This is a genomic window from Bacillus sp. 05T22 (assembly GCF_056396765.1).
The window spans coordinates 57,672-114,682 of record NZ_JBFTMC010000001.1 but is presented as its reverse complement, the minus strand read 5'-3'; the positions used below and the strand labels follow the sequence as shown (position 1 = coordinate 114,682).

At 35.7% G+C, this 57,011-nt stretch carries 68 protein-coding genes (2 of these 68 cut by a window edge); 50 read left to right on the top strand and 18 right to left on the bottom strand.

Features of this window, described 5'->3' with window-relative positions; genetic code table 11:
* Both AC1DIT_RS00610 and AC1DIT_RS00605 read left to right on the top strand, forming a co-directional pair.
* On the top strand, positions 1–720 hold the 3' portion of the coding sequence (locus AC1DIT_RS00610) for an EAL domain-containing protein (protein ID WP_016116091.1). 498 nt of this gene lie to the left of the window's left edge; 720 of the gene's 1,218 nt are visible here — the last part of the coding sequence; its start codon lies beyond the left edge, outside the window; the stop codon is at positions 718–720.
* A gap of 182 nt (positions 721–902) precedes the next feature.
* Positions 903–1,403, top strand: coding sequence for a DUF3993 domain-containing protein (locus AC1DIT_RS00605; protein WP_016116090.1), 501 nt, complete (start codon positions 903–905; stop codon positions 1,401–1,403).
* Positions 1,404–1,415: 12 nt separating this feature from the next.
* Here AC1DIT_RS00605 and AC1DIT_RS00600 read toward each other — a convergent pair whose 3' ends face one another.
* On the bottom strand, positions 1,416–1,658 hold the full coding sequence (locus AC1DIT_RS00600) for a glutaredoxin family protein (RefSeq protein WP_016116089.1): 243 nt from the start codon (positions 1,656–1,658) through the stop codon (positions 1,416–1,418).
* Between the two features lie 234 nt (positions 1,659–1,892).
* Here AC1DIT_RS00600 and AC1DIT_RS00595 point away from each other — a divergent pair, with 234 nt between their 5' ends.
* The 12 genes from AC1DIT_RS00595 to AC1DIT_RS00540 all read left to right on the top strand — a co-directional run bounded on the left by AC1DIT_RS00595 (position 1,893) and on the right by AC1DIT_RS00540 (position 10,474).
* On the top strand, positions 1,893–2,129 hold the full coding sequence (locus AC1DIT_RS00595) for a YkuJ family protein (RefSeq protein ID WP_000055151.1): 237 nt from the start codon (positions 1,893–1,895) through the stop codon (positions 2,127–2,129).
* A 214-nt stretch (positions 2,130–2,343) separates the two neighbouring features.
* Positions 2,344–2,493: a hypothetical protein gene (locus AC1DIT_RS00590; protein WP_077293847.1), complete on the top strand. Its 150-nt coding sequence runs from the start codon at positions 2,344–2,346 to the stop codon at positions 2,491–2,493.
* Positions 2,494–2,568: 75 nt separating this feature from the next.
* A complete protein-coding gene (locus tag AC1DIT_RS00585) occupies positions 2,569–3,087 on the top strand; it encodes a ribonuclease H-like YkuK family protein (protein WP_476997999.1) in 519 nt (172 codons plus the stop codon).
* An 80-nt stretch (positions 3,088–3,167) separates the two neighbouring features.
* Positions 3,168–3,359: an antirepressor AbbA gene (abbA, locus tag AC1DIT_RS00580; protein ID WP_016116087.1), complete on the top strand. Its 192-nt coding sequence runs from the start codon at positions 3,168–3,170 to the stop codon at positions 3,357–3,359.
* A gap of 249 nt (positions 3,360–3,608) precedes the next feature.
* Positions 3,609–4,052, top strand: coding sequence for a cyclic-di-AMP-binding protein CbpB (gene cbpB, locus AC1DIT_RS00575; RefSeq protein ID WP_003199926.1), 444 nt, complete (start codon positions 3,609–3,611; stop codon positions 4,050–4,052).
* Between the two features lie 244 nt (positions 4,053–4,296).
* Entirely contained in the window at positions 4,297–5,133 is an 837-nt protein-coding gene (locus tag AC1DIT_RS00570; RefSeq protein WP_229161854.1) for a LysR family transcriptional regulator, read from the top strand.
* A 71-nt stretch (positions 5,134–5,204) separates the two neighbouring features.
* On the top strand, positions 5,205–5,927 hold the full coding sequence (gene dapD / locus AC1DIT_RS00565; protein WP_016131899.1) for a 2,3,4,5-tetrahydropyridine-2,6-dicarboxylate N-acetyltransferase: 723 nt from the start codon (positions 5,205–5,207) through the stop codon (positions 5,925–5,927).
* A 154-nt stretch (positions 5,928–6,081) separates the two neighbouring features.
* On the top strand, positions 6,082–7,212 hold the full coding sequence (locus AC1DIT_RS00560; RefSeq protein WP_016116084.1) for an N-acetyldiaminopimelate deacetylase: 1,131 nt from the start codon (positions 6,082–6,084) through the stop codon (positions 7,210–7,212).
* A 208-nt stretch (positions 7,213–7,420) separates the two neighbouring features.
* Entirely contained in the window at positions 7,421–7,969 is a 549-nt protein-coding gene (locus AC1DIT_RS00555) for a peroxiredoxin (RefSeq protein ID WP_003199933.1), read from the top strand.
* Positions 7,970–8,043: 74 nt separating this feature from the next.
* A complete protein-coding gene (locus AC1DIT_RS00550) occupies positions 8,044–8,502 on the top strand; it encodes a TlpA disulfide reductase family protein (RefSeq protein WP_016116083.1) in 459 nt (152 codons plus the stop codon).
* Between the two features lie 352 nt (positions 8,503–8,854).
* Positions 8,855–9,721 carry a cytochrome d ubiquinol oxidase subunit II gene (locus tag AC1DIT_RS00545; RefSeq protein ID WP_016116081.1) on the top strand — a complete coding sequence of 289 codons (867 nt, stop codon included), beginning with the start codon at positions 8,855–8,857 and terminating at the stop codon, positions 9,719–9,721.
* Between the two features lie 87 nt (positions 9,722–9,808).
* A complete protein-coding gene (locus tag AC1DIT_RS00540; protein ID WP_003199938.1) occupies positions 9,809–10,474 on the top strand; it encodes a potassium channel family protein in 666 nt (221 codons plus the stop codon).
* A gap of 50 nt (positions 10,475–10,524) precedes the next feature.
* On the opposite strand, the gene rnjA is transcribed toward AC1DIT_RS00540, so the two are convergent.
* Positions 10,525–12,192 (bottom strand): ribonuclease J1, encoded by a 1,668-nt coding sequence (gene rnjA, locus AC1DIT_RS00535; protein WP_016133228.1) that lies wholly within the window; start codon positions 12,190–12,192, stop codon positions 10,525–10,527.
* Between the two features lie 3 nt (positions 12,193–12,195).
* Positions 12,196–12,408: a DNA-dependent RNA polymerase subunit epsilon gene (locus AC1DIT_RS00530; RefSeq protein ID WP_016116080.1), complete on the bottom strand. Its 213-nt coding sequence runs from the start codon at positions 12,406–12,408 to the stop codon at positions 12,196–12,198.
* A gap of 594 nt (positions 12,409–13,002) precedes the next feature.
* On the opposite strand from AC1DIT_RS00530, the gene AC1DIT_RS00525 reads away from it, so the two are divergent.
* The gene (locus AC1DIT_RS00525; protein ID WP_016116079.1) at positions 13,003–13,776 is read left to right on the top strand and encodes a Cof-type HAD-IIB family hydrolase; all 774 of its coding nucleotides are present in this window, start codon (positions 13,003–13,005) and stop codon (positions 13,774–13,776) included.
* A gap of 67 nt (positions 13,777–13,843) precedes the next feature.
* Here the strand turns inward: AC1DIT_RS00525 and def are convergent, their stop codons facing one another.
* Together def and AC1DIT_RS00515 are read right to left on the bottom strand one after the other, a co-directional pair.
* Entirely contained in the window at positions 13,844–14,398 is a 555-nt protein-coding gene (gene def / locus AC1DIT_RS00520; protein ID WP_003199945.1) for a peptide deformylase, read from the bottom strand.
* Positions 14,399–14,590: 192 nt separating this feature from the next.
* A complete protein-coding gene (locus tag AC1DIT_RS00515) occupies positions 14,591–14,740 on the bottom strand; it encodes a YjcZ family sporulation protein (RefSeq protein WP_018764787.1) in 150 nt (49 codons plus the stop codon).
* Between the two features lie 512 nt (positions 14,741–15,252).
* Between AC1DIT_RS00515 and pdhA the strand changes: the two genes are divergently transcribed.
* The 4 genes from pdhA to lpdA all read left to right on the top strand — a co-directional run bounded on the left by pdhA (position 15,253) and on the right by lpdA (position 20,146).
* Entirely contained in the window at positions 15,253–16,368 is a 1,116-nt protein-coding gene (gene pdhA, locus AC1DIT_RS00510; protein WP_000536894.1) for a pyruvate dehydrogenase E1 component subunit alpha, read from the top strand.
* Positions 16,369–16,371: 3 nt separating this feature from the next.
* Positions 16,372–17,349 carry a pyruvate dehydrogenase complex E1 component subunit beta gene (pdhB, locus tag AC1DIT_RS00505; protein WP_000068166.1) on the top strand — a complete coding sequence of 326 codons (978 nt, stop codon included), beginning with the start codon at positions 16,372–16,374 and terminating at the stop codon, positions 17,347–17,349.
* Positions 17,350–17,441: 92 nt separating this feature from the next.
* Positions 17,442–18,728: a dihydrolipoamide acetyltransferase family protein gene (locus AC1DIT_RS00500; protein WP_016131898.1), complete on the top strand. Its 1,287-nt coding sequence runs from the start codon at positions 17,442–17,444 to the stop codon at positions 18,726–18,728.
* A gap of 5 nt (positions 18,729–18,733) precedes the next feature.
* Positions 18,734–20,146, top strand: coding sequence for a dihydrolipoyl dehydrogenase (gene lpdA / locus AC1DIT_RS00495; RefSeq protein ID WP_016116077.1), 1,413 nt, complete (start codon positions 18,734–18,736; stop codon positions 20,144–20,146).
* A 340-nt stretch (positions 20,147–20,486) separates the two neighbouring features.
* Here lpdA and AC1DIT_RS00490 read toward each other — a convergent pair whose 3' ends face one another.
* Positions 20,487–21,704: an alginate O-acetyltransferase AlgX-related protein gene (locus AC1DIT_RS00490; protein ID WP_016116076.1), complete on the bottom strand. Its 1,218-nt coding sequence runs from the start codon at positions 21,702–21,704 to the stop codon at positions 20,487–20,489.
* 13 nt (positions 21,705–21,717) lie between these two features.
* Positions 21,718–23,112 (bottom strand): MBOAT family O-acyltransferase, encoded by a 1,395-nt coding sequence (locus AC1DIT_RS00485; protein WP_016116075.1) that lies wholly within the window; start codon positions 23,110–23,112, stop codon positions 21,718–21,720.
* A gap of 269 nt (positions 23,113–23,381) precedes the next feature.
* Between AC1DIT_RS00485 and AC1DIT_RS00480 the strand changes: the two genes are divergently transcribed.
* Complete coding sequence (locus AC1DIT_RS00480; protein WP_476997998.1) at positions 23,382–23,618, top strand: hypothetical protein; 237 nt, start codon at positions 23,382–23,384, stop codon at positions 23,616–23,618.
* Here the strand turns inward: AC1DIT_RS00480 and AC1DIT_RS00475 are convergent.
* Positions 23,615–24,007 carry a DUF1885 family protein gene (locus AC1DIT_RS00475; RefSeq protein ID WP_016116074.1) on the bottom strand — a complete coding sequence of 131 codons (393 nt, stop codon included), beginning with the start codon at positions 24,005–24,007 and terminating at the stop codon, positions 23,615–23,617. The genes AC1DIT_RS00480 and AC1DIT_RS00475 overlap by 4 nt on opposite strands.
* Before the next feature lie 135 nt (positions 24,008–24,142).
* Between AC1DIT_RS00475 and AC1DIT_RS00470 the strand changes: the two genes are divergently transcribed.
* The 4 genes from AC1DIT_RS00470 (at position 24,143) to AC1DIT_RS00455 (ending at position 25,147) form a co-directional block, all read left to right on the top strand.
* Entirely contained in the window at positions 24,143–24,439 is a 297-nt protein-coding gene (locus tag AC1DIT_RS00470) for a DUF3055 domain-containing protein (RefSeq protein WP_003199960.1), read from the top strand.
* Positions 24,440–24,632: 193 nt separating this feature from the next.
* A complete protein-coding gene (locus tag AC1DIT_RS00465; RefSeq protein ID WP_003199961.1) occupies positions 24,633–24,761 on the top strand; it encodes a GapA-binding peptide SR1P in 129 nt (42 codons plus the stop codon).
* A gap of 61 nt (positions 24,762–24,822) precedes the next feature.
* Complete coding sequence (locus tag AC1DIT_RS00460) at positions 24,823–24,954, top strand: GapA-binding peptide SR1P (protein WP_016116073.1); 132 nt, start codon at positions 24,823–24,825, stop codon at positions 24,952–24,954.
* Positions 24,955–25,018: 64 nt separating this feature from the next.
* The gene (locus AC1DIT_RS00455) at positions 25,019–25,147 is read left to right on the top strand and encodes a GapA-binding peptide SR1P (protein WP_006095810.1); all 129 of its coding nucleotides are present in this window, start codon (positions 25,019–25,021) and stop codon (positions 25,145–25,147) included.
* A 34-nt stretch (positions 25,148–25,181) separates the two neighbouring features.
* On the opposite strand, the gene AC1DIT_RS00450 is transcribed toward AC1DIT_RS00455, so the two are convergent.
* Positions 25,182–26,012, bottom strand: a complete 831-nt coding sequence (locus AC1DIT_RS00450) for a protein-glutamine gamma-glutamyltransferase (RefSeq protein WP_016116072.1) — start codon at positions 26,010–26,012, stop codon at positions 25,182–25,184.
* A 75-nt stretch (positions 26,013–26,087) separates the two neighbouring features.
* Complete coding sequence (locus AC1DIT_RS00445) at positions 26,088–27,560, bottom strand: aminotransferase class I/II-fold pyridoxal phosphate-dependent enzyme (RefSeq protein ID WP_476997997.1); 1,473 nt, start codon at positions 27,558–27,560, stop codon at positions 26,088–26,090.
* 610 nt (positions 27,561–28,170) lie between these two features.
* On the opposite strand from AC1DIT_RS00445, the gene AC1DIT_RS00440 reads away from it, so the two are divergent.
* Entirely contained in the window at positions 28,171–28,440 is a 270-nt protein-coding gene (locus tag AC1DIT_RS00440) for a UPF0223 family protein (protein ID WP_016116070.1), read from the top strand.
* Positions 28,441–28,520: 80 nt separating this feature from the next.
* Here the strand turns inward: AC1DIT_RS00440 and AC1DIT_RS00435 are convergent, their stop codons facing one another.
* Positions 28,521–29,147 (bottom strand): YktB family protein, encoded by a 627-nt coding sequence (locus tag AC1DIT_RS00435; protein ID WP_476997996.1) that lies wholly within the window; start codon positions 29,145–29,147, stop codon positions 28,521–28,523.
* Positions 29,148–29,354: 207 nt separating this feature from the next.
* Between AC1DIT_RS00435 and AC1DIT_RS00430 the strand changes: the two genes are divergently transcribed.
* Positions 29,355–29,543, top strand: coding sequence for a hypothetical protein (locus AC1DIT_RS00430; protein ID WP_001250169.1), 189 nt, complete (start codon positions 29,355–29,357; stop codon positions 29,541–29,543).
* A gap of 88 nt (positions 29,544–29,631) precedes the next feature.
* Positions 29,632–30,423 (top strand): inositol monophosphatase family protein, encoded by a 792-nt coding sequence (locus AC1DIT_RS00425; RefSeq protein WP_016116068.1) that lies wholly within the window; start codon positions 29,632–29,634, stop codon positions 30,421–30,423.
* A 44-nt stretch (positions 30,424–30,467) separates the two neighbouring features.
* On the opposite strand, the gene AC1DIT_RS00420 is transcribed toward AC1DIT_RS00425, so the two are convergent.
* Positions 30,468–30,647, bottom strand: coding sequence for a DUF5325 family protein (locus tag AC1DIT_RS00420; protein ID WP_000400124.1), 180 nt, complete (start codon positions 30,645–30,647; stop codon positions 30,468–30,470).
* A 140-nt stretch (positions 30,648–30,787) separates the two neighbouring features.
* Between AC1DIT_RS00420 and typA the strand changes: the two genes are divergently transcribed.
* The 3 genes from typA (at position 30,788) to AC1DIT_RS00405 (ending at position 33,475) form a co-directional block, all read left to right on the top strand.
* The gene (gene typA, locus AC1DIT_RS00415) at positions 30,788–32,632 is read left to right on the top strand and encodes a translational GTPase TypA (protein WP_003199689.1); all 1,845 of its coding nucleotides are present in this window, start codon (positions 30,788–30,790) and stop codon (positions 32,630–32,632) included.
* Between the two features lie 249 nt (positions 32,633–32,881).
* Positions 32,882–33,184 carry a YlaH-like family protein gene (locus AC1DIT_RS00410; RefSeq protein WP_016116067.1) on the top strand — a complete coding sequence of 101 codons (303 nt, stop codon included), beginning with the start codon at positions 32,882–32,884 and terminating at the stop codon, positions 33,182–33,184.
* Between the two features lie 15 nt (positions 33,185–33,199).
* Positions 33,200–33,475 carry a hypothetical protein gene (locus AC1DIT_RS00405; protein WP_003199693.1) on the top strand — a complete coding sequence of 92 codons (276 nt, stop codon included), beginning with the start codon at positions 33,200–33,202 and terminating at the stop codon, positions 33,473–33,475.
* 36 nt (positions 33,476–33,511) lie between these two features.
* Here the strand turns inward: AC1DIT_RS00405 and AC1DIT_RS00400 are convergent, their stop codons facing one another.
* Complete coding sequence (locus AC1DIT_RS00400; RefSeq protein ID WP_016116066.1) at positions 33,512–33,712, bottom strand: YlaI family protein; 201 nt, start codon at positions 33,710–33,712, stop codon at positions 33,512–33,514.
* A gap of 142 nt (positions 33,713–33,854) precedes the next feature.
* Between AC1DIT_RS00400 and AC1DIT_RS00395 the strand changes: the two genes are divergently transcribed.
* Together AC1DIT_RS00395 and AC1DIT_RS00390 are read left to right on the top strand one after the other, a co-directional pair.
* Positions 33,855–34,310: a pyridoxamine 5'-phosphate oxidase family protein gene (locus tag AC1DIT_RS00395; protein WP_016116065.1), complete on the top strand. Its 456-nt coding sequence runs from the start codon at positions 33,855–33,857 to the stop codon at positions 34,308–34,310.
* 277 nt (positions 34,311–34,587) lie between these two features.
* Positions 34,588–35,916, top strand: coding sequence for a PhoH family protein (locus AC1DIT_RS00390; RefSeq protein ID WP_016116064.1), 1,329 nt, complete (start codon positions 34,588–34,590; stop codon positions 35,914–35,916).
* 131 nt (positions 35,917–36,047) lie between these two features.
* Here the strand turns inward: AC1DIT_RS00390 and AC1DIT_RS00385 are convergent, their stop codons facing one another.
* A complete protein-coding gene (locus tag AC1DIT_RS00385) occupies positions 36,048–36,545 on the bottom strand; it encodes a peptidyl-prolyl cis-trans isomerase (RefSeq protein WP_476997995.1) in 498 nt (165 codons plus the stop codon).
* Positions 36,546–36,698: 153 nt separating this feature from the next.
* On the opposite strand from AC1DIT_RS00385, the gene AC1DIT_RS00380 reads away from it, so the two are divergent.
* The 3 genes from AC1DIT_RS00380 to pyc all read left to right on the top strand — a co-directional run bounded on the left by AC1DIT_RS00380 (position 36,699) and on the right by pyc (position 42,066).
* On the top strand, positions 36,699–36,986 hold the full coding sequence (locus AC1DIT_RS00380; RefSeq protein WP_003199704.1) for an Fpa/YlaN family protein: 288 nt from the start codon (positions 36,699–36,701) through the stop codon (positions 36,984–36,986).
* Between the two features lie 125 nt (positions 36,987–37,111).
* A complete protein-coding gene (locus AC1DIT_RS00375) occupies positions 37,112–38,290 on the top strand; it encodes an FtsW/RodA/SpoVE family cell cycle protein (RefSeq protein ID WP_016116062.1) in 1,179 nt (392 codons plus the stop codon).
* 329 nt (positions 38,291–38,619) lie between these two features.
* Complete coding sequence (gene pyc / locus AC1DIT_RS00370; RefSeq protein WP_016116061.1) at positions 38,620–42,066, top strand: pyruvate carboxylase; 3,447 nt, start codon at positions 38,620–38,622, stop codon at positions 42,064–42,066.
* A gap of 75 nt (positions 42,067–42,141) precedes the next feature.
* Here pyc and AC1DIT_RS00365 read toward each other — a convergent pair whose 3' ends face one another.
* On the bottom strand, positions 42,142–43,089 hold the full coding sequence (locus tag AC1DIT_RS00365; protein WP_016116060.1) for a COX15/CtaA family protein: 948 nt from the start codon (positions 43,087–43,089) through the stop codon (positions 42,142–42,144).
* Between the two features lie 499 nt (positions 43,090–43,588).
* Here AC1DIT_RS00365 and cyoE point away from each other — a divergent pair, with 499 nt between their 5' ends.
* The 6 genes from cyoE (at position 43,589) to ctaG (ending at position 49,511) form a co-directional block, all read left to right on the top strand.
* On the top strand, positions 43,589–44,512 hold the full coding sequence (cyoE, locus tag AC1DIT_RS00360; protein WP_016116059.1) for a heme o synthase: 924 nt from the start codon (positions 43,589–43,591) through the stop codon (positions 44,510–44,512).
* A gap of 96 nt (positions 44,513–44,608) precedes the next feature.
* Positions 44,609–45,658: a cytochrome c oxidase subunit II gene (gene coxB, locus AC1DIT_RS00355; protein ID WP_016116058.1), complete on the top strand. Its 1,050-nt coding sequence runs from the start codon at positions 44,609–44,611 to the stop codon at positions 45,656–45,658.
* 60 nt (positions 45,659–45,718) lie between these two features.
* The gene (gene ctaD / locus AC1DIT_RS00350) at positions 45,719–47,554 is read left to right on the top strand and encodes a cytochrome c oxidase subunit I (protein WP_476998003.1); all 1,836 of its coding nucleotides are present in this window, start codon (positions 45,719–45,721) and stop codon (positions 47,552–47,554) included.
* On the top strand, positions 47,554–48,177 hold the full coding sequence (ctaE, locus tag AC1DIT_RS00345) for a cytochrome c oxidase subunit III (RefSeq protein WP_003199716.1): 624 nt from the start codon (positions 47,554–47,556) through the stop codon (positions 48,175–48,177). Before ctaD ends, ctaE begins: the two co-directional genes overlap by 1 nt.
* A 3-nt stretch (positions 48,178–48,180) precedes the next feature.
* The gene (ctaF, locus tag AC1DIT_RS00340) at positions 48,181–48,519 is read left to right on the top strand and encodes a cytochrome c oxidase subunit IVB (protein ID WP_003199718.1); all 339 of its coding nucleotides are present in this window, start codon (positions 48,181–48,183) and stop codon (positions 48,517–48,519) included.
* An 86-nt stretch (positions 48,520–48,605) separates the two neighbouring features.
* The gene (ctaG, locus tag AC1DIT_RS00335; RefSeq protein ID WP_016116056.1) at positions 48,606–49,511 is read left to right on the top strand and encodes a cytochrome c oxidase assembly factor CtaG; all 906 of its coding nucleotides are present in this window, start codon (positions 48,606–48,608) and stop codon (positions 49,509–49,511) included.
* 32 nt (positions 49,512–49,543) lie between these two features.
* On the opposite strand, the gene AC1DIT_RS00330 is transcribed toward ctaG, so the two are convergent.
* Positions 49,544–49,909: a YugN family protein gene (locus AC1DIT_RS00330; protein ID WP_003199722.1), complete on the bottom strand. Its 366-nt coding sequence runs from the start codon at positions 49,907–49,909 to the stop codon at positions 49,544–49,546.
* A gap of 205 nt (positions 49,910–50,114) precedes the next feature.
* Between AC1DIT_RS00330 and AC1DIT_RS00325 the strand changes: the two genes are divergently transcribed.
* The 6 genes from AC1DIT_RS00325 to AC1DIT_RS00300 all read left to right on the top strand — a co-directional run bounded on the left by AC1DIT_RS00325 (position 50,115) and on the right by AC1DIT_RS00300 (position 53,538).
* The gene (locus tag AC1DIT_RS00325; RefSeq protein ID WP_016116055.1) at positions 50,115–51,152 is read left to right on the top strand and encodes a CAP domain-containing protein; all 1,038 of its coding nucleotides are present in this window, start codon (positions 50,115–50,117) and stop codon (positions 51,150–51,152) included.
* An 89-nt stretch (positions 51,153–51,241) separates the two neighbouring features.
* The gene (locus tag AC1DIT_RS00320) at positions 51,242–51,655 is read left to right on the top strand and encodes a YlbD family protein (RefSeq protein WP_016131895.1); all 414 of its coding nucleotides are present in this window, start codon (positions 51,242–51,244) and stop codon (positions 51,653–51,655) included.
* Between the two features lie 11 nt (positions 51,656–51,666).
* Positions 51,667–51,912, top strand: a complete 246-nt coding sequence (locus tag AC1DIT_RS00315) for a YlbE-like family protein (protein WP_006095792.1) — start codon at positions 51,667–51,669, stop codon at positions 51,910–51,912.
* A 77-nt stretch (positions 51,913–51,989) separates the two neighbouring features.
* Positions 51,990–52,562, top strand: coding sequence for a histidine phosphatase family protein (locus AC1DIT_RS00310; RefSeq protein ID WP_016116053.1), 573 nt, complete (start codon positions 51,990–51,992; stop codon positions 52,560–52,562).
* A gap of 119 nt (positions 52,563–52,681) precedes the next feature.
* Positions 52,682–53,134, top strand: coding sequence for a YlbF/YmcA family competence regulator (locus tag AC1DIT_RS00305; RefSeq protein WP_003199733.1), 453 nt, complete (start codon positions 52,682–52,684; stop codon positions 53,132–53,134).
* Between the two features lie 137 nt (positions 53,135–53,271).
* Positions 53,272–53,538, top strand: a complete 267-nt coding sequence (locus AC1DIT_RS00300; RefSeq protein ID WP_016116052.1) for a YlbG family protein — start codon at positions 53,272–53,274, stop codon at positions 53,536–53,538.
* 69 nt (positions 53,539–53,607) lie between these two features.
* Here the strand turns inward: AC1DIT_RS00300 and AC1DIT_RS00295 are convergent, their stop codons facing one another.
* A complete protein-coding gene (locus AC1DIT_RS00295; RefSeq protein ID WP_003199736.1) occupies positions 53,608–53,997 on the bottom strand; it encodes a DUF7147 family protein in 390 nt (129 codons plus the stop codon).
* Positions 53,998–54,565: 568 nt separating this feature from the next.
* Here AC1DIT_RS00295 and rsmD point away from each other — a divergent pair.
* Together rsmD and coaD are read left to right on the top strand one after the other, a co-directional pair.
* Positions 54,566–55,132, top strand: coding sequence for a 16S rRNA (guanine(966)-N(2))-methyltransferase RsmD (rsmD, locus tag AC1DIT_RS00290; RefSeq protein ID WP_016116050.1), 567 nt, complete (start codon positions 54,566–54,568; stop codon positions 55,130–55,132).
* The gene (gene coaD, locus AC1DIT_RS00285) at positions 55,129–55,620 is read left to right on the top strand and encodes a pantetheine-phosphate adenylyltransferase (protein WP_016116049.1); all 492 of its coding nucleotides are present in this window, start codon (positions 55,129–55,131) and stop codon (positions 55,618–55,620) included. The genes rsmD and coaD overlap by 4 nt, the downstream gene beginning before the upstream one ends.
* Here coaD and ylbJ read toward each other — a convergent pair.
* Complete coding sequence (gene ylbJ, locus AC1DIT_RS00280) at positions 55,612–56,844, bottom strand: sporulation integral membrane protein YlbJ (protein WP_476997994.1); 1,233 nt, start codon at positions 56,842–56,844, stop codon at positions 55,612–55,614. The two genes, coaD and ylbJ, sit on opposite strands and share 9 nt — an antisense overlap.
* Positions 56,845–56,958: 114 nt before the next feature.
* On the opposite strand from ylbJ, the gene AC1DIT_RS00275 reads away from it, so the two are divergent.
* Positions 56,959–57,011, top strand: partial view of a patatin-like phospholipase family protein gene (locus AC1DIT_RS00275; protein ID WP_476997993.1) — the start only. 739 nt of this gene lie beyond the right edge of the window; only the first 53 of its 792 coding nucleotides appear in the window; it begins with the start codon at positions 56,959–56,961; the stop codon falls past the right edge of the window.

The following is a 57,011-nucleotide window of genomic DNA, read 5'->3' as shown; positions in this document are numbered from 1 at the left end:
CTGGCACCTGATATTTTAAAGGTGGACTTAACGAATTTAAGACAAACTGCACTTTTACAATCTTATCAAGATATTTTATATTCTTTGTCTTTATTAGCGAGAAGAATTGGTGCGACATTATTATATGAAGAAATTGATGCTTTTTACCAACTGCAATACGCTTGGAAAAATGGTGGAAGATATTATCAAGGGAATTATTTAAAAAAATGTTTACCTGATTTTATTGAAGCGGATATTTTAAAAGAACGTCTGGGTAATGAATGTCATCAATTTATTCAACATGAAAAGAAAAAACTACAAAAAATTTATCAATTAACGGAAACATTGCGTGATCAAGTTGGGAATGTTTTATCTAAGCAGAAAAAGAATGAAGACGTTAATAATTGGTTATTGCATTTTAGTCAACATGTATCGCATTATAGTTTTCGAATCTTTATTTGTAATGAAGACGGCTTTCAGCAATCAGGAAACATTATGAAAAAAGATGGTGAATGGATTGTTATGCCAGAGTATTATATGAAAAATTGGAGCTGGCGTCCGTATTTTTTAGAAAATATAATGAAAATGAGATTTGAAAATAAAGCAAGACTCTCTGATTTATATGCAGATATAGAAACAGGAGAGATGGTACGAACGTTTTCCTTTCCAATTGATGATGAACATTTTTTATTTATTGATTTGTCCTATGAATTTTTATACGAAGAAGATGTTTTATTTTAATGCACGAAGCAATTCGTGCATTTTTTTGTTTGTTTTTAGCATAAATTGGTAATAGTGAAAAAGATGGCAAAAATGCTGTCTATCATTGYAAAGATTTTACGAACGAAACCATCCCTTTCTTTACATAATCATTGTTACAATGAATACTACAAAGACAAGCTCTGTTAAAGGAAGGTGAAAAAATGAGGAAATATGGAATTTGGTTTGTTCTATTTTTATGTGTTGCCTTTCTAGTTGGGTATAGTGTTACAACGGTTCTTGGTAAAGAAGAAATAAAAGTGGATCGAAAAGAAGTGTTTACAACCATTCAAAAGGGATATGAGGTACAATTTTCAATTCGTGGGAAGCATTTATCAATGGGGAAGATGTATGATGTACTATCACCTTATTTTACAAATAACTTTCTTCAAGTCTTTACAGATGAAAATAGTAACGGTGACAAACAAAGCGGTGAACATTTACTTCCTACAAAAGAAGCTCCTTTTTCTTTTACTTCTCAAACAAAGTTAGCATTTGACGAAGAACATGGGCTTTTATACGTATATGAATGGGTGAAAAATGAACAATATCAAATTATTACGTTGCAAAAGGAAGAAGGAAAATGGAAATTAGCTGGTTATCATGAGAGTCAGGAGCTTTTAATAGAAATGAAAAAATTACAAGAGTTGAAAGAAAAGGAATAGGTGAATCATTGCCTATTCCTTTTCTAGATTTAGTAACTGTTGTAATTTTTCAATTTGAAAACCAGAGACAACTTCCCCATCAATGACAACGGTTGGAGTTGAGTATGAGTTATAGTCATATAAAAGACGGTTGCGAGCAGCGCTATCCTTTTTGACATCAAATTCCTTGTATGTTATATTGTTGTGTTTTAAGAATTCTTTTACAATGGTACATGGTGGGCAATCTGGTTGTGTATAAACCTCTATTTTTTTCATTATAAATCCTCCTCTTTTTCTGCTTTTTATTATATTCCGCAGCTACAAAAACCGCAATAAAGGAAGAAAAAAGATTTCCTTTTTGCTTTTTACTTCTTTTTTCGACAAATTTTAGTTGAGTTTCTCGTCAAGAAGCTTTATCCTAGAGTGTGGAACATTTTTTCTGTTATGACGGATAGAATGAGTATAGCTGTAAAACCTATTGATAGGAAGATTAGAGAAAGGGGAGATTTCATGTCTCTACTCCAAGGAATTTTAACTCGACTTGTTAGTCTACAAGAACAAGCTGAAAGCGGTGAAGTAGCACAACGCTATTTTGAAGTGAACGGTGAACGCAAATGTAGCGTGAAATTTTTCGATAAAAGTGAAATGTATGAGTTAGAAGTGTATCAGCAAGGCGAAAAGCCACAAGTGTATCAATTCGATAATATTGATATGGTTGCAATTGAGATCTACGATATTATTTCTTGATACATACAAAAAAGGTACCGCGAGAAGCGGTACCTTTTTTGGTGATTTTAATAATAACTTCATTCTTCATTAATGGGTAGTAAGAGGATAAGGAATTAAAGAAGATATGTGGAGATAACGATCTGTAAAAGCTTAATGGAAGTTTCACTTTATATGTATAAGATTTTTTGGTTCTTCCTACACTGGTATTAAAAGTTTGAAGGGAATGTGGAGTGTGGAACGATTACCAATTGTTGTTTGTCCAAAATGTCATATGTCATTTGAAATTGATCGTGTGCTAACAGCTCAGTCTAATCAGAATGTAATTTATACTTGTCCAGCATGTAAGTATTCCATCCGAAATATAGAAACAAGTAAAGGATAATAAAGTCATATTTTCCTCTTTTGTCCCATACAATGAGAATGCAAAAAGTCTGTCTAATCGAAGGGACGTGACTATGTGGACGGTGAGCATCCATTTTATAATGTATCAGAGAGGAATATGAATTTTGAAACGGTGTTCTCACGCATCTGTAATTTTATTAAAAGAGATCCACGCAATTTATATCGACTGTCTATTGGAACTGATTCACAAGCACATCAAAAATATACTCGTTTTATTACGGCAGTGCACATTCATCGTGTTGGGAAAGGAGCATGGGGATGTTTAAAACATAAAGCAGTACATAAAAGACCACCTACCTTACGTGAGAAAATATATTTAGAAACACAGTTTAGTCAAGAARTCGCCTGTTTGTTTACACCGGAACATATAAGGCGGGTATGGGAGATTTTACATCCATACGCTCAWGAWGGAGCWGGATTYRTAATGGAAATTCAYTTGGATATMGGRAATGATGGWTTAACAAAAGAATTTATTTYRGATATGACRATGAAGGTGAAGGCGATGGGGCTGACTGCAAAAATTAAACCTGATGCTTATGCAGCTTTTAGTTATGCAAATCGATATACAAAGTAAAAAACTGAATTTTTATCTATTAAACTAAGCAGATATTTTATATAATAAATAATAAGAAAAAAGCATAAGGAGAGGAGTATATGCAGACGAAAGTTACTTTAACAAACGAAGAAAAAAGCTTGCTGTTAGATATTTTATTTCGTCAAAACTACGCTACTGAAATTCTAGCTGTTGAGCTTACAGATATTGAAATTGGTTTAAAAAAAGCGGATATTTCCCAATATAGAAGAATTACAAGGTTGTTTAATCGATTAAAAAATGAAGGATACTAAGAGCTACCATAAAGGTAGTCTTTTTTTTGTGTTCTATGGTAAAATGAACTGTGTATCATTATTTTTTGTTGTAATAAATAAGGACAAAATAATAATATGAAAACGCTATCATAAGATATGAGTAGAAATGGGAAATAAAGTGAAACTTTTAGCCGTGGATATGATTAACTTCGAACAGTAAGGTTCTTATGAATAGTCTATTGGAGATCATGTTAGCAGGAAAAAGGGAGAAAAAGTGGGGGATATAAAATGATTAGTATTCCGAAAGATGAGTTTCAACAAGTTCTTGTAAAGGATTTAATGATTTCATCAGAAAAAGTTGCACATGTTCAAATTGGAAATAGCTTAGAACATGCTTTACTTGTTCTTGTAAAGTCTGGATATTCTGCAATTCCTGTTTTAGATCCCATGTATAAATTGCATGGATTAATAAGTACTGCGATGATTTTGGATGGTATTTTAGGGTTAGAACGCATTGAATTTGAAAAGCTTGAGGATATGAAAGTGGAGAATGTAATGAAAAAGGACATTCCGAATCTTGGACTTGAAGATTCATTTGCTAAAGCGTTAGAAATGACAATTGATCATCCATTTATTTGTGCTGTAAACAATGACGGGTACTTTGAAGGAATTTTAACAAGGCGTGCTATTTTAAAATTGTTGAACAAAAAAGTAAGACAGTATAATCGATAAAGAAGGGTAAGCGACTTCGAATAAAAAAGAAGTCGCTTTTTTATCATGCGTCTCTTTTCCATTGTGTATAGGGAACAGCGTCAACAAGTATAAAAGGTTAAGTGAAATGCCAATTTATCCAAGCTTCTTAAAAATAAAAATTAAATATCGCATGTTAGAGAATAGTGCAACATATATATTGAGGTTAGATGGTTACATGTAAGATAAGGAAAGAGGGAGAAAGTTGCAAATTGATGATTTTCAAATGATGGTTGTTTTAGCACAGGAATCCAATATGAGAAAAGCTGCGGAGCGCTTATTCGTTTCACAACCTGCACTCAGTCAACGATTACAATCAATGGAAAAACAGTGGGGAATGAAATTTTTTATCCGTTCTCAAAAAGGCCTGACAATTACACCAGAAGGGGAAAAAGTGGCCAATTATGCGAAAGATATGTTGCAAAGGGAAGAGGCAATTAAAAGTGAATTAGCAATCTATCGTACGGAAACATATGGGACATTAAAGATAGCTGTGGCATCTGTGATTGGACAATATTGGTTACCACCTGTTTTAAAGCGGTTTGTACAAAAATATCCATTTGTTAAAATTTCCCTTTTCACAGGATGGAGTAGTGAAGTACAGAAGCAATTTTATGAAGGGGATGTTCATGTAGCTATACTACGAGGGAAACAAGAATATAAAGGGTATAAACAGCAATTATTTGAGGATGAGCTGTATTTAGTTGACACAGAAATTAAAGATATTTCTATGTTGAAAGATACAAACAGACCGTTTATACAATTTAAAAGCGATTCCACATACTATGGACAAATACAAAATTGGTGGTATAGTTTATTTTCTAATCCTCCTAAACGAACGATTGTAGTTGATCAAATTGAAACATGTAAGCAGCTCGTTTTAAATGGAATTGGTTATGCACTGTTGCCTTCTACTGTGTTAAAAGAAGTAAGAGAAAAGACATATAAAACGCCTGTTAAATTGACTCGAGAAACGTGGTTATTGACAAGCGATTCTGCAAGGCAACTTAAGCAAGTGCAAGCATTTTTAGATATTATAGAAGAAATTCAAATGGGAAAATAAGATTATTGTCTTGCTAGTAGCTCTTTCGTTTGGTAGAGTAACATTATAAATGGATTTAGGAGGCAACAAGCATGAAAATGATGGATGCAAACGAAATTATTTCGTTTATTCAAAAAAGCGAGAAGAAAACTCCTGTAAAGGTATACATAAAAGGGGATTTAAAAGAAGTAACATTCCCTGAAACAGTACAAGCATTTGTAAATAAAAAAGCTGGTGTTTTATTTGGAGAGTGGTCTGAGATTAAGACAATTCTTGAAGACAATAAAAAGCACGTTGTAGATTACGTTGTTGAAAACGACCGTCGTAATTCTGCTATTCCAATGCTTGATTTAAAAGGTATTAAAGCTCGTATTGAACCAGGTGCAATTATTCGTGACCATGTTGAGATCGGTGATAATGCAGTTATTATGATGAATGCAACGATTAATATCGGTGCAGTAATCGGTGAAGGTTCAATGATTGATATGAATGCAGTGCTTGGCGGACGTGCTACAGTAGGTAAAAACTGTCACGTTGGTGCTGGGGCAGTACTTGCAGGTGTAATTGAACCACCTTCTGCAAAACCAGTTATCGTTGAAGATGACGTTGTAATTGGTGCAAATGTAGTTGTCCTAGAAGGTGTTACAGTTGGTAAAGGCGCGGTTGTTGCAGCAGGTGCAGTTGTAACGGAAGATGTACCCCCATATACAGTGGTTGCAGGAACACCAGCTCGTGTTATTAAAGAAATTGATGAGAAGACAAAAGCAAAAACAGAAATTAAACAAGAACTTCGTCAATTAAACCCAGAAAAATAAAGAACAAAAGCGTAAGGGCAAATAAGCTCTTACGCTTTTTATAAAGTGAAACTTTTACGGGCAGTTGATCACCCACCTAACTTCTTTGCTTTTGCTGAATTTTGAGTTGGAGGTCTTACTGCCCGCGAATAGCGAGATAAATGGTGGTGGAGACATGACAGTCAGTAAATTTGTACAAATTCGTAGGGATTTACATAAGATTCCGGAGTTAGGATTTAAGGAATGGAAAACACAACAATATATTTTAGATTATATTTATACTCTTCCTAAGGAATATATTGAAGTTAAAACATGGAAAACGGGCGTAATCGTTAAAGTGAATGGCAGAAATCCAAAGAAAACGATTGGTTATCGTGCAGATATTGATGGTTTACCGATTTCAGAGGAAACTGGGTATGAATTCGCTTCTATTCATGAAGGAATGATGCATGCATGTGGTCATGATGTGCATGCTACAATCGGATTAGGACTCTTAACAGCGGTTGTAAATGACAGGATAGATGATAACCTTGTAGTTATTTTTCAACCAGCGGAGGAAGGACCAGGTGGCGCTTTACCTATGTTAGGAAGCGAAGAACTACAAGCGTGGAAGCCTGATATCATTCTGGGTCTTCATATCGCACCAGAGTATCCAGTGGGGACAATCGCAACAAAAGAAGGATTACTATTTGCAAATACATCGGAACTATATATTGATTTAAAAGGAAAAGGTGGACATGCAGCATATCCACATACTGCGAATGATATGATCGTTGCGGCAAGTCATCTTGTTACACAGCTTCAATCGGTTGTTAGTCGTAATGTGAATCCACTTGATAGTGCGGTTATTACAATTGGTAAAATTACAGGTGGTACAGTCCAAAACATTATTGCAGAAAAGTCTCGCCTAGAAGGGACAATTCGAACACTATCAGTTGAATCGATGAGACGAGTGAAGAGCAGAATAGAAGCGATTGTCACAGGTATCGAAGCAGCATTTCAATGTGAAGCTGTTATTGATTATGGAGCAATGTATCATCAAGTATATAATCGTGAAGAGTTAACGCAAGAGTTTATGATGTTTGCATCTGAGCAAACGAATATGAATGTTGTTACATGTACAGAGGCGATGACAGGAGAAGATTTCGGGTATATGCTTCGTGATATCCCGGGATTTATGTTTTGGCTTGGGGTAGACTCAGAATATGGTTTACATCATGCAAAGCTACAACCGAAAGAAGAGGTAATCGAACAAACCATTTCGTTTTTAAATCAATATGTAAAATGGAAAGGGAACAGGGGTTAAAGCCTGTTCTTTTTATGTGGAAAATTATAATTTATGATGCATTTTTTTTGTAATTCTAACACAATACTTTATAATGGTAGGTGGAGGAACAAGTTGTTAGTAAGTTGTTTTATAATAATTATCAAATAAAATTGACTAAAAACTAATTCCTCTTATATAATACAAGAGTAGACAATATATGATAAAAAATTTACGGAGGTTKATACATATGGCAGAACGTATGGTAGCAAAACAAGCGCCACGATTTGAAATGGACGCTGTTATGCCAAACAAAGAATTTGGTAAAGTAAGTCTTGAAGAGGTTATGAAACAGGACAAATGGACGGTACTTTTCTTCTATCCAATGGACTTCACTTTCGTATGTCCAACAGAAATTATCGCACTTTCTGATCGTTATGATGAGTTCGAAGATTTAGATGCAGAAGTAATTGGTGTATCTACTGATACAATTCACACTCACTTAGCTTGGATTAACACTGACCGTACGAAAAACGGTTTAGGTGAATTAAAATACCCTCTAGCTGCTGATACAAACCATGTAGTATCTCGTGACTACGGTGTATTACTTGAAGAAGAAGGTATCGCACTTCGTGGTTTATTCATCATTAGCCCAGAAGGCGAATTAATGTACCAAGTTGTACATCACAACAACATTGGCCGTGAAGTTGACGAAGTAATTCGTGTTCTTCAAGCTCTTCAAACTGGTGGACTTTGCCCAGCAAACTGGAAACCAGGTCAAGCAACTTTAAACGTTTAATTTTATTGTGAAATATAGGAGGGTCTAACAATATTTTGTTAGGCCTTTCTCTACATTCGTAAGGGGGGAAAATCATGAAATTACGTCAACCAATGCCTTCTTTAGACGGCGCAACAACAGTGTTAAATGGAGAAGTAGTACGTGAATCACTAATTGGCGAAAAGCCAACACTTATTCATTTCTGGTCAGTTAGTTGTCACTTATGTAAAGAAGCAATGCCAGATATTAATAAATTCCGTGATGAATATAAAGAGCAGTTAAATGTTGTTGCAGTTCATATGCCACGTTCAGAAGAAGATTTAAATCTTGAGCAAGTGGAAGCAGTTGCAAAAGAGCACGGAATATCCCAACCAATTTTGGTGGATAACCAACACAAGATTGCCGATGCATTTGAAAATCAATATGTACCAGCTTATTATGTATTTGATAAAAATGGTGTGCTTCGTCATTTCCAAGCAGGTGGAAGTGGAATGAAAATGCTAACAAAACGAGTAAATCGTGTGTTAGATGAAGCGGAAAAAGAAGCTGAATAAGATGGGAAGCTTTCTCTTTACATGCTAGATGGCTTGGAAGGAGAAGTTTCTTTTGATATGTGCAAAGCCTCCTTTTCATTAGGAGGTTTTTGTTTTATTACGCTATTCATGGGTGGTAAGAACTCCACCTCAACATGCAGCGAAAGTAATGAAGTTAGGTGGGGGGAAGCAACCTCCATTGATTAAAATTTCACTTTATAAATAGTAGGATAAATGAGAAATGGGACTTGTACATACTAATTTAGAAATAAAAATCTTACTGAAGGAAATGGAACTGTATGTTTTAGTTTACTTTTTATGCGATAAATGTGTAAAATCAATGTGATATATAGAAAAAAGGGTGGGGAATCAGGTGCAGATTGGCAGTGCAATCTTGTGTTTCTTTTTATACGCATATGTTATTATTGCAGCAGTTTATTTCGGGATAAGTTTTTACGCATATCGCTTAACGAATAAACGCGGATATGAAGAAACATATAAATGGGTGAAAGGTTATTTATCACCAGTATTAGAGATTATGAATGGATTCGTTCTTTTTTTATTTATTGGTCTAATTGCCTTTTCGACAAGTCTAGTTGGAAATAAGACAACATTATTTGTAATTGGTGTCACTATTTTTATGCTTTTAGGAATTCGAATAGGAAATGCTGTGTTTTGGAATGAAAGGAAAATTGACGGATGGACAGGTATGCTGATTCCAAGTATGTTAGCAGCTATTGTTACGAATATAGAACATGAATATAATCAGTTACATTTTTGGTTAATCATCGTATTAACAATTCTTTCTGTCCTGTATATAAGTACAGCATTTTTAACGTATTGCGCAAATGAAAAAGGTGATTTTAATGGGATTCGATTTTTTCGGAGTCGAGCGTTATTTTGGAGTGTTCCCACGATGTTAGTCATTGGAATCATTGCACTTGTTGTAAATGGATATAACTTTGCAGGATGGCAAGTGTTTTTAGAGACCTGGTGGATATTTATTATTTCATTTTGTGCATTTTTAGGAGCAACTCATTATTTATTTCATCAACAGCATTATAAATGGGCGCTCTTATTTGCTTTTACACAGCTCTTATTTGCCTTTTTTGGTCAAGAAACATTATTATTTGTGTTTCAAACGTTTAGTTCGTTTGGAAATATATTTGTTTTTGGTATGCTCATTTGTATTATTGCATTTTATTTGCAGCAGTATTTCTATATACAAAAGCAAAAATAAGTATACGTTGATTGCTAGTCTTTGTGGCGAATATAAAGTATGCTACAATAAAAGTAGACAGGACTTGATGTTATTGGAGGAATTCATGTGAGTGAGAAAGAGAAAGAATTTGCTGTCATCGGACTTGGACGTTTTGGAGGCAGTATTTGTCGTGAATTAGCTCAATTAGGTATGGAAGTAATGGCAATTGATTCTGATGAAGACAAGATAAATGAATTTGCAAATATTGCTTCGCATGCAGTGATTGCAGATTCAACAGATGAAATGGTCTTAAAGAGCCTTGGAATTCGCAATTTCGATCATGTAGTTGTTGCGATTGGTGACAATTTAAATGCGAGTATTTTAACGACTCTTATTTTAAAAGAATTAGGCGTGAAAAATATTACTGTTAAGGCTCAAAATGATTATCATGAAAAAGTGTTAACTAAAATAGGAGCAGATCATATTGTCCATCCTGAACGCGATATGGGAAAACGAATTGCGAATAATATTGCTTCAAGTAACGTATTAGATTACTTAGAGCTTTCAGATGAGCATAGTATTGTAGAAATTATCGCAAATAAAAAAATTGATGGCCACTCTTTAATTGAACTAGATATTCGTGCGAAGTTTGGATTAAACATTGTGGCAATTAAGCGAGGGAAGGAAGTTATTGTTTCTCCTCGAGCTACAGAAAATATTCAATCAGGAGATATTTTAATTGTAATTGGTCATGATGATGAAGTGAATCGTTTTAAGCACTTCTTACGATAGGATATAATGTGAAATAAAAAAGGACAATGCTCGCAAGCATTGCCCTTTTTTTATATTTCCATAATGATTGGTAAAATCATTGGACGGCGTTTGGTTTTTTCATACAAGAATGGTGCTAATGTATCTGTAATCTCATTTTTAATTTCAGACCATTGTGTTGTCTTTCGCTCCATTACTTTTTCTAAATGAGTAGTAATTAAAGTTTGTGCATCGTTGATTAAATCGCTACTCTCACGCATATAAACGAATCCACGAGAGATAATATCAGGTCCTGCTGCAACTTTAAATTCTTTCATATCAATGCTGACAACTACGATAACAAGTCCTTCTTCAGAAAGAATACGACGGTCGCGTAGTACAATGTTACCAATATCACCAATGCCGTTTCCATCAATATAAACAGAGCCGGATGGGATTTTTCCAGCAACGTTTGCTTCATCTGAACGTAAGGCAAGAACATCACCATTGTCCATAATGAAGCAATTTTCTTCTGGAATACCACAATCGTTTGCCAATTTCATATGCATACGTTGCATGCGAAATTCACCATGAATTGGCATAAAGTATTTAGGTTTAATGAGACGTAGCATTAACTTCTGTTCTTCTTGTCCACCATGTCCACTTGTGTGAATGTTTGAAAGTTTACCATGAATAACATCAGCACCAGCACGGTATAACATATTAATTGTACGGCTTACGCTAACTGTATTCCCTGGAATTGGTGAAGAAGAGAAAACAACTGTATCACCAGGGATAATTTGAATTTGACGATGTGTACCGTTAGCAATACGAGAGAGTGCTGCCATTGGTTCCCCTTGACTACCTGTGCATAAAATAACAACTTTATTAGCTGGTAGGCGATTTAGTTGAGACGCTTCTATAAATGTATCTTTTGGACAGCGAATATAACCAAGATTATGACCAATCTCAATTGCTGCTTCCATGCTTCGGCCAAATACAGCTACTTTACGATTGTTTTCAACAGCAGCTTCTACAACTTGTTGTAAACGATGAATATTGGACGCGAAGGTTGCAAAGATAATACGTCCTTCCACTTTGCGGAAAATATCTTGAATGCTATCACCGACGCGGCGTTCAGACATTGTAAAGTTAGGTACTTCACTATTGGTACTATCAGATAAGAGACAAAGGACACCATCTTTACCGATTTCTGCCATTTTTGTCAAATCTGCTGGTTCCCCTACTGGTGTGAAATCAAATTTAAAGTCTCCCGTATGAACAATTTGCCCTTGCGGTGTTTTCACAACAACTCCATATGAATCTGGAATACTGTGCGTCGTACGGAAGAAGGAAACAGATGTCTTTTTGAATTTAATAACATCGTCTTCTTGAATTTCGTAAAGTTTTGCTTTACGAAGTAATCCGTGCTCTTCTAACTTGTTTTTAATTAAGGCGATTGCCAATTTCCCACCATAAATTGGGATGTTCACTAGGCGTAATAAATAAGGGATTCCACCGATATGATCTTCGTGACCATGTGTGATAAATAACCCTTTAATTTTATCTTCGTTTCGTACAAAATAAGTGTAATCAGGAATCACGTAATCGATTCCGAGAAGTTCGTCTTCTGGAAATTTAATTCCAGCATCAATTATAATAATTTCATCTTGAAATTGGACAGCATATGTATTTTTGCCGATTTCACCGAGTCCACCAAGAGCAAAAACGGCCGCCTGATCATTTTTTAGGAATTTCATAAATTATACGATCTCCGTTAATGTTAAATCAGCATTTTGCTTTTCGTATTCAAGATGAGCGCCAGTAACAGATTGGACAAACTCAATATTATATGCGAACTTTTGTAATTTTGTACGAACGTCTCTTTGAGATTCTGCTTCTAAATATAAAACTTTTGTATTTTCACGTACTGGAACCTCAGTCATTTTTTCTTGATAGAATACTTTAAAAATCATTGGGAAAACCTCTCCTTGTCTATGTTTTGCATTATCTGTTACCTATTATAAAGCAAATAGTCATGATTTTCATGTTTTTTCGAATGAGAATGAAGAAAAAGCCCGAAATGGGCACGATTTAAGCCATGGTCTTTTTACGGACTAAATCGTTTAAATATCGTTTTAACTTTTTCTTCAGCTTCTTCAGCATGATTACTCCTTCCTTTCCTTATTTCAAACATGCATACTTATTTTTTGTTTATCAGTAGTAACTCTTCATCTCTACATACTAGGAAATCATAGAAGAGAAATGAGGGAAGTGCTGTCCGGATAATTCAAGGGTTTTATTGGCTCGTGCAGATGTAATCTTATGTTACGTTTTTGGCTCTCACAGGCAGTATGCCCCTCAGTTATGAATATAGTATGAGATAGATTAGAAAAGAAAATTCATTCAAACAAACATCAATGTTCTTTTGATAGTATATGCATATTGTGCGAATAAGGTTAGGAAGTGAACGCTTTCTTCACAGATGTTTAATATGTTATACTTTTTTTTAGGATTTGAAAAGAAATAGTCAAGGTAGGAACATAGAAGGGCTAGAAAGGGTTTTGAAAATGAATGATAAAATCGTCTTTTTTGATATTGATGGAACATTACTAGATCATGATAAAAAAATTCTACAATCTACAAGAGAAGCCGTGCGTATGTTGCAAGAAAAAGGAGTACATGTGGCAATTGCGACAGGGCGTGCGCCTTTCATGTTTGAAGATATTCGTAATGAGCTTAATATTCATAATTATGTGAGTTTTAATGGCCAATATGTTGTATTTGAAGATGAGGTTATATTTAAAAATCCGCTACATCCTAATACGTTACATACATTTACAAGATTTGCAAAGCAAGAGGGATACCCGCTTGTTTATTTAGATCATAAGGATATGAAGGCAACAGTAGAATATCATGATTATGTAAAAGAAAGTTTCGGAAGTTTGCAGTTTGAACATCCAGTATATGAACCAGGTTTTTATGAAAATCGTGATATTTATCAAACGCTTCTTTTTTGCCAAGCAGGTGAAGAAGAAAAGTTTCTTCATGATTATCCAGATTTTCACTTTATTCGTTGGCATGCGTATTCGATGGACATTATCCCAAATGGTGGTTCAAAAGCAAAGGGAATTGAAAAGTTTATTGAGAAATTAGGATTTAAACGTGAACAGGTCTATGCTTTTGGAGACGGGTTAAATGATTTAGAGATGATTGAAGCGGTAGGAACAGGTATTGTGATGGGGAATGGTCATGAGGATTTGAAAAAACTTGCTAATTATGTGACGAAAGATGTTAGTGAAGATGGGATTCTTCACGGCTTACAGTGGGCTCATTTATTGTAACAAAAGAGTATGGGAACCATTTCATTATAAAAAAAGCAGGAGCTAAAGCTTCTGCTTTTTTGTTATTTTATCTTTCGAATGGTTTTGCATCATCAGGGGATGCAAAAGGGTTTTCTTGATTAATGTGGTCATAGAACATTACGCCGTTTAAATGATCAATTTCATGTTGAAATACAATCGCTGGTAACCCTTTTAAACGTAATTTTACTTCTTCACCATCGATAGTAGTCGCTTTAACTGTGATTCGTGTGTAACGCGGAACGTAGCCGGGAACTTCACGATCTACAGATAGGCACCCTTCGCCGCCCGATAAGTATGTACGTTCAACGGAGTGACTAATAATTTTTGGATTGAATAAAGCATAGCTGTATAATGTCTCATTTGTATCAGTAACATGAACAGCAATCATTCTTTTTGAAATGCCAATTTGTGGTGCAGCAATCCCGATTCCTGGACGTAAATTATATTTTTCAACCATTTCAGGGTGTTGACTGTTTATTACAAGTTCGATCATTTCTTTAAGAGTACGTATATCTTCTTCACTTGCTGGCAGAGGTACTTCTTCTGCTACTGCTCGTAGAATGGGATTTCCTTCACGAATTACATCATTCATTGTAAGCATTCACAATCTCTCCTTTCTCCTTTAGTCTACCAAAGGAGCTGAAAAAAGTCATGATAAAGTACATAGCCTCTATATATAATTGGGGCGAATTAAGAGTATGCTGGGTGCGGCACTTTCTTCATCAGAGTTCGTTTAGTAAAAAGAAAAGACGGCATAGCCGCCTGTTTCTTTCTATAGTTGTTTTGTTTTACATTAACGAATGCAAGCAGCACCAACGATAATTAAAAGGATAAACAATACAACGATTAAGGCAAAGCCGCGTCCGGATCCTCCTCCGCAAGAACCTCCATAGCCATAGGAAGGATATGAACAAGTTGGATAGCAATATGTGTATCCGTACATGAGATGACCTCCTTCATCATTTCCCGCTAACACTGCGGTTATTATAATGTATGGGAGAGTGATTAGGAGTGTATAGACATTCGCCTAGAAAAGGAAGAAGTGATTGCATATTTTTGTTGTAAAGAGAGAAAAACTAAGAAGAATTAATCGTTTACATATTATTCTACGATGAAAAGATGGTTAAAAAGGGAATAATATAACAGTAGGTTATTGCTTACTAATACAGATGTGAAAATGAAAACACCTATGTACAGTAGAAACCTCAATGTTATTCATAAAAAAAACGTAACCAAAGTAATTGACATCGTGATTAGAATAGTTGTAAACTAAAAAACGTGATCAAGATTGTATTAATATGTTTCTGAAAAAACATTAGTACAGATTGTTAGGTACACAAAATTATTCTCAACCGGCGAGGTTTCCTGTCGGTTTACATGGTTGCGTTTTCTTTCTAGCTAATTGCTAGTGAAAGCGTTTCAGAATATGGTTCAAGAGAGGAAGAGGTGAACGGAATGGGTACTAAAACAAAAAAGACCCTATTTAATGTTGATGAGCAAATGAAAGCTATCGCAGCTCAATTTGAAACATTACAAATTTTAAATGAAAAAGGCGAAGTTGTGAATGAAGCAGCAATGCCTGAATTAACTGATGATCAATTAAAAGAATTAATGCGCCGTATGGTGTATACTCGCGTACTAGATCAACGTTCTATTTCTTTAAACCGTCAAGGACGTTTAGGTTTCTACGCACCAACAGCTGGACAAGAAGCTTCTCAATTAGCAAGTCATTTCGCACTTGAAGCAGAAGACTTCATCTTACCAGGATATCGTGACGTTCCACAATTAGTATGGCATGGTTTACCATTATACCAAGCATTCTTATTCTCTCGTGGACACTTCATGGGTAACCAAATGCCTGAAAATGTAAATGCACTTGCTCCACAAATCATCATCGGTGCGCAAATCATCCAAACTGCTGGTGTTGCGTTAGGTATGAAATTACGTGGTAAAAAATCTGTTGCAATTACTTACACAGGTGACGGCGGCGCTTCTCAAGGTGACTTCTACGAAGGTATGAACTTTGCAGGTGCATTCAAAGCTCCAGCAATCTTCGTTGTTCAAAACAACCGTTATGCAATTTCTACTCCAGTAGAAAAACAATCTGCAGCAAAAACTGTAGCGCAAAAAGCAGTAGCAGCAGGTATTTACGGAATTCAAGTAGACGGTATGGACCCATTAGCTGTATACGCAGCAACTGCTTTTGCTCGTGAGCGCGCAGTAAATGGCGAAGGTCCTACTTTAATCGAGACTTTAACATTCCGTTATGGTCCACATACAATGGCTGGTGATGACCCAACTCGTTACCGTACAAAAGATATCGAAAACGAATGGGAACAAAAAGACCCAATCGTACGCTTCCGTGCATTCTTAGAAAACAAAGGCCTATGGTCTCAAGAAGTAGAAGAGAAAGTAATTGAAGAAGCTAAAGAAGATATCAAACAAGCAATTGCTAAGGCTGACCAAGCTCCAAAACAAAAAGTTACTGATTTAATGGAAATCATGTACGAAAAAATGCCTTACAACTTAGCTGAACAGTATGAAATTTACAAAGAAAAGGAGTCGAAGTAAGCCATGGCTCAAATGACAATGATTCAAGCAATCACTGATGCTTTACGCGTTGAAATGAAAAATGACCCTAACGTACTTGTGTTTGGTGAAGACGTTGGTGTAAACGGCGGTGTATTCCGTGCTACTGAAGGTTTACAAGCTGAATTCGGTGAAGACCGTGTAATGGATACTCCACTTGCAGAGTCTGGTATTGGTGGACTTGCAGTTGGACTTGCACTTGAAGGATTCCGTCCAGTTCCAGAAATCCAATTCTTCGGTTTCGTTTATGAAGTAATGGATTCAATTTCTGGTCAATTAGCTCGTATGCGTTACCGTTCTGGTGGACGTTGGACTGCTCCAGTAACAGTTCGTTCTCCATTCGGTGGTGGTGTTCATACTCCTGAACTACATGCTGATAGCTTAGAAGGATTAGTGGCTCAACAACCTGGTCTAAAAGTTGTTATTCCATCTACTCCATACGATGCAAAAGGTCTTTTAATCTCTGCGATTCGTGACAACGATCCAGTTATCTACTTAGAGCATATGAAATTGTACCGTTCATTCCGTCAAGATGTACCAGAAGGCGAATACACAATTGATTTAGGTAAAGCTGATATCAAACGTGAAGGTACAGATGTATCTGTTATCGCTTACGGTGCTATGGTTCACGCTGCATTAAAAGCTGCTGAAGAACTTGAAAAAGAAGGTATCTCTTTAGAGGTTGTTGACTTACGTACAGTTCAACCATTAGATATCGAAACAATCATTGCTTCTGTTGAAAAAACAGGCCGCGTAGTTGTTGTTCAAGAAGCTCAAAAACAAGCTGGTATTGCAGCAAACGTTGTAGCGGAAATTAACGACCGTGCAATCTTAAACTTAGAAGCTCCAGTTGTACGTGTTGCAGCTGCTGATACAGTATTCCCATTCTCTCAAGCTGAGAGCGTATGGTTACCAAACCATAAAGATATTGTTGAAGCTGTTAACAAAGTAATGAACTTCTAATTGTAGTTTTTCATGTGCAAAAGAGATCAGCACATGCTGATTTCTTTTGTGCTTATTCCATAATAATGATATGAATCAGGGGGCTGAATTCCGTGGCATTTGAATTTAAACTACCAGATATCGGTGAAGGTATCCACGAAGGTGAAATCGTAAAATGGTTTATTAAACCAGGCGATGAAGTAAACGAAGACGACGTACTTCTTGAAGTACAAAATGATAAAGCAGTTGTAGAGATCCCTTCTCCAGTTAAAGGTAAAGTACTTGAAGTACTTGTAGAAGAAGGTACAGTTGCAGTAGTAGGAGATACTTTAATTAAGTTTGATGCTCCTGGATACGAAAACCTTAAATTTAAAGGTGACGACCATGACGATGCTCCAAAAGCAGAGGAAGCAAAAGCAGAAGCTCCAGCAGCAGCTACTCCAGCTCCAGCAGCAGCTGAAGAAGTAGTAAACGAGCGCGTAATTGCTATGCCATCTGTACGTAAGTACGCTCGTGAAAAAGGTGTAGACATTCATAAAGTAGCTGGCTCTGGTAAAAATGGCCGCGTTGTAAAAGCTGACATCGATGCATTTGCAAATGGTGGACAAGCAGTAGTAGCAACTGAAGCTCCAGCAGTAGAAGCTCCAGCAGCAGCGAAAGAAGAAGCACCAAAAGCACAACCAATTCCAGCTGGTGAATACCCAGAAACTCGTGAGAAAATGAGCGGTATCCGTAAAGCAATTGCAAAAGCAATGGTTAACTCTAAACACACAGCTCCTCACGTAACATTAATGGATGAAATAGATGTAACAGAACTTGTTGCTCATCGTAAAAAGTTCAAAGCAGTTGCAGCTGACAAAGGTATTAAATTAACTTACCTTCCATACGTTGTAAAAGCTTTAACATCTGCATTACGTGAATTCCCAATGTTGAATACGGCTTTAGACGATGCTTCTCAAGAAATCGTTCATAAACATTACTTCAACATCGGTATCGCAGCTGATACAGACAAAGGTCTATTGGTACCAGTTGTTAAAGATACAGATCGTAAATCTATCTTCACAATCTCTAACGAGATCAATGAGCTTGCTGGTAAAGCACGTGACGGTCGTTTAGCTCCAGCAGAAATGAAAGGTGCTTCTTGCACAATCACAAACATTGGTTCTGCAGGTGGACAATGGTTCACTCCAGTTATTAATCACCCAGAAGTAGCAATCCTTGGTATTGGCCGTATCGCTGAGAAACCAGTTGTGAAAAACGGTGAAATCGTTGCAGCTCCAGTATTAGCATTATCTCTAAGCTTTGACCATCGTTTAATTGACGGCGCAACTGCTCAAAAAGCATTAAACCAAATTAAACGTTTATTGAACGACCCACAATTATTAGTAATGGAGGCGTAATAACAATGGTAGTAGGAGATTTCCCAATTGAATTAGATACAGTCGTTGTTGGTGCAGGTCCTGGTGGATATGTTGCAGCAATTCGTGCAGCACAATTAGGTCAAAAGGTAGCAATTATTGAAAAAGCTAACCTTGGTGGCGTATGCTTAAACGTTGGATGTATTCCTTCTAAAGCATTAATCAATGCAGGTCATCGTTATGAGAATGCAAAACATTCTGATGACATGGGTATCACTGCTGAGAACGTAACAGTTGATTTCACAAAAGTTCAAGAATGGAAAAACGGCGTAGTTAAGAAATTAACTGGCGGTGTTGAAGGCCTTCTTAAAGGTAACAAAGTTGAAATCATTCGCGGTGAAGCTTACTTCGTAGATGCTAACACATTACGTGTAATGACTGAAGATGCAGCTCAAACTTATACGTTTAAAAATGCTGTTCTTGCAACTGGTTCTACACCAATCGAAATTCCTGGATTCAAATATTCTAAACGCGTTATCAACTCTACAGGTGCTTTAAGCTTACCTGAAATTCCTAAAAAACTTGTTGTAATCGGCGGCGGTTATATCGGTATGGAATTAGGAACTGCATATGCTAACTTCGGTACTGAAGTTACTGTAGTAGAAGCTGGCGATGAAATTTTAGCTGGTTTCGAAAAAGCAATGAGCACAGTTGTTAAACGTGCTCTTCAGAAAAAAGGTAACGTAAACATCCATACAAAAGCTATGGCTAAAGGCGTTGAAGAAACTGAAAACGGCGTAAAAGTTAGCTTCGAAGTAAAAGGCGAAGTACAAACTGTAGAAGCTGATTATGTATTAGTAACTGTAGGTCGTCGTCCAAATACTCAAGAAATTGGTCTTGAGCAAGTTGGAATTAAAATGACTGACCGCGGTATCATCGAAATCGATGAGCAATGCCGTACAAACGTACCAAACATCTATGCAATCGGTGATATCGTTCCTGGACCACCATTAGCTCACAAAGCTTCTTACGAAGGTAAAGTAGCTGTGGAAGCAATTAGTGGACATGCATCAGCTATCGATTACATCGGAATTCCTGCAGTATGCTTCACTGATCCAGAATTAGCATCTGTTGGTTACACTAAAAAACAAGCTCAAGAAGCTGGAATGGAAGTAGCGGTTTCTAAATTCCCATTCGCTGCAAACGGTCGTGCGTTATCATTAAACAGCACAGACGGTTTCGTACAACTTGTAACACGTAAAGAAGATGGCCTTCTTGTAGGTGCACAAGTTGCAGGTGCAGGCGCTTCTGATATTATCTCTGAGATTGGTTTAGCTATCGAAGCTGGAATGACAGCTGAAGATATCGCTCAAACAATCCATGCTCACCCAACATTAGGTGAAATCACAATGGAAGCAGCGGAAGTTGCTCTTGGAATGCCAATTCACATTGTAAAATAATATGAAATAGATAAAAAACCACTTTCTAGATATTAGAAGGTGGTTTTTTATGTTAGGTAAGCCTTTTTAATCTTCATGCTAGAAGGAAATAAAGTTATTAGGATGAGATAGAGGATTGAATTGGGGGAAAGAATAATGTTATTAATAGAAGTTACATTTTATCTTCCCATTCGTAGATAGTAGTGTAGTAACGCACATCTAATGAAAGCAAAGAAGCTGTCAAGATAAGTGATCTATAAAATCCAAGTTCTCGAGGACTGAATGAAATTTCAGTGTACTATGGAGAAAATAAAAACAACAAATAAGAGGTGATTCTTCGTCATCTCTTATTTGTTGTTTTTTATTGTTCATTTTTAAATTGGTACATTTCTGGGCTTATACTAGAGTCATTATACAGGAATAGTATGACATCAGGATTTAATTCTTTTAGATCTTTTATTATATTTTTACTAGCTGCAAATCGTGGATCGATAAATGTTATTTGTTCAAAATGCTGAGCAAATAAGGGATATGTTGCATCAGCATAAGAATCTTTGATAACTACAGCATGTAATTTGTTTTTTGCTTTCGAATTTAAGATATTAATTTGTGCATAGTCATTTTGATAGACCATTGCATAAGTTGGTGCGGGTTGTTTTTTATCTATTGCAAAGAACTCTTTCATTGGCATTTTAGTCGATTGCTCAGATACAGGTCCGATATATACTGTATAATCATCCCATGCATTTGGATTTTGCTTTAATTGTACATAAGGGATTTGTTCAGGAGTTTTTATTAAATTATACAGTTGTTTATTCCAACTTCCAATAAAATCTCCATTAGGTTTTTCAGTAATGAATTTATAATTATCTCGATTTACTTTATCATCTTTATATATCTTTGAGTGATCAGATATATAATTCATTGCATATTCATATCCATAAAACGCACCTTTCATATTCCAATGATGGTCTGTTTTAAAGTATAAACTTTCTAACTGTTCACGGCTAAACTCTTTTTGGAAGAATGGCAGAACATCGATAACAGGAAAGTTTATATTATTTAATGCTTGTACAAGGTAATCGCGATGTTTTTGGTCATATCCACGATCTACGTATGGTGGATATCTATATGAAAATGTCGTTAGTTTACTTGGTGCTAACATAAAATAAAACTCAGTTTTTGGAAACTGATTTCTTAAATTATCTAATTCATTCACAGATTGCTTCATTTGTTCACGTTCATCAGTTTTTGTTGGTTCAGATAGAATAAAACCATCGTTTGCAACATATTTTTGATTTATAAATGTTCGGTTGAAGTGCATTTGTAAATTTGTATATATTTCAATAAAGAAATCTCGACCTGCAATATGATCTGTAAAGTGTAACTCGGTATCTTTGAAGTATTTTCCTGATTTTAAACCATCTTTAGTTAAGACAGGATCAATAGCTAGATCCCTATTTTCAAAATTAGAAAAGGTTTTTTTATCCAAGTAAATAATTTTTCCAGTCCATATACACATTCCGAAAATAACAATTAAAAATCCTGTAATTAATATACGGTTGTTTAAATTTTTCATAGCTACCCCTCCTTTAAAAGCGGAAGTAAATAAATGGATTATACGTTGCATTTGTTAAATACATCATAACGATTATTAGCACACTTAAATAATAAAGTGGAGATAAAATTACTATCCTTTTTGTTGAAAGCATAGTTTTCAACAAAGAAAAAATTGGAGCTGAAGTAACAATTGCCAGGAGAAAAATTCCCCAATAGTTCATGACATAGAAGTAACTCTTAATGTCAGTTAATGGTCCATTTATTCCAAACATTGTTTGGAGAAATTCAAAACAGTAAGCAAAATTATCAGCTCGGAAGAAAACCCATCCAATGATTACTAAAAACATAACGTATATATGTTGGACCGGGCGCCACATATTTTGCAACACTTTCTCAAAACCGGCTTTTTCTAAAGCAATGAGACATCCGTAATAAATTCCCCAAATCATAAAGGTCCAACTAGCTCCATGCCAAAAACCTGTTAGTGCCCATACGATAAAAAGATTACGATAGACTTTCCAGCTGGATACTCGGTTTCCTCCAAGTGGAATATAGACATAATCGCGGAACCACGAACCAAGTGAAATGTGCCAACGACGCCAGAATTCAGAAATAGATTTTGAAATATATGGATAATTGAAATTCTCTAGAAAATCAAATCCAAACATTTTTCCTAATCCAATTGCCATATCACTATACCCAGAAAAATCAAAATAAATTTGTAGTGTATAAGCGATAGCACCAATCCAAGCGGTAGAAACACTCATGGTTGCTGGATCCATGGCGAAAATTTCATCGGCAATAGCGCCTAATTGATTAGCGATTAACACTTTTTTCCCTAACCCGATGATAAAACGTCGAACTCCTTCAGAGAATTTATCGGCATCAACTGTTCGGGTATGTAGTTGATGAGAAATTGTATTATAACGAACGATTGGTCCAGCAACTAATTGAGGGAAAACAGTAAAGTACAATGCGAGATCAAAAATATTACGCTGCGCATCTACTTTCTTCTTATATATATCAATGATATAACTCATAGCGTGGAAAGTAAAAAAGGAAATACCAATCGGCAATGGAATCTTTTCTAATACAATGTTTGTATGAAACATTGTATTTATATTATCGATTAAGAAATTAGCATATTTAAAATAACCTAAAATAGCTGTGTTTATAATAATAGCTAAAGTTAAGAGCGTTTTTCTACTAAGTATAGTTGCTCTTTCTTTGGCAAGCCAAATACCAAACCAATAGTTTATAAAAATAGAAAAGAGCATGAGAAATACATATATTGGTTCTCCCCACGCATAAAATAATAAGCTAAATAATAGAAGAACAATATTTTGCAATTCTTTGCGAACAGTGTGATATACAAATAACACTGCAGGTAAAAACAAACATAAGAATAAGAGGTTACTAAATACCATTTATGTTAAGTCCTTTCTGTAAGTTTATAGGCAGTCAGTAAAATATTATATCACAATTAAAGAAATATAAAGAGTTTAATCTTACTATATTATCTGTTTAATGGGAGTTCTTTGCTCTCATATGTAAAATCTTTTTTAAAAGAAGAAGCATCCTAGCTGTCCTTTAGATTTAGGGCAGCTAGGATGCTTCTTACGTATATTATGTAATGATTTTTTGAAATGCCCATATATATTGTAATAAACTAGGACATATGAAAGGGGGCAACGACTTGAAAATATCACTTGTTTCGATCTTTCATTTTATTATATGGAGCGGGTTTTCATTAGTGTTATTATTATCAAATCGTGATAAAGCACATTACAAAGTATTACTTTTTTTTATATTTTTTTATTTAGCTTATGTTATTGCACATTTTATGTTGCACTCCAGAAAAGAGGCAGTTTGTTGCASCATTGGAAATAGTATGTTCTTTTTTTTCATTAAATATCTCTTTTTCACAGGTTAGCGTTTATAAAAATACATTGTTCTTCCATTAAATAACCTTAATTCACCTTCTAATTTCTTGGCTAAAAAACGGCAGAATTCATTCGCTTTTCCTTTATCTCCAAATGTGGCAGTAGAAGGTAAGGAGATTTGAACGAAAGCTTGCTCGTTTTCTATTCCAACCCCCACATAAATAGAAGTATATCGATCATGACTAGATTTTAGCTCAAGTGTAGTATCAGACGTATCAAGTATTTCGTATGGAAATGCCACGCTAGTATATGCATAGCTAACTTGCACACCGGTTTGGGAAGTAATTTCTTTATAATAACGAAAAAGTTGTTTTACATCTTCTAATGAGATAGCTTGTTGTTTAGATTTAGGTACAAGTTTAATAAATGCATGTTGCATAAAGATTTTCCTCCTGACGTAATATATATATTTATTTTAACACTGTTGTAAATTTTTTGACAATTAAAAAGGGATCATTCCTCGTTTTGTTTAATATATACAAGTAGAAAGTGTTGTAAAGAAAGGAGGGAGTAAATGTTTGAAAAATTGTATGATGAGCATGAAAGTGTGAAGGTACGATTTCTAGGATTTATGACACATGAGAACCGTTATGACTTTGGGGTCATTTATACAAATATGTTTTTTGGGAAACCTCTTGTCGTGTGCATGCAAACTGGGAGAGCGACTCTACTAGGACAAGATGATGTGGATAATGTTCAACATTTACAACAGGTCTTTAAATTACAATCGGAGGAGGAGGCGGATGATTTAGCACAGTTCTTTAAGTTTCTTGTACCACCTACTTCTTTACATGCTGAATATGAAGAATAAACAAAAGGGAACAGTCGTACTTATTAAGATATGACTGTTTTTTTGTTATTGTCTCATACTAATGTAAAATAAAATTTTTAATGTGTTATACTAAAAACCTATTGACGTAAAAAGTATAACATATTAAAATAAAGACAGAAAGTTAAGCGGTTACAAAAGTTTTTGGGATTATAAACTTAGGGGGAAATAAAAAATGGGAACAATCGTATGTCAAGATTGTGAAAGTACAATTGCACACTTCGAGGATGAGAAAGTAACGGTACTTTACGGGAAATGTGAATTTTGCGGATGTGATCACAAGGAGCATACAAAAGCCCAATAATATATAGGAATCTTGCAGCTGAAAAAGTTTTTAGGACCATAAACTTAGGGGGAAATGAAAAATGGGAACAATCGTATGTCAAGTTTGTGAAGGAACAATTGCACACTTTGAAGATGAAAAAACAACAGTACTTTATGGGAAATGTGGATCTCATTGTGAATGTGATCATAAAGAACATTCAAAAGCCCAGTAATATATAGGAAGTTTATGAATATAAAGATTTGAAACTATAAATGAAACTCAGGGGGAAATAAAAAATGGGAACAATTGTATGTCAAGCTTGTGAAGGAACAATCGCACACTTTGAAGATGAAAAAACAACAGTACTTTATGGGAAATGTGGATCTTGCGGATGTGATCACAAGGAGCATACAAAAGCCCAATAATTAAAAAAGGCGCCTGCATCTGCAGGCGCCTTTTTTAATAGATTGTAGTTGTATGACCAACCGTTGCAACAATTGCATCGTCCCTGATGGGAATAAATTTGAGTGTTGTTTGTAGATTATTAACAGAAGTATGTTGACTCATAAGACGGCTATCTATTCGCGTAATAAAATCTGTTAAATATGCTGAGATAAAAGCATATGGAATTCTTCGTTCATTCAATAGGTAAATAATTTGTTCTTTTGTCTTTACTCCTACACCATGACCATAAAAAAAGAAATTGCCTAAATAAATGGCATTCTCTCCTTGCCACTCAACCGAAGCTGGATTTACTTGTGGGTTTTTAAAGTAAACAAGATCGCCAGGAACGATATCCCCACCGGTTTTTGTCACCAGTTTTAAATCTTGATCATAATCCCATGTATATAGTAGAAGGTTTGCGAATAAGTGATTAAAGATTTGGTCATCATATAGAGCTAAAAGTGCTTTGTAAAAAATAATAATCATTGCTGTTGCACATTCTGTTCCGTATTTTTTCCCGTTTTTAAAAATATCTCGTATTGCGACGGAGGGTGGTACATTTGGGAGTAGTTGAAACCCTCCCAGTGGTGTCCTTTGCCAAAATTCAGGGTTACAATAGGACTCTTGGAATGTACGGAATTGAAGTCCGCTTTGAAAGAGTTCTAAGGCAGATGTAATAATATAAATTCGTAAATTTAGATCGAAAATGAGTTCATCAGCCGTTCGGAATGCATATACTTCTTGATTTCCAGCCATAATGGCTAATATTTGTTGTTTCTCAGTAGCGAACGGTTCGTTTTCACTCGTGATATAAGGATGTACAATAGAACGACCAATCACAATCATAACTGTATCCCCACCTATACGTTACATTCTTTAGTATGGTATGAGTAAAAGAAAAAATGGTGAAAAAAAAGCCTATCAAATGATAGGCTTATATTCTTTAATAACGCGTAATGTTTGTAATGTCATGTCTTCGGGACCTTGTACTGGCAGACCCGCTTCTAAATTTTTATGAATGTAATCTAAGTTTTCTTGTGTAATAATTTCACCTGGAGTAAAGATTGGAATCCCTGGTGGATAAACCATTACAAAATCAGCTATAATGCGGCCAGCAGCATTTTCAAATGGGATGACCTCTGTCTCTGAATAAAAAGCATCTCGAGGAGAGAGGGCAAGTACAGGGATTTCTGGAATTTCAACTTGTACTTGAACACCTTTGTCCGCTCTATCTTTAAATGTAGTTGCTAGTTTTTGTAAGGCCTGGATGAGAATGTTGGTTTCATCCTCTGTATCCCCTAATGTAACGAGGCATAGAATGTTATATAAGTCCGAAAGCTCGACCTCAATGTTGTAATGTTCTCTTAACCATAATTCTGCCTCATGACCTGTAATCCCTAAATTTTTGACAGATACAATCAGTTTTGTTGGATCATAACTAAATGTTGCATCCGTACCTAACATTTCTTTACCAGGGCAGTATAGGTTTTCAATCTTATTTACAGTATTGCGGACATGTTCAGCTAACTGAATTGTTTTTGTGATTAATTCTTGTCCTTCAGTCGCAAGGCGTTTTCTGGCAACATCTAAAGAAGCCAATAGAATATAAGAAGTTGATGTTGTTGTAAGCATGCTAATAATAGATTGGACATGTTTTACATTCACAAGACCTTCTTTTACATTTAAAATAGAACTTTGTGTTAAGGATCCTCCTAATTTATGGACACTTGTTGCTGCCATATCTGCACCAGCTTGCATGGCTGACATCGGTAGTTCCTCATGAAAATGAATATGAACACCGTGAGCTTCATCTACTAGTACAGGTATATCGTAGGAATGAGCTAATTTTACAATTTGTTGTAAGTCTGCAGCAAATCCGAAATACGTTGGGTTAATAACAAGTAATCCTTTTGCATCTGAATGCTCCTCAAGTGCTTTTTTTACAGATTGAATCGTAATCCCGTGTGAAATACCGAGCTTCGGATCAATTTCAGRATGAATGAAAATTGGTTTTGCACCTGAGAAAATAATGGCTGACATTACAGATTTATGAACGTTTCGTGGTACAAGAATTTTATCACCTGGGCCACAAACGCTCATCACCATTGTCATAATTGCACCGCTTGTTCCCTGGACGGAAAAGAAAGTATGATCTGCACCGAACGCAGTCGCTGCTAAGTCTTGAGCCTCTTTAATCATACCTTTTGGATGATGTAAATCATCGAGCGGCGCGATATTAATTAAATCAATTGCTAATGCATTATGCCCAATAAATTCGCGAAACATAGGATCCATTCCTTGTCCTTTTTTATGACCTGGGATATGGAATTGAATTGGATTTCGCTTACTGTGCTCTACTAAAGCGGTAAACAATGGTGTTTTGTATTGGGACAATCTATACACCCCTTCTTCTTCGTAATATTTATTATGAATTGTTTTATGTTTATCTTGTTCAATAAGAAAGTTATTTCCCCTGTATAGTTATATAACCGTCTATAAGAACTTGAATTGTTCTACTTACCATTCAAAAATTTTGTCATGGAAGCTTCACTTTATTTTCAATAAAACAAAAGCATTATATCACCAATGATTATATATGTATAGGGAAAATTATTATTTTTATTATATGCATAATTAGTAGTAAGTTTATCCCATTATGTGTGAGTAATAAACGCTCGTCCTAGGCTTTAAAGAAAGCGAGAAGATATGTGGAATTTCAATAATAGAAGTTGCACTTTATCCTGCTGGTAGTCAGTCATATCTTTACGGCGAGATTTAGCGGAAGTAAAGAAGTTAGGTGAAGGGAAATAATACGTAAGGTTACATTTTTCAGGCGAATGAAGAGCTGTTTTTTAATTACCCTGTTATTTTTAATCTGGCAGGAGACAATTCCATAATAAAAGAGAAATAGTGTATAATGCAAAGTGGTTATAGCAAAGAAGGTTGGAAGTTTTATTTTTAAGGTAGCATAATGGTAGAAAATAAAAATGGATGAGGTGTACATATGGAATATCAATATCCACTTGATTATGATTGGTCAAATGATGAGATGATTGCAATCGTGACATTCTATGAGGCAATTGAAAAGGCGTATGAAAAAGGTATCGTTAGAGAAGAATTGATGAGATTATATCGTCGTTTTAAAGAAATTGTACCGTCGAAAGCAGAAGAGAAGAAAATTGATAAAGAGTTTCAAGAGATAAGTGGTTACTCTATATATCGGGCAATTCAAAAAGCGAAAGAAGTAGAAGAACAAAAGATTGTAAAAGTGTAAAAATATTTTGAAAATTAAAATTCAAAGTGCTATAATGGGATAACAACTAAAAACGGACAATGTACATTGTCCGTTTTCTACTATCGATTACAAATTTTATATAAAGGAAGGAGTGATTGCATCGTAGCTTCAACCTTTGTAAGAAATTGTTCATCAGTAAGTGTTGGAAATTCTTCTGGTGAGATGTGAATACCTACTAGTAACTCTGCTTTTTTTATAGTGGCTAAGCGTTCAATCATTTTTTGTAATTCATTTGCTTCAAGCATGTTATGCGGTTTTACACCTGGTTTAGTATGGTCAATGGACCAAACGAAGTCATTTGGWATATTTGTTTTTAAATCATTTAAATGTYCTAAGAAGGCATGAGCCGYYTCMACTTTYTGTGGACACTCATAGATTAAACCAAAGTATATGAAAGCGTGGGTTCCCCATAAACCGATTTGAAAATGTGGTAACATTTTATAACCGCGTTTATTTGTTGAAAAAGCAACCCAAGTATCGTTTGGTGGATTGACTTTACGACGTGCGTGTTTCGCTACATGATAGAAGAAAGTTTCACCAGTTTGTTCTGATAAATAATGAGAAAATTGTTCGCCTAGAGCTTCTAATTTAGGATGAATGTTTGTTTTAATAGCATCCATTCGCTCTTCAAGGCCATCAACAGAAAAGACTGCAAAGTCCTTTTCTTTAAATGTTTGTAATGTCATGACTGTTCCTCCAACTCCTAGTTTGTTTTTAATTTTAGCATAGCTTGTACTATTCATAAAAAAAATCAGCATAAAAAATTTACGTAAAAAAATATAATTTTGTTGCATAGATGATTTATCCAACATAATATAGTATAAAACAAAAAATCAGAAAATTAAATTAATTTCAGTCCAAGGGCAGACGAATATTGGGAGGAGGCAATAAAAATGAGACAGGTGATTAATGCGTTAAAGAGAACAGATGCTGAAAAAAGAATTCCGGTGCTAAGATTGGAGTTAGATTATGAATTAGCAACGCTATACGATGCAATGATGGAAAATGATAATCAGAAAAAAGAAGAGTGCGTGCAAAAATTAGAAGTACTAAGACTTGAAATGATTCGTTTAGAAGCATAATAATAGTATATGTATAAAAATTAAGTTGGTGCGAACCTTATAAAGGGTTCGTTTTTTCTGTGAACAGTATAGATCGGAGTGTTTAAACATGCAAGAGGTATGGAAAGAAATCGATACAAATGCAAAGCAGTGGATTCGAGAAGCTGGCGAGCGTTTAATGGCATCATTGCAAAAGACACTTATTGTAGAGACAAAATCAAATGCAGCAGATTTAGTAACAAATATGGATCGAGAAACAGAACAGTTTTTGATTAGGAAAATTAAACAAACATTTCCAGATCATTATATTTTAGGAGAAGAAGGGTATGGAGATGAGGTTGCTTCTTCGGATGGAGTTGTTTGGTTAATTGATCCAATTGATGGTACGATGAATTTTGTTCATCAAAAAAGAAACTTTGCGATTTCAATTGGCATTTATGAGAACGGTATCGGAAAAATCGGTCTCGTCTATGATCCGGTTCATGAAGAACTGTATCATGCTGTAAAAGGAGAAGGAGCTTTTTGTAATGATACATCCATTCCTACTCTTGAGAAAAGTACAGTGGAGCATGGAATAATTGCGTTAAATGCAACTTGGCTCACTGATAATCCATTACTTAATATGGAGAAAATGATGCAGCTTGTGAAATTGGCAAGAGGGACACGATCATATGGATGTGCAGCGCTAGAAATGGTCTATGTTGCAACCGGAAGATTGGATGCTTACGTGACGCCACGATTATCTCCTTGGGATTTTGGCGGTGGAATGATTATTGTAGAAGAAGTCGGTGGTAAGGTGACGACATTTGCTGGCACTACTCTTTCTATCGTGGAAAAAAGCAGTGTATTAGTTGCGAAGCCGGGAGTATATGAAGAGTTACTACCATTTGTATCACAGTAACAAAAAAAGTAAGAGGCCAAGAAGTAGCTTCTTACTTTTTACTGTTACTGTGATTTACGCATTTTGCGTTTTGTTATAAATCCATATCCAACTGTAACAAATGTGCCAATGATGCAAATAATAATACCGATGGGACTATTTTCAGCAATCATAATTCCAATGCCAATTAAGAAAATAACACCGATAATAGCCGTTAATAAAAAGCGATATTGAATGTGTTCCATATCTTCACCCTCCAATTTCATTTTACTTTCACAAAAGTAAGAATACAACTATATTTTCATTCTTGATTTTATTTTGATTGCCATTGTATCACCTTCGCTCTTATAATAGAGAAGGATTAAAAAGACACTAGGAGTTGGACATGTTGAAAAAACGACAAGATTTACGCAATATAGCAATTATCGCCCACGTTGACCATGGTAAAACAACACTTGTTGACCAATTATTACGTCAAGCGGGGACGTTTCGTGCAAATGAGCACGTAGAAGAGCGTGCAATGGATTCAAATGATTTAGAAAGAGAACGCGGTATTACCATTTTAGCGAAAAATACAGCGATTCATTATGAAGATAAACGAATTAACATTTTAGATACACCTGGACACGCTGACTTCGGTGGTGAAGTAGAGCGTATTATGAAAATGGTTGATGGTGTTTTACTTGTTGTTGATGCATACGAAGGTTGTATGCCTCAAACACGATTTGTTTTAAAGAAAGCATTAGAACAAAACTTAACTCCGATCGTGGTTGTAAACAAAATTGACCGTGACTTTGCTCGTCCTGATGAAGTGGTTGACGAAGTAATTGACTTATTCATTGAGCTTGGTGCAAACGAAGATCAATTAGAGTTCCCTGTTGTATTCGCATCAGCAATGAATGGAACAGCAAGCTTAGATTCAAACCCAGCAAATCAAGAAGAGAATATGAAATCATTATTTGACACAATCATTGAACATATTCCAGCACCAATTGATAATAGCGAAGAGCCACTTCAATTCCAAGTAGCACTTCTTGATTACAATGACTATGTTGGCCGTATTGGGGTTGGCCGTGTATTCCGCGGTACAATGAAAGTAGGACAACAAGTAGCATTAATGAAGGTTGACGGAAGTGTAAAACAATTCCGTGTAACTAAATTATTTGGTTACATTGGATTAAAACGCCAAGAAATTGAAGAAGCAAAAGCTGGAGACTTAGTAGCTGTTTCAGGTATGGAAGACATCAACGTTGGTGAAACAGTATGTCCAGTTGAGCATCAAGAGGCATTACCATTACTACGTATCGATGAGCCAACATTACAAATGACATTCCTTGTAAATAACAGCCCATTTGCAGGTCGTGAAGGTAAATATATTACATCTCGTAAAATTGAAGAGCGTCTTCGTGCACAGCTAGAAACAGATGTAAGCTTACGTGTAGATAACACAGATTCTCCTGATGCATGGATTGTATCTGGACGTGGAGAGTTGCACTTATCAATCTTAATTGAGAACATGCGTCGTGAAGGATATGAATTACAAGTATCTAAACCAGAAGTAATTATTAGAGATGTTGATGGTGTAAGATGTGAGCCTGTAGAGCGCGTACAAATTGACGTGCCAGAAGAGTATACTGGTTCTATTATGGAGTCAATGGGTGCACGTAAAGGTGAAATGTTAGATATGGTGAATAACGGAAACGGTCAAGTTCGTCTGACGTTTATGGTTCCAGCACGTGGCCTAATTGGTTATACAACAGAGTTCTTAACTTTAACACGTGGTTACGGTATTTTAAACCATACATTCGATAGCTATCAGCCAGTACATGCTGGACAAGTTGGTGGACGTCGTCAAGGTGTTCTAGTTTCACTTGAAACAGGAAAAGCATCACAATACGGTATTATGCAAGTTGAAGACCGTGGTGTAATCTTCGTTGAACCAGGTACAGAAGTATATACAGGTATGATTGTTGGGGAGCATACACGTGAGAATGATTTAACAGTTAACGTTGTAAAAATGAAACAACAAACTAACATTCGTTCTGCAACAAAAGACCAAACGTCAACAATGAAAAAACCTCGTATCATGACATTAGAAGAGTCATTAGAATACTTAAATGACGATGAGTACTGTGAAGTAACACCAGAATCAATCCGTCTTCGCAAAAAGATTCTTGATAAGAGCGAGCGCGAAAGAGCTGCTAAGAAAAAGAAATCTGTAGAAGCGTAAAAGATAAAGCTGCCTTTTCATTAAAAAGGCAGCTTTTTTAATTTGCTTATTTTTCGAAAATTTAATCTTTTATCTAGACAGTATTTTTTCTACAAGGTAATCTTATAGTAGACAACATAGAATTTAAAAATTAAGAAGTAAGGTGCTGTTAGTTAGTTGAATGAATTTGGCCGATATGGATTATTTTCTATCTTTATTTTAGATAGGGGGATTTTTATTCATCTTTGCTAGATGAAGGGGAGAAGTATAATGCTAGAGAGAATGTCATTTTTTGCAAAGTTATACAATGTAGATGTGAATCCAGAAGTAGGGATGTGGCAGCTTTACGGTACAATGATTATACTAAGTGCACTCGTATATAATTTAGGATTTGCTAGGAAGTTACCGTTACTAAAAAACATTGTGATTTATGTATCCTTAGCAATTGGATGTACAGTTTTAACTTTTTTGGGAGTGTTTTTACCAGTAGGAGAAGGACTTGTTGTGACAGCGATTGTATTCGGTATTTATAGATTACGCTTACGCCAAGCAAAGCAACAAAGAGTGGGTTAAAGGGGGGGATGTTTCATGCGTTCTGTACAAGATGCGTTATATAATTGGCTAACAATTAAAACTGTCGCGGAAGCACGCCCGCATGATGCAGCTGCGCAAGAAACATATTTACTGTTTCATAACATGTTACATGAAGATCATCAATTAAGAGATGTAACGGTGGAAAAAAAAGAAGATATGTATTTGGTTACATATGAACAAGAAGGAGAAAAACATTCTACAAGATTTCCGATAGAGCTTATAGATTGTTTCTTAGATCAAATGAAACGAGAGCCGGAGAAATATAAATAAGCCCTCATCTGAATGATTAAGGACTTATTTGACAGTTTACCACTCATCTTCTATTGTTTTATCACGATATAAGTGGAAATTTCCAGTTGCATGGCGTTCCATTGTACGTTCTGCAATACGTTCTGTGCATTCCATGCACATATATGTATGAATAGGACGGTTACGAAGCCTTTTGGCCATAGGATTTTCGTCATCTAACTCTTCTTTTTTATCACAAAGCATGCATTTGACTCTCATTTCGTCACCTCAATACAAATTCTATCGATATAAGTATATCATGTAAATTTGATATTTTTGAACTATAGGGGGAAAAAATAATATTTTCGCAATTCGAAAAATAAGTTATCATTAAGATAAATAAAATTTTGGAGGTGGAAATATGGCAAATGTAGTAGAACCTACATTGACAGATTCTTTAGTTCAATCTTTACGTGAAGGACGCATTATAACAATTGCAACAATTGATTTTGAAAAGGCTGTTCCGAATGTAAGTGCTATTTCATGGATATATGCAATAAATGAGACAAGTATTCGATTTGCGATTGATCAACGCTCTCGTATTGCGGAAAATTTGCGCCATCATGCAGGGCTTGTACTCACTGTAATGGCAAATGAATCTGTATTTTCCATTAGCGGTGAAGCAAAGATTTTAAAGGAGAGATTGGATGGCAGTCCACTCAAATTAACTGCAGTAGAAGTATCTGTTCAAGAAGTACGTGATGTTATGTTTTATGGAGCAAAGCTTGCTTCGGAACCAACATATGAAAAAACATATGATCTTCGTGCTGCTGAAAAACTTGATAATCAAGTTTTAACGGCGATGAAAGAATTGTAGAAAAGTGGATGAGCATTATGGTTGTTCATCCTTTTCTGCTATTTTAACCTGAGTGAATAAGGAATCTTTGCTACATGTTAGGATATAAATTTTGACGAATGAATACGATACCTAGTTATGAATGAGAAAAATGATTAAGAAAAGTTTTAATTTATATGAATTTCGATTCTACCTCGTTAATACATTACATATAATTATAACAATGGTTCGTCCATATGATGATCATGGATGAAACCCTTGTTCTACAAATTTAAAAGTGGAGTCAGGGGGTAACAGGTTGGATAAAATTTATGTGTTAGATACGAATGTACTTTTGCAGGATCCTTTATCTATTTTTTCTTTTGAAACAAATGAGGTAGTGATTCCAGCAGTTGTATTAGAAGAGGTTGATTCGAAAAAACGCTACATGGATGAAGTCGGACGAAATGCTCGTTATGTATCTAAATTGATAGATAAATTTCGCGAATTAGGAAAACTGCATGAGAGTATACCTCTTGAAAATGGAGGGACATTTCGTATTGAATTAAACCATCGCTCATTTGTTCAACTGCAAGATATTTTTGTTGAAAAAACAAACGATAATCGTATTTTAGCTGTTGCGAAAAATTTATTCTTAGAAGAGCAAGAGAAAGAGAATGGAAAGTCTGTCATTTTAGTAAGTAAAGATGTACTTGTGAGAGTAAAAGCAGATGCTCTTGGTTTACAAGCTGAAGATTATTTAAGTGATCGTGTAATTGAAGTGGAAAATATATATTCAGGTTTTTTAGAAGGTTACATATCAAAAGAACAGCTAAATTATTTTTATGAAAAAGGAGAACTTCCTTTATCGGAAATTGCAAATCATCCATTTTATCCAAATCAATTTATCGTGATGAAAGATGCATTAGGGGGTTCTAGCTCTGCACTTGGAATTGTTGATTATTCAGGGAAAAAAGTGAAGAAACTTATTTTTCATAATGAGCAAGTTTGGGGAATACGCCCGCGGAATGTGCAGCAAATTATGGGATTAGAATTGTTGCTTCGTGAAGATATTCCACTCGTAACGTTAACAGGGAAAGCAGGAACTGGTAAAACCTTACTCGCGTTAGCTGCTGGTCTTATGCAAACGGAGGATCTAGGATTGTACAAAAAACTCCTTGTTGCTCGGCCGATTGTTCCAGTTGGTAAGGATATCGGATATTTACCAGGAGAAAAAGAAGAAAAGTTAAGACCGTGGATGCAGCCAATTTTCGATAATCTAGAGTATTTATTTAATACAAAAAAACCAGGCGAATTAGATGCGATTTTAGCGGGTATGGGTTCAATTGAAGTAGAGGCGCTTACTTATATACGAGGACGAAGTATTCCAGATCAATTTATTATTATTGATGAGGCGCAAAATTTAACGAAACATGAAGTGAAAACAATATTAACAAGGGTTGGAGAAAAAAGTAAAATTGTATTAATGGGAGATCCGCAACAAATTGATCATCCTTACTTAGATGAATATAATAATGGTTTAACGTATGTTGTAGAGAAATTTAAAGAACAAAAAATTAGCGGACATGTAAAGTTTGTAAAAGGAGAGCGTTCTAATTTAGCACAACTAGCAGCGGACTTATTATAAAGTGAAACTTTAATCAGTGAGGGATTTCATCAGCCGAAGTCTAACTGTTTTGCTGTTGTTAAATTTTGAGGTGGGAATACTTCTGACCGCAAAGAGTGGAAAAAAAGGAGTGGCTTTTGCCTACTCCTTTTTTAAATAATTGTAAACTTACGGATATTTCGAATTGGATTGTTTATATTAGAGCCGTCACCAAAGTAAAGGTGGACAGGTCCATCTTCTCGTAATGGTTTTCCATCTTTTGAAAATCCAAGAATAACATTGTTTGCTTCTTCTAATGAAAGTGTGATTGAATCATGCAATGCATGGATTTCAACATGTGTTGCTTCAGCTGTAATTTCAGCATTTTTGAAAAATGGATGAAGTGGTATGCCAAACGTTCCTGAAATAAGCTGTTCCTTTTTAAATTTTTTTACGCTTTTTTGAATAGGTGGAAAAGYGGCACCATCACGGATTTCACGATCCCAATGTTCGGAAGTGTGCTTGAGATAGTCTTCTAATTCTGATTTTTCTTCTTTCGTTTCGGTGAAGTAAGTTGTTAAATCTACTTTTCGATCATCAAAAATCCAAACGCTTGGGTCAAGTGTGATCGGAAAGCGTACTTTTCCATTTATAAATAAAATTTCACTCATTGTTGTTCCCCCATTTGTATTATGCTCCCACTTTTCAGTATAATAGCATTAGACACGATTGTCACAAAAAATGTTTCTATTGCAATTTATTAAAACTATCGCTAATATTAATAGATAGGATAGAAGAGTAGGACGGAAACGGAGGGAATCAATTTGGCGTCTGAGACAGTAGCAAATCATCAGGAAAAGGCACTTGCCCTTCTAAAAGCGGATGCGGAAAAGATTTTAAGACTTATTAAGGTGCAAATGGACCACCTTACGATGCCGCAATGTCCATTATATGAAGAAGTGTTGGACACGCAAATGTTTGGACTATCCCGTGAAGTTGACTTTGCGGTTCGTCTTGGTCTTATTACAGAAGAGCAAGGGAAAGAAATGTTAGGAGAGCTCGAACGGGAATTATCAGCACTTCATGAAGCATTTACAAACAAACAACAATAAAGGGTTCAAATAAGGGGGCTCAAACTGACTAGGTTTGAGCTTTTTATTTGTATAATAAAGCAGGAAGAATTCTGATACATATGGAATACAACAATAATTAAATTGAAACAGAAAGAGGAAATGAAATGAAAAGAGTATGGAAATCGATGGATTATTCATTATTACTTCCTCTTATTATTTTATGTGTGTTGGGAGTTATAATGGTATATAGTTCTAGTTCCATTGTTGCGATTTCAAGGCATAACTGGCCAGCAAATTACTTTTTTAAAAGACAATTACTTGCTCTAGCTGTTGGAACCGTAGGGTTAGGAATTATCGTTGCTATTCCGTACCACGTTTGGAGAAAACGAATTGTTTTGTTATTAATGATGACAGGTAGTATTGGATTGCTAGCGTTAGCATTATTGATTGGAAAGAAAGTAAATGGTGCGCAAGCATGGGTATTCGGTATACAGCCCGCTGAATTTGTTAAAATTGCTATCATTATTGTACTCGCGCGTTTCTTTGCGAGAAGGCAAGAAACTGATACTTCAGTTTGGAAGGGATCAGCAGGTACGATTATGTTTATAGGATTAATATTGGTTTTAATTCGTAAACAAAATGATTTAGGAACAGTTTTGTTAATCATAGGTATTGTCGGAATTATGTTTCTTTGTTCAGGGGTTCCGATTAACAAGTGGATAAAGCGTCTTGCATTAAGCACAATTGTATGGATTCCGCTTTTATACTTAGTTGGTAATTATGCATTGAAACCTTATCAAAAAGCACGTTTTGCGGTGTTTTTAAATCCATTTGATGATCCACAGGGTGATGGATTTCAGCTGGTGAATTCCTTTGTTGGAATTGCTTCAGGTGGACTGAATGGTAGAGGACTTAGTAATAGTATACAAAAATTTGGGTATTTACCTGAGCCACACACGGACTTTATTATGGCAATTATATCTGAAGAACTTGGTTTTATTGGTGTAGCGATTATTTTAATTAGTTTGTTACTCATTATCATTCGTGCATTCCGAATTGCTCAAAAGTGTAAAGATCCATTTGGAAGTTTAATTGCTATAGGCATTGCTAGCCTGTTTGGGGTGCAAACGTTTGTTAACATTGGTGGTATGTCTGGGCTAATGCCTCTTACTGGTGTGCCTTTGCCATTTGTCAGTTATGGTGGTAGTTCTTTAATGGCGAATCTATTTGCAATGGGTATATTGTTGAACTTAGGGAGTTATGTGAAACGACAAGAGAAGCAACAAAAAGAAATATATGAGAAAAAACAACAAGGTGAGCCACATCTTGTTGTTGTGAAATAAAAAGGTTTTGTGTTTGATGACACAAAACCTTTTTATTATGTTGTTTTTTAATGAGTTATACTTTGTTTGGTTTAAATAACAATAGTGTGTCATAAATGTTTTAATGTGTTATACAATAAAACTGTCAGAAAAAGAAGAGTTGTGCTATACTATTTTTGTGAAACAAATTGATTAGAAAACTTATCATTTGTTAAAAAATAAGGTATGATGTATAAAAATAAGGTGAAGCTTTCCGAGTATAGTTTAGAAAAGAAAGTGAAGAACTTCACGCTTTTAGAGCGTGTACCTATTTAATCTCTAAAGTGGTAGGAAAGTAGAGGGGGAAAATCATGACAAAGCTGCAACGTATTCAAAAAGTWTTRGTAGCTAACCGTGGAGAAATTGCAATTCGTGTATTCCGAGCTTGTTCAGAACTTGGATTAAATACAGTTGCAATTTATTCAAAAGAGGATAGCGGTTCTTACCATCGCTATAAAGCAGATGAATCTTATTTAGTGGGAGAAGGCAAAAAACCAATCGATGCTTACCTTGATATTGAAGGTATTATTGAGATTGCGAAAAGCAATCACGTGGATGCAATTCACCCTGGATATGGTTTCTTGTCAGAAAATATCCAATTTGCTAGACGTTGTGAAGAAGAAGGGATTATCTTTATCGGACCAAAGAGCAAACATTTAGATATGTTTGGAGATAAAGTGAAAGCAAGAGCACAAGCGCAATTAGCAAATATTCCAGTTATTCCTGGCAGCGATGGACCTATTAATTCACTAGAAGAAGTTGAAGAGTTTGCTAAGAAGTATGATTACCCGATAATTATTAAAGCCTCCCTTGGTGGTGGTGGCCGCGGTATGCGTATTGTACGTAGCGGTGATGAATTAAAAGAATCTTATGATCGTGCAAAATCAGAAGCGAAAGCAGCTTTTGGTAATGATGAAGTGTATGTTGAAAAATTCGTTGAAAAACCTAAACATATAGAAGTTCAAATATTAGCAGATGAAGAAGGAAATGTTGTGCATTTATATGAGCGTGATTGCTCTGTACAACGTCGTCATCAAAAAGTAGTTGAAATTGCGCCAAGCGTGTCACTTTCAGATGATCTTCGTCATCGTATTTGTGAAGCAGCGGTACAGTTAACGAAAAATGTAAATTATTTAAATGCTGGTACGGTTGAGTTCCTTGTAAAAGGCGATGACTTTTATTTCATTGAAGTAAATCCACGTGTTCAAGTAGAACATACAATTACAGAGATGATTACAGGCATTGATATTGTTCAGTCACAAATTTTAATTGCAGATGGACACGCTTTACATAGCCAAATCGTAAGCATACCAAAACAAGAAGACGTTATTGTGCATGGTTATGCGATTCAATCTCGTGTAACAACAGAAGATCCGCTTAATAATTTTATGCCTGATACAGGGAAAATTATGGCGTATCGTTCTGGTGGTGGTTTTGGCGTTCGTCTTGACACAGGTAACAGTTTCCAAGGGGCTGTTATTACACCGTACTATGATTCATTACTTGTAAAAGTAACAACTTGGGCGCTTACATTTGAACAAGCGGCTGCGAAAATGGAGCGCAACTTAAAAGAGTTTCGTATTCGTGGTATTAAAACAAACATTCCATTCTTAGAGAATGTAGTAAAACATAAAAACTTCTTGTCAGGAGAATATGATACGTCATTTATTGATGCATCACCTGAACTGTTCGTGTTTCCAAAACGTAAAGACCGTGGAACAAAGATGTTAAGTTATGTTGGTACGGTAACAGTAAATGGTTTCCCAGGAGTAGGGAAGACAGAGAAGCCAATTTTCCCAGATGCACGTATACCAAATGTAAAACATTATGAATCGATTCAAGATGGAACAAAACAAATTTTAGACGAACGCGGAGCGGATGGATTAGTAAAATGGGTGCAAGATCAAAAACGTGTACTTTTAACAGATACAACATTCCGAGATGCGCACCAATCATTACTTGCAACACGTCTTCGTACAAAAGATTTAAACCAAATTGCTGAACCGACAGCTAGAATGTTACCGAATTTATTCTCAGCGGAAATGTGGGGCGGTGCAACGTTTGATGTTGCGTATCGTTTCTTAAAAGAAGATCCATGGGAACGACTATTAGAACTTCGTGAAAGAATGCCAAATGTTTTATTCCAAATGCTTCTTCGTTCATCAAATGCGGTTGGTTATAAAAACTATCCAGATAATTTAATTCAAAAATTTGTAGAATGTTCAGCACAAGCTGGTATCGATGTATTCCGTATTTTTGATAGCTTAAACTGGGTGGAAGGTATGAGAGTTGCAATTGATGCTGTAAGAGAGAGTGGTAAAATTGCAGAGGCAACTATGTGTTATACAGGGGATATCCATGACCCAATGCGCAGTAAATATGACTTAAATTATTATAAAAACTTAGCGAAAGAATTGGAAGCGTCAGGAGCACATATTCTAGGTATTAAAGATATGGCTGGATTATTAAAACCAAATGCAGCCTATGATTTAGTTTCTGCTTTAAAAGAAACGGTATCGATTCCGATTCACCTTCATACGCATGATACAAGTGGAAATGGTGTTTTAACGTATACGAAAGCAATTGAAGCAGGTGTTGATATTGTCGATGTAGCTGTAAGCTCAATGGCAGGTCTAACATCACAACCAAGTGCAAATACGTTATATTATGCGCTAGGTGGAAATGAAAGACAACCAGATGTTAATGTGGATTCATTAGAAAAACTTTCATATTACTGGGAGGATGTTCGTAAATATTATGCACCATTTGAAAGTGGTATGAATGCACCTCATACAGAGGTATATATGCATGAAATGCCAGGTGGTCAATATAGTAACCTCCAACAACAAGCGAAAGCAGTTGGTTTAGGAGACCGATTTGATGAAGTGAAAGTGATGTATCGCCGTGTAAATGATATGTTTGGTGATATTGTAAAAGTAACACCATCATCAAAAGTTGTTGGCGACATGGCGCTATTTATGGTACAAAATCACCTTACAGAACAAGACATTTTTGAGCGTGGACATTCTTTAGATTTCCCAGGTTCTGTTGTGGAAATGTTCTCTGGAGATCTTGGACAACCATATGGTGGCTTCCCGAAAGAATTACAAAAAATCATTTTAAAAGGGAAAGAGCCATTAACAGTAAGACCAGGGGAATTGTTAGAACCAGTGGACTTCGATGCTTTAAAAGAAGAGTTGTTCCATAAACTTGGACGTGAAGTAACGATTTTTGATGTTGTTGCATATGCATTATATCCAAAAGTATTTATGGATTATGAAAAAGTCGCTGGGCTTTATGGAAACGTGTCTGTACTCGATACGCCAACATTCTTCTATGGTATGAGGCTTGGTGAAGAAATTGGTGTGGAAATTGAACGTGGTAAAACATTAATGGTTAAATTAGTATCAATTGGTGAACCACAACCAGATGGGACACGTGTACTTTACTTTGAATTTAACGGGCAACCGCGTGAAATTGTTGTGAAAGATGAAAGTGTTAAATCAACAGTCGCACAGCGTGTGAAAGGGAATCGTGAGAATCCAAATCATATTAGTGCAACAATGCCGGGAACGGTTATTAAAGTTGTTGTAAATGAAGGTGATGAAGTGAAAAAAGGCGATTCCATGGCAATTACAGAAGCGATGAAGATGGAAACGACGGTTCAGGCGCCATTCAATGGAAAAGTGAAGAAAGTATATGTAAAAGATGGCGATGCGATTCAAACAGGCGATTTACTTATTGAACTAGAACAATAATAATAAAGAAAAGAGTTGCTTGAAGGCAGCTCTTTTCTTTATATAAAAATAATAACTTGCCACAGTGGCAAGTTATTAAAACGATTGTTTATTTTGCGTTGTAGTTGATGGGTGTGCCTCTTTTGCATTTGCTGTGCTTCGTGTACCTAACATGACTAAATAGCATAATACAGCAAAGAGACAAGAAATAAAGAGTGAATGTAACAATGCCATTGATAAACTTGCATTAGTATAAACGACTAAAATACCAACAATTGCTTGAAGTGTAACGAGAATAAATGAGATAATCCATCCCCAATATACAACCCGGTGCTGTTTATAGTGACGAATAGCAACAATCATTGCGTATAGGATCCAAGCAAATATTAATATTGCGGCAACCCTGTGTCCCATTTGAACCCATTCATGCAATTGAGTAGGCCATGGTCTGTTTTTACTACAAAGTGGAAAGTCTGGACAAGCTAAACTTGCACGCTCGTGACGTACTAAAGCTCCTGTATAGACGACAATATAACTGTAAATTGTTACACCGTAAATATGAAATTTCATTTTTTTGTCCATAATGAGAGAACGTGCATCGAATTTTTTGTCGATTTCAAAAATAAGGCACGTTAGTAAAATGACAGAAGCAAACGAAATTAAGGAAATACCAAAATGAATAGCTAATACAGCAGGTACTTGTCCCCAAACAACTGCGGCAGCTCCCATGAGTGCTTGTGCCACTAAAAATACGAAAGATAAAACAGCTAGCGTTTTTGTTTCACGTACATGTTTATAATATTTCCAGGATAGGATACAAAGAAGTGTAACGAGAATTCCTGCCGATCCTGATGTTAAGCGGTGACTTAGTTCAATAATCGTTTCCATTGATAGATTAGAGGGAACGAGTTCACCATTACAAAGTGGCCAAGATTTACCGCATCCTTGACCTGAACCTGTTTTTGTAACTAAAGCCCCTCCTAATAAAACCCCTAGTAAGTCGAGGCTTGTAATGACTGCTAACCATTTAATAAAGCGTTGCAATCTGTTTCACCATCTTTCTGTATGAAGTTATTGCGAAATATTTTCATTCCATCAATTTTATAGAACAAAACGCGCTACAGTCCTATGATATATAAAAAATAATAAAATAGCAAAGAAATGGAGAAGGGGGATAAAGAGTTTGAAATAAGAAAAAAACGGGGTTTAAATTACATATTTTAGGAGAAGTTATTTCTATTATAAAAAGAAATGGGAAGAATATATGCTAAATATGACAAAATAGTTTATTATAGAAGGTAACCTCATGTTATGATTAGGAAGTAATGGGAGAAACTTTTTTGTCATTCGACACAAAAAGTTCACGTTTTCTTCACAAATTGTTAGGGAAATATGATTTAATATACTCGAGTATGAGCGTAGATTAGTAGTAGAGTGAGAAAACAACATTTCTACTGTAATAATATTGCTATATAGAAGCGTAATACTTTTGTAAAGTAAAGACGCGAAAGAAGGATGAAAGTTTTAAGAGGGGGTTGAAATGATGAACCATGCAACAAGTGAGCTGCATGATGAGTCAGCTATAACAAATGTGCCGGAAACAACACGTGTACAAGATTTATTAGCGCTCGTTAAGATGGGGATTGTAAACTCGAATACACTTACGGTATTTACAGGATTTTGGTTGGCTTTACACTTTAATGGATTAAATGCTGTGAACCATTTGGATAAAATGTTCTTTACAATTGTCGGCTCGGCTTTAATTATGGCAGGATCATGTAGCTTGAATAACTATATTGATCGGGATATCGATCACTTAATGGAACGGACAAAAAATCGTCCGACAGTAACAGGAAAATATAAACCTAGTTTTGCGTTAACATTAGGTATGACTTTATTGCTTCTTGGTTTTGTATTCTTGTTATTTACAACACCAATGGCAGCAATTATAGGTTTCATCGGTGCTGTCACATACGTTGTTTTGTATTCATTATGGACAAAACGAGCATATACACTAAATACAGTAGTAGGTAGTGTATCTGGAGCAGTTCCACCTTTAATTGGTTGGGCAGCAGTTGATCCTAGTTTAGATCATCCAATTGCTTGGATGCTATTTTTAATTATGTTTATTTGGCAAATCCCACATTTCCTCGCGTTAGCGATGAAACGTGTTGATGAATATCGAAATGCAGGTATTCCCATGCTTCCTGTTGTACATGGATTTGATATTACAAAACGTCAAATCATGATTTGGACAGTATGTTTATTACCACTACCATTTTATATGAGTGGACTGGGAGTAACATTTATGGTAATTGCAACATTGCTTAACATTGGATGGATCGTATTAGGATTCTATGGATTCCGTAAGAAGGATGACATAAAATGGTCCGTACAAATGTTTGTCTACTCCTTGAATTACTTGACAATCTTATTTGTGTCAATGATTGTAGTTACATTCTTCTAAGACAACGACATGAGGGGATTTCTTTACGTTGAGATTTACTTTACTTACTATAAATAAAGTACAATCTAATTCACAAAGAAAGTGGGGGTTGTTTGTATGAAGAAACAGTGGCGACTGCTTTCATTCGTTTCACTGCTGGCTTTACTGTTAGGGGGATGCGGTAAAGCCTTTCAATCTACTTTAATTCCGCAAGGTGAAGTAGCAAAAATGCAATATGATTTACTCTTGTTAGCAAGTGCAATTATGGTAGGTGTCGTACTTGTAGTTACTATTATTTTCTTGTATGTAATTGTGCGTTTCCGACAAAAGAAGGGTCAAGAAGATTATATCCCAAAGCAAGTTGAAGGAAATCACAAACTAGAAATTATATGGACAGTCATTCCGATTATTCTTTTGCTGATATTGGCTGTTCCAACTGTTACATATACATTCAAACTTGCTGATGTAAGTGCGATGGAGAAAAAGAATATTGATAAAGACACAATCGTTGTTGATGTAACAGCGAATCTTTATTGGTGGGAATTTTCTTACAAATCAGAAAAAATAGTAACTTCACAAGACCTAGTTATCCCCACAGGTAAAAAAGTATATTTGAATTTGAAAGGTGCTGACATTAAACATTCGTTTTGGGTCCCATCTTTAGCTGGGAAAATGGATACGAATACGGATAATGTCAATAAAATGTGGTTAAAGGCAGATAAATCAGGCACTTATAATGGTTTTTGTACAGAATTTTGTGGCCCATCACATTCTTTAATGCAATTTAAAGTAAAGGCTCTTGATGAAAGCGAGTACAAAGATTGGATTGCTGATATGAAGAAACTTGATGGTAAGAAGGAAGTTTCTTCTCCAAAAGAACAAGAAGGTCAAGAAATATTCAACAAAAGCTGTATTGGTTGTCATGCAACTGGATCAAATGATAGTAGACCACCTTCTGCACGTATCGCACCAAACCTAGCAAACTTTGCTGATCGCGATATGGTTGCCGGCATTGCTGAAAATAATGAAGAAAACGTAAAAAAATGGTTAAAGGATCCTGAAAATATGAAGCCAGGAAATAAAATGACTGGTAAATATGGCAACTTAACGGATGATCAAGTAGACGCATTAAATGCATATTTGAAAACGTTAAAAGTTGAGAAGTAAAGAGGGATTATTTGCGAAGGGGAGGTTGAAAACGTGAGTTCTGTAGCAAAAAAACAGGGGATGGGTGCTGTTATATGGGATTATTTGACGACAGTAGACCATAAAAAAATTGCCATTCTCTATTTAATTGCAGGTGGATTGTTTTTTATMATTGGCGGAATAGAGGCATTATTTATCCGTCTTCAATTAGCGATTCCAAACAATGCTTTTCTTGTTGGGGATGCTTATAACCAAGTATTAACGAYGCACGGTACAACAATGATTTTCCTCGCAGCTATGCCGCTCGTGTTTGCATTTATGAACGCCGCTGTACCACTTCAAATTGGGGCACGGGATGTGGCGTTTCCATTTTTAAATTCACTTGGATTTTGGTTATTTTTCTTCGGTGGAGTATTTTTAAACTTAAGTTGGTTTTTAGGAGGGGCACCTGATGCAGGGTGGACATCTTATGCATCGTTATCCCTTGCTTCTAAAGGACATGGTGTTGATTTTTATGTACTAGGGTTACAAATATCAGGTATAGGTACACTGATTGGTGGTATTAACTTCCTTGTCACAATTATTAATATGCGTGCACCTGGAATGACATATATGCGTATGCCAATGTTTACATGGACAACATTTGTAACTTCTTCACTTATTTTATTTGCTTTCCCACCATTAACAGTGGGATTAGCACTACTTATGTTAGATCGCTTATTTGGCACAAGTTTCTTTAACCCAGCTTTAGGGGGGAACACGATTATATGGGAACATTTATTCTGGATCTTCGGTCACCCAGAAGTGTATATTCTTATCCTTCCAGCTTTCGGAATATTCTCAGAAATTTTCGCTACATTCTCTAAAAAACGACTATTTGGTTACTCATCTATGGTATTTGCAACGGTGTTAATTGGATTTTTAGGATTTATGGTATGGGCGCATCATATGTTTACAGTTGGTCTTGGACCTGTTGCGAACGCTATTTTCTCAGTTGCAACAATGGCAATTGCAGTTCCGACTGGTATTAAAATATTTAACTGGCTCTTTACAATGTGGGGTGGAAGTATCAGGTTTACAACGCCAATGATGTGGGCTGTTGCTTTTATTCCATCATTTGTAATGGGTGGTGTAACAGGGGTCATGCTTGCCTCGGCTCCAGCTGACTATCAATTCCATGATAACTATTTCGTTGTGGCGCATTTTCACTACGTAATCGTTGGTGGAGTTGTATTTGGACTATTAGCAGGTGCACATTATTATTGGCCACTTATGTTTAACAAAGTATTAAATGAAACCTTGGGGAAAATAACATTTTGGTTGTTCTTTATCGGCTTCCATTTAACATTCTTTATCCAGCATTTCCTTGGTTTAATTGGTATGCCACGTCGCTACTTTACGTATTTACCAGGCCAAGGATTAGAAACGGGGAACTTAATTAGTTCGATTGGTGCTGTATTTATGGGGCTAGGAACGATTGTTCTGTTATTTAATGTTGTGAAAACATCGTTGTCTAAAGAGAAAGCTGGCCGCGATCCGTGGGATGCTCGTACATTAGAATGGACAATGCCTGCACCTACACCAGAATACAATTTTAAACAATTACCATTCGTTCGCGGATTAGATCCGTTCTGGATTGAAAAACGTGAAGGGAATAAAGAAATAACACCAGCAGAGCCTGTTAGTGATATTCATATGCCAAACTCTTCATTTTCACCATTTGTTATATCTCTTGGATTATTTATAGCAGCATTTGGTGCGATGTACATGCAAGGTGGGAAAGATAAGTTTTGGTTATTGGTTGCAATTATTGGACTTATCATTACATTTGGTGCAATGTTCTTACGTTCAGTAATTGATGATCATGGTTATCATATTCATAAAGAAGATTTAGATGACAAGGGGGGCACAGCGTAATGCATGTAGAGGAAAAATTAACAAATGAAACGTTTCCAGCAGAGCCTGAAAAAGCAACCCTTGAGGGGAAAAATAAGTTTGTTGGATTTTGGCTATTTCTTGGAGGCGAAACTGTATTGTTCGCTTCCTTATTTGGCACATATTTAGCGTTAAAAAATTCTACAAACGGTGGCCCCACTTCTCAAGAAATGTTTCAAATGCCACTTGTCTTTATTATGACGATGCTTTTGTTAACAAGTAGTTTAACAAGCGTGTATGCGATGTATCATATGAAGAACTTTAACTTTAAGCAAATGCAGCTTTGGTTACTTGTTACAGTATTATTAGGATTAGGGTTTTTAGGGTTTGAGATTTATGAATTTTATCATTATACACACGAATTCAAACATACGATGAGAAGTAGTGCATTTGGTTCAGCGTTTTATGCGCTTGTTGGAACTCATGGATTACACGTATTGTTCGGATTATTATGGATCTTAACATTAGTTTTTCGGAATGCGAAGCGCGGGCTGAATTTATATAATGCTCCAAAGTTTTACGTCGCATCTATTTACTGGCACTTTATTGATGTAGTTTGGGTGTTTATTTTCACTGTAGTATACTTGATGGGAATGGTGGGATAAACAATGGCGATAAAGCAAACAAATACAAGTAACTCAAAAGTAGATCTTGTTTATCGTAGAAAAAAAAGTGCTGAGGAAATGAGACATCAAGTGATTACATTTGGTCTAATGATTTTCTTAACGATTGTAGCTTTTGTGGCAGTCGCTTATCCGAAAACATTTAGTCCTCTTTTCTCTGTACCATTTATTTTACTATTAGCTGTTGTTCAAGTAATATTTCAATTGTATTATTTCATGCATATGAGTCATAAGGGACATGAAGCAGCAACCTTTTTCTTATATTCTGGATTATTGATAGGGTTGTTAACCATTTTAGCTTTTATGACAATTGTTTGGGTTTAAAAAGTAAAGGATAGGGAGCTTGAAGTTATCTTCGCTCCCTTTTTCCTATGAGGGTAAGGAGTTCATATTGAAAGGGTGGGTGTAAAATGGGCAACTTATGGATATTTGGTTTTCAAGCTTTATGGAGCCCGATCTTTTTACTTTTTATGGTGTCTATCCTTATCTGTTACTTTCTTATTATCGGGCCGTATAGAAATCGGCTCGAAAATGCAGAAAAGGTAAATAAAAAGCAAATGTTTTATTTTACGACTGGGATTATCCTGTTGTATCTTGTAAAAGGTGGGCCTATTGATTTACTTGGACATATTGTATTTAGTGCACATATGTTTGAAATGGCAGTGATGTACATCGCTGTACCACCATTATTGTTATTGGGGATTCCAGTTTGGTTATACACATATATTACCTCTTTCCGTTTTATCCAAGTGATATTGACTATGTTTACAAAACCGCTTATTGCTCTGTTTGTATTTAATGGATTATTTTCTATTTATCATTTGCCTGTTGTTTTTGATGCTGTAAAGCAAAATCAAGTTGCTCATCCTATTTTTCTTGCTGTTTTATTTTTTACAGCAATGATGATGTGGTGGCCTATGCTAAATCCATTACCGGAGTATCAAACATTAAGTGAAATAAAGAAAATTGGTTACATGTTTGCGAACGGTGTATTATTGACACCAGCTTGTGCGCTAATCATATTTGCTAGTGAATCGTTGTTTGCTACATATACGGATCCGAGTGCGTGGATGAAAGCGATGGAGCTCTGTGTACCTGCGGGAACATTGGGTGATTTAAACATAACCGGACCAGAATTTTTACATTGGATGCCGATTGTGCAAGATCAACAAACAGGCGGTATCATTATGAAAATTGTCCAGGAAATAGTGTATGGTACAATTATTGGCTATGTGTTTTTTAAATGGGCACGTAAAGAACGTAAAAAAGATGAGGAGCAACTACAGGAAGTGCCTCCTTATTTGCAACCAAAATAAAGAAGGTGTATCACATGGATACACCTTCTTTACTATTCTATAACTGCAAATTCCTTCAGTTTTTTTTCAATATTTTGCAAGAGTTGTTCGCTTTTTTGGATTACGTTTGTAGGGAAAACTTCATTCTCACCATATTCAACGCCATGTGGATAATAATGTTTTCCTAACAATGGTGGAAGTAATTTAACTTGTGCATGGCGTCCTCCGATTTCACCTTCTACCGCAAAGCCTTGTATCCGTAAGTAATATACATCCTTCAATATTTCAAATTTATAGTCATATGTAACTCGCTCATAATCCCACTGTCCAGCAAGTACAAAACGTTGATTTTGCATAACTTCCGTGAGCAGTGTAAAATCAATGGTCGCCCCTATAAGTTTTGAATTTGTAAATTGCATGGAATACCTCCTTATCTTTATTTGAAAACCTTTAATTTTATAATAGTATGAATAATGAGAAATCGCAATTCATATTGAGAGAAAAGGGAGAATCACGGCTTTTTTTATTAAAATATGATATAGTGAAAATAGTGCGGTACACACAAAAGGGAAGACAGGCATTTGTGTATATCTCAATTTTATGTTTGACCAGGAGGTATATTGTTTGAAGAAATTATTACGTATCGTAATGATTACGGTTTTTATTTTAGCTATTGATTTATACGGGAAATTACTCGTTTCGCAATATATATTACAGCCATCTCATTCTAAGCAGGAACATAAGATTGTTAAGAAAAAGAAACAGATAAATGAAGGATTTCCAGAGACAATCTCCCAATTAATAGGAGGCGATTCGGAAAGTTTATTAGCAAAATGGGGTGAGCCAGCTCGAATCGAACCTTCTGCGTATGGTTACGAATGGTGGATTTATAATCAAGATTTATCACAATATGTGCAGTTTGGTGTTGCAGAACATAAAATTGTAACAGCTTATGTTGCTGGTAATAAAGTGGATGTAGTTCCATTTCGTATGGATGAAAAATATGAAGATGTCTATAAAAAAAATCCATTCTCACATGAAATTTCTTTGAAAAAAGGAAGGAACAGCTATCAATTTGAATTATCTGATACTGAAATTGCAGAACAACCACTTGTTTCGATAGAAGAAGATGGTTGGGCGCAGTTATACTTTGATCGATTCACACATAAACTTGTCGGAATTCGGTATATGGATGATGAGACATTGCTTCGACAAAGGCCGTATCAGCTTGTTTATTCTGGAGAGTTAGGGGCGGAGCAGCCAATTACTCCAGAGAAAATGACACAAATAGAACATGGAAATATGCAACAAATTCTAGATTTGACGAATATTATTCGTAGTCGTCATCAACTACCGTTACTAACATGGGATCAACAAACAGCTGAAGTGGCTTTTGGGCATAGCAAGGATATGAAAGAGAATAATTATTTTTCGCATGATTCGCCGGAATTTGGGACTTTAGGAGATCGATTACAACGTGGTCAAGTCGCATTTCAACTTGCAGGTGAAAATATAGCAGCACAGCATACTGATGGGATCGCTGCAGTACAAGGTTGGTTGAATAGTGAAGGACATCGGAAAAATTTGCTAAATGAACAATTTACTGGACTAGGTGTTGGAGTCTTCGATAAATTTTATACTCAAAATTTCATTAGAAAATAGGAAAAGGTGCATGAATCGTTTAAAAATAGGCGAACCATGCGCCTTTTTTTTCTTACAATATAGTAGATACATCTGAAGAGGTGAGGATTATGACAAAAACAAAAGGACCATTACATCCTTCTGTTCAACAGTTTAAAGAGTTTGTAAACCATCACCCTAAAATGGTTCATGAAGTTCGAAATGGTGAAAAAACATGGCAACAATTTTATGAGGAATGGTATTTACTTGGAGAACAGGATGAAATGTGGAAGGTATATAAAGCAGATGGAGAAACGATTTCTTCTCCAGCTCAAGAAAACAATGATGAAAAAGCCGTCGATTTGATGGGACAAATGCTTTCTTTTTTAAAAAAATTAGATGCAGAGCAAATGCAGCAACATCTAGCTAATGTAACGAGTGCGATTGGGAGTGTGCAACAGGTTATTCAGCAATTTCAAGAGAATCGTACACAACCTGAGCAAAGAACTTCTGAAAACAACCCATTTTTCTTTCGAAAAGATTAGGAGGAAAGAGGATGAGGGCAGAGCTTATGGAATTTATAAAAGCTGATGAAGATTTAGGGCGTTATATTCGTGAACAACCCCATTGGTATCGAAAATTATCACGTAATCCGGAGGAAAAGGAGGCATTTGAATTAGCTGCTTTACAGTATTATAAAAAGACAATCCCGGACAAAGTTGCAAAATTTCAAAATCAATTGGCGGTTGCTTCTATTATGATTGACATGTTTCAATATATGAAGCAGCAAAATGCAACGTAATTGGAAGGGGAAACTATGTCCGTCATGCGAAACTTTTGTTACAATAGAAAAGAATTATTGAAAAAAGGAGTTATAGCATGACGGAAATTTGTTTAGTACGACATGGACAAACTGATTGGAATTTTCAAGAGATTATTCAAGGGCGTGAAGACATTCCACTTAATGAAGTTGGGAAAAAGCAAGCAAGTCAAAGTGCAGCTGCGTTGCAATTGGACACATGGGATGTGATTATCAGCAGTCCCTTAATTAGAGCGCAGGAAACAGCTCAGGTGATTAGCAACGCTGTTGGAATACATTCTATTCTTCTTGATGAGCGGTTTGTTGAACGGAATTTTGGCGAAGCTTCAGGGAAACCCGTTTCCACAGTTAGAGAGCTGATTGCAGAGGGAAATGTCGAAGGTATGGAGACAGATGAAGAGATTGTAAATCGTTGCTTTGCTGCATTGCAAGATGTTGCGCAAGTACATGCAGGTAAGCGCGTTATTATCGTTGCACATTCACATGCGATAAAAGCAATTTTAAATGCAATCTCCCCTGATGAAATTACATTTAAAACTCCATTGAAAAATGCCTGCATTAGTTATGTAAAAGAGGAAAATGGAAGCTGGGACGTACTACGATATAATATCGCGGAGCATATTTGCGTATAAGAAATTATGACGGATGATGGTTTTCGGTAATCGGACTTTTTACTTTATATTCAGATGGGATATTCAAATTAGTAGTTCTGTTCTAAATGTGTTATGATGGATACTCGGAGGTGTCTCTCATGATTGTAGCGACGCTTGAAAGCGTAATGATATTAGACGAGGCAGAACAGCTTGCAAAGGCGATTGTCTGTTCAGATATAGCAAAAGGTTATCGAGAATGTTATAAGGCGTTACAGGAAGATTTGGAAGCTCAAACATTAATTAGTCAATTTACAGCAATGAAAGAGCGATATGAAGAAGTGCAACGCTTTGGAAAATATCATCCTGATTATACTTTCGTTTCGAAAAATATGCGAGAATTAAAACGTTCTGTAGATTTACATGAAAAGATAGCTGCTTTTAAAAAAGCGGAAAATGCTTTGCAAAAACTATTAGATGAAGTCAGTGTAGCAATTGGTTCCGAAGTATCATCTGCTATTAAAGTTCCTACTGGAAATCCGTTTTTTGATGCAGGTGGATGCGGAGGCGGTTGTGGATCTGGTGGAAGTTGCGGTTGTAAAAAAACGGGGTGATGTGCCCCGTTTTTTAGAATATAGAAGAAAACGTATACAGAATTTGTTTAACAATGTACTATAATTTCACAAATTTCTGATTGATGTTTATAAGATACAAGAATATGAGTATATAAAAGGAGAAGATGGAGAAGATTATGTTCGGGCAACGACAAAGTATGATTGTTTATTTACATTCATTGAAACATGCCAAGATTTTAAGGAAATATGGTAATATTCATTACATATCAAAGCGTTTGAAATATGCAGTTGTATATTGTGATATGGAACAAATAGAGCATATGATACAAAAGCTAAATAAACTTCCTTTTGTGAAAAAAATTGAGCAGTCATATCGCCCATTTCTTAAAACGGAATTTGAAAATTCACGTCCGGATCGCGCGAAAGAATACGACTATAGTTAAAGAGAAAGACCCCCACTAATTTTGGTGGGGGTTTCTTTATTTTAATAAAAATACAATGAGTATAAATTGCTACTGCATTGGAGGAATGAAATGATTCATTCGTAAAATGCCGATAAGGTGATTAAAATATAATTCTTTTTCTGGGAAAATTGTAGAAGGTTTTACAGTAAAAGAAGTAACGTTTTTTTCGATTTGTTCCGCTGTTTCCTCGAATAAAACGATTCGTTTACTTTTTGTACCTTCAAGTATAGGAATTCCTTCGCGGCATATATATAGCGGTTGGAAATCACCAACCGTTGTTGGTTTAAGAACAACAACAAGTGAGCATACTTTTTTATCATTTTTTAAGGTTTCAAATTGTAACATATGTGATACACGATCTTTATTTGTCTTTGCAATCTCAAGTAATTCATATAAATCGGAGTAGCCTTCTCCTAGTTCAATAAAACGTTGAATCATATTATTTCCTCCTCTTTCTTTTACTGTATCACTTCGTTTTTAAAATGAAAAGCAGACAAAGAAAAAAACCCTGCAAAGCAGGGCCCTTCTTATACTAGTATGTACTAGTAAGAAGGCAAAGGGAGAGGAGAAACCGGAGGAAGAACTTATGGGGAAACGTAAGTCTTCTCCGCGGTTGGCAACAACATCGAAGGTGATGTTGTTATATTTATTTATGTCCAATCTAAATGAAGATATACATAATGAATTTAAAATTTATCGTAGGCTTTTTATTTTTCTTTTTTTTATTTTATGATAGGATAAAAAAGATAACGTGAAACTTGCATTAGTAGAGAGGGATCTGACTCGCCAATAGCGAGATGAATATACATATGGGATACTGGAAAGTTATCATGTAATGATGACTTTTTTAACGGAATAAATTAGTTTTTCTTTTAATAGATAGCGGATTCGTTTATCCTTTAATGGAAAAATACACAGAAAACAGTGAGGGTTGATAGCGGTTAACCGAACGAATATGCGTTTGTAATAATCGCTCGATAGATTGAAATAAAGGTAGTGACAGCAAATGAGAGTAGTTTCTGGAAAATGTAAAGGGCATCCGCTTAAGGCTGTGCCAGGTAATACAACGCGACCGACAACGGATAAGGTAAAAGAAGCCATCTTTAATATGATTGGTCCTTATTTCGAAGGAGGAATTGCCCTCGATTTGTTTGGAGGTAGCGGAGGGCTTGGGATTGAAGCGCTTAGCAGAGGGGTTGACAAAGCCATTTTTGTTGATCGGGATAATAAAGCGGTGAAGGTTATTCATCAAAATTTAGAAAGCTGCAGAGTACATGACCAAGCTGAAGTGTATAGAAATGACGCAGAGCGCGCTTTGAAGGCGTTAATTAAACGTGAACTATCATTTGATCTTATACTGCTAGATCCACCATACAAAGATCAAAAAATCATTTCATTAATTAGTGTTATGGACCAACACGGATTATTGAACGAAGATGGATTGGTTATGGCAGAACATGGGGATGATGTAGTCTTACCGGAAACAATAGGGGGACTTGTAAAGGTAAGAGCAGAAAATTATGGTATTACAGCGATTTCCATTTATAAGCATGAAGGTGAGGGGACCGAATGACAAGCATAGCAATTTCTTCAGGGAGTTTTGATCCGATAACTCTTGGGCATTTGGATATTATTAAAAGAGGCGCAAAGGTGTTTGACGAAGTATATGTTGTCGTTTTAAACAATTCTTCCAAGAAACCGTTCTTTTCAGTAGAAGAGCGCCTAGAGCTAATTCGAGAAGCAACAAAAGATATTCCAAAYGTAAAAGTTGATTCGCATAGCGGACTGTTAGTTGAATATGCAAAAATGCGTAATGCAAACGCAATTTTACGTGGTTTACGTGCAGTTTCTGATTTTGAATATGAGATGCAAATTACATCGATGAATCGTAAGTTAGACGAAAATATTGAAACCTTTTTTATTATGACAAATAATCAATATTCATTTTTAAGTTCGAGCATTGTGAAGGAAGTGGCTCGTTATGGTGGAAATGTAGCTGGTCTTGTTCCTCCTGTTGTAGAGCACGCTTTAAAAGAAAAGTTTCAAACCCCGTTAAGATGAACGGGGTTTTTCTTTGTTTATTATGCGTAAGAATAATAAAATAACATATAGATATAAACAAAATAGTGTAAAAGTAGGACCATAGCGAAGCGATATTTCCCAAGTCTTTGCAAGAATAGAAGCATGGTTTGATAAAAAAACAGGGATATCTTGTTGATTTGGTGAAAAAGAATGTAATTTTTCATAAAGTGGTACCCAAAATATAAAAGTGTAAATTGGGGCGAGAATACTTTGGATAATTCTTGCAAAGAAATAGGGTTTAAAGCGAATATCAGTTTCGGCTAAAATACTTGCTACCTGAGCTTGGATAGAAAGGCCGCTAAATGCGAGGATAAAGCTCGTTACCATTGCTTGTTCAAGAGTTGTAGTCTGATTGGTTTGGCTGATCATTTGGCTACCTAGTGTCATTTCAAAAAGTCCTGATAAGATGGGAATGCTAAAGTGTGGTGATAGTTGGAAGAATGWTAAAATATGTTGCATAATAAAAGMWAGWGCTGCYGTGAGTTGGAAGACAGTAATCATTTTATTTAAAACGGAGAATAAAATAATAAATCCACCAATCATGAGTAAAGTTTGAATAGAGGAGATAATGGCATCACCAAGTAGTTTTCCAATTGGTCTGTTCTCTTGTAAACGCGTCTCGTGGAGAATTGAAAAAGCGTGTTGTAAGGGACGTTTTTGAATGGATTGTTTTTCTTGTATGTAAGTATTGTTGTTTCCATAAAAACGCATAAGTAATCCGACAGTAAGGTTGCTAACATAATGTGCAGCAGCTAGTATGAAACCTAATTTAGGATTGTTAAAAAAGCCAATAGAAACAGCTCCAAAAATAAATAATGGATTTGAAGAGTTGGTAAATGATACGAGTCGTTCCGCTTCTATTTGTGTTAGCTGATTACTTTTCCGGAGTCTTGCGCTTAATTTGGCGCCCGCAGGGAAGCCGGAGGCCATTCCCATTGCCCAAACAAATCCGCCAATACCAGGCACACGAAAGAGCGGGCGCATAAGCGGTTCTAATATAATACCGATAAACTTTACAACACCTATACTAATTAAAAGCTCCGCAACGATAAAAAAAGGTAGTAGTGAAGGAAAGACAACTTCCCACCATATATTTAATCCGCGAATAGAAGATTGCAAAGCGGCTTGGGGGTGAAGTACGAGAGAAAATGTTAGAAATATCATCGTTATGGTGAGAAAAGCTGTTTTCCATTTTTCATACATTTTAACGTAGCCCCCTTTGTCCCAAAAAACGTTCATTTCAGTATACGTGGATACATGGTGAATTTAGACCATAAGTATGAAAAAGAGGATGAAAAAATTTAAAGGGTGAGAGAAATGAATGAACCAAAAATAGGCTTAGCTCTTGGATCTGGAGGTGCGAAAGGCTT

Coding starts and splice junctions, on each gene's coding strand:
- AC1DIT_RS00295 (WP_003199736.1), bottom strand. CDS start 53,997: ATGATTCAACGTTTTATTGAACTAGGAGAAGGCTACTCCGATTTATAT.
- AC1DIT_RS00330 (WP_003199722.1), bottom strand. CDS start 49,909: ATGCAATTTACAAATTCAAAACTTATAGGGGCGACCATTGATTTTACA.
- AC1DIT_RS00410 (WP_016116067.1), top strand. CDS start 32,882: ATGCTAGAGAGAATGTCATTTTTTGCAAAGTTATACAATGTAGATGTG.
- ctaF (WP_003199718.1), top strand. CDS start 48,181: ATGGCGATAAAGCAAACAAATACAAGTAACTCAAAAGTAGATCTTGTT.
- ctaE (WP_003199716.1), top strand. CDS start 47,554: ATGCATGTAGAGGAAAAATTAACAAATGAAACGTTTCCAGCAGAGCCT.
- cyoE (WP_016116059.1), top strand. CDS start 43,589: ATGAACCATGCAACAAGTGAGCTGCATGATGAGTCAGCTATAACAAAT.
- AC1DIT_RS00515 (WP_018764787.1), bottom strand. CDS start 14,740: ATGTACGGATACACATATTGCTATCCAACTTGTTCATATCCTTCCTAT.
- AC1DIT_RS00420 (WP_000400124.1), bottom strand. CDS start 30,647: ATGGAACACATTCAATATCGCTTTTTATTAACGGCTATTATCGGTGTT.
- AC1DIT_RS00315 (WP_006095792.1), top strand. CDS start 51,667: ATGAGGGCAGAGCTTATGGAATTTATAAAAGCTGATGAAGATTTAGGG.
- AC1DIT_RS00395 (WP_016116065.1), top strand. CDS start 33,855: ATGGCAAATGTAGTAGAACCTACATTGACAGATTCTTTAGTTCAATCT.
- typA (WP_003199689.1), top strand. CDS start 30,788: ATGTTGAAAAAACGACAAGATTTACGCAATATAGCAATTATCGCCCAC.
- coxB (WP_016116058.1), top strand. CDS start 44,609: ATGAAGAAACAGTGGCGACTGCTTTCATTCGTTTCACTGCTGGCTTTA.
- AC1DIT_RS00595 (WP_000055151.1), top strand. CDS start 1,893: ATGTCTCTACTCCAAGGAATTTTAACTCGACTTGTTAGTCTACAAGAA.
- AC1DIT_RS00375 (WP_016116062.1), top strand. CDS start 37,112: ATGAAAAGAGTATGGAAATCGATGGATTATTCATTATTACTTCCTCTT.
- rsmD (WP_016116050.1), top strand. CDS start 54,566: ATGAGAGTAGTTTCTGGAAAATGTAAAGGGCATCCGCTTAAGGCTGTG.
- AC1DIT_RS00475 (WP_016116074.1), bottom strand. CDS start 24,007: ATGCAACATGCATTTATTAAACTTGTACCTAAATCTAAACAACAAGCT.
- cbpB (WP_003199926.1), top strand. CDS start 3,609: ATGATTAGTATTCCGAAAGATGAGTTTCAACAAGTTCTTGTAAAGGAT.
- pdhB (WP_000068166.1), top strand. CDS start 16,372: ATGGCTCAAATGACAATGATTCAAGCAATCACTGATGCTTTACGCGTT.
- AC1DIT_RS00490 (WP_016116076.1), bottom strand. CDS start 21,704: ATGAAAAATTTAAACAACCGTATATTAATTACAGGATTTTTAATTGTT.
- AC1DIT_RS00450 (WP_016116072.1), bottom strand. CDS start 26,012: ATGATTGTGATTGGTCGTTCTATTGTACATCCTTATATCACGAGTGAA.
- AC1DIT_RS00530 (WP_016116080.1), bottom strand. CDS start 12,408: ATGATTTTTAAAGTATTCTATCAAGAAAAAATGACTGAGGTTCCAGTA.
- AC1DIT_RS00310 (WP_016116053.1), top strand. CDS start 51,990: ATGACGGAAATTTGTTTAGTACGACATGGACAAACTGATTGGAATTTT.
- AC1DIT_RS00555 (WP_003199933.1), top strand. CDS start 7,421: ATGGCAGAACGTATGGTAGCAAAACAAGCGCCACGATTTGAAATGGAC.
- AC1DIT_RS00465 (WP_003199961.1), top strand. CDS start 24,633: ATGGGAACAATCGTATGTCAAGATTGTGAAAGTACAATTGCACACTTC.
- AC1DIT_RS00485 (WP_016116075.1), bottom strand. CDS start 23,112: ATGGTATTTAGTAACCTCTTATTCTTATGTTTGTTTTTACCTGCAGTG.
- AC1DIT_RS00455 (WP_006095810.1), top strand. CDS start 25,019: ATGGGAACAATTGTATGTCAAGCTTGTGAAGGAACAATCGCACACTTT.
- AC1DIT_RS00430 (WP_001250169.1), top strand. CDS start 29,355: ATGAGACAGGTGATTAATGCGTTAAAGAGAACAGATGCTGAAAAAAGA.
- AC1DIT_RS00305 (WP_003199733.1), top strand. CDS start 52,682: ATGATTGTAGCGACGCTTGAAAGCGTAATGATATTAGACGAGGCAGAA.
- dapD (WP_016131899.1), top strand. CDS start 5,205: ATGAAAATGATGGATGCAAACGAAATTATTTCGTTTATTCAAAAAAGC.
- abbA (WP_016116087.1), top strand. CDS start 3,168: ATGCAGACGAAAGTTACTTTAACAAACGAAGAAAAAAGCTTGCTGTTA.
- AC1DIT_RS00600 (WP_016116089.1), bottom strand. CDS start 1,658: ATGAAAAAAATAGAGGTTTATACACAACCAGATTGCCCACCATGTACC.
- AC1DIT_RS00320 (WP_016131895.1), top strand. CDS start 51,242: ATGACAAAAACAAAAGGACCATTACATCCTTCTGTTCAACAGTTTAAA.
- AC1DIT_RS00560 (WP_016116084.1), top strand. CDS start 6,082: ATGACAGTCAGTAAATTTGTACAAATTCGTAGGGATTTACATAAGATT.
- def (WP_003199945.1), bottom strand. CDS start 14,398: ATGCTTACAATGAATGATGTAATTCGTGAAGGAAATCCCATTCTACGA.
- rnjA (WP_016133228.1), bottom strand. CDS start 12,192: ATGAAATTCCTAAAAAATGATCAGGCGGCCGTTTTTGCTCTTGGTGGA.
- AC1DIT_RS00460 (WP_016116073.1), top strand. CDS start 24,823: ATGGGAACAATCGTATGTCAAGTTTGTGAAGGAACAATTGCACACTTT.
- pdhA (WP_000536894.1), top strand. CDS start 15,253: ATGGGTACTAAAACAAAAAAGACCCTATTTAATGTTGATGAGCAAATG.
- AC1DIT_RS00300 (WP_016116052.1), top strand. CDS start 53,272: ATGTTCGGGCAACGACAAAGTATGATTGTTTATTTACATTCATTGAAA.
- AC1DIT_RS00550 (WP_016116083.1), top strand. CDS start 8,044: ATGAAATTACGTCAACCAATGCCTTCTTTAGACGGCGCAACAACAGTG.
- AC1DIT_RS00400 (WP_016116066.1), bottom strand. CDS start 33,712: ATGAGAGTCAAATGCATGCTTTGTGATAAAAAAGAAGAGTTAGATGAC.
- AC1DIT_RS00440 (WP_016116070.1), top strand. CDS start 28,171: ATGGAATATCAATATCCACTTGATTATGATTGGTCAAATGATGAGATG.
- ctaG (WP_016116056.1), top strand. CDS start 48,606: ATGGGCAACTTATGGATATTTGGTTTTCAAGCTTTATGGAGCCCGATC.
- lpdA (WP_016116077.1), top strand. CDS start 18,734: ATGGTAGTAGGAGATTTCCCAATTGAATTAGATACAGTCGTTGTTGGT.
- AC1DIT_RS00570 (WP_229161854.1), top strand. CDS start 4,297: ATGATGGTTGTTTTAGCACAGGAATCCAATATGAGAAAAGCTGCGGAG.
- AC1DIT_RS00470 (WP_003199960.1), top strand. CDS start 24,143: ATGTTTGAAAAATTGTATGATGAGCATGAAAGTGTGAAGGTACGATTT.
- AC1DIT_RS00525 (WP_016116079.1), top strand. CDS start 13,003: ATGAATGATAAAATCGTCTTTTTTGATATTGATGGAACATTACTAGAT.
- AC1DIT_RS00425 (WP_016116068.1), top strand. CDS start 29,632: ATGCAAGAGGTATGGAAAGAAATCGATACAAATGCAAAGCAGTGGATT.
- AC1DIT_RS00405 (WP_003199693.1), top strand. CDS start 33,200: ATGCGTTCTGTACAAGATGCGTTATATAATTGGCTAACAATTAAAACT.
- AC1DIT_RS00605 (WP_016116090.1), top strand. CDS start 903: ATGAGGAAATATGGAATTTGGTTTGTTCTATTTTTATGTGTTGCCTTT.